Below are 55,480 nucleotides of genomic sequence, written 5' to 3'. Positions count from 1 at the left end.
TGGCCCCGGACGGCGCGGTCGTCGGCACCGCGGGCACGCCGTTCACCGTGTCGCGGCCGCATCCGCGCTGGGCCGAGCAGCATCCGGACGACTGGTGGCGCGGCACCGTCGACGCGCTCGCCGCGCTGCGCGCGCGTCACCCGCAAGCATTCGCGCAGGTGCGCGGCATCGGCCTGTCCGGCCAGATGCACGGCGCGGTGCTGCTCGACCGCGCCGAGCGCGTGCTGCGCCCCGCGATCCTGTGGAACGACATGCGCAGCGCCGACGAATGCGCGCTGCTCACCGAACGCGCGCCCGGCCTGCATGCGCTCGCCGGCAACCTCGCGATGCCGGGCTTCACCGCGCCGAAGCTGCTGTGGGTCGCGCGGCACGAACCCGACGTGTTCGCGGCCACCGCGTGCGTGCTGATGCCGAAGGACTACCTGCGCTTCCGGCTGACCGGCGCGAAGGTGTCCGATCCGTCCGATGCGGCCGGCACGCTGTGGCTCGACGTCGCGCGCCGCGACTGGTCCGACGCGCTGCTCGCCGCGTGCGGGATGACGCGCGCGCAGATGCCGAGGATCGTCGAAGGCAATGCGCCGTCCGGCACGCTGCGCGCCGACGTCGCGCGTGAACTCGGGCTGTCGGAGGCCGTCGTCGTCGCGGGCGGCGGCGGCGACAATGCAACCAGCGCGCTCGGCATCGGCGCGATCCATGCGGGCGACGGCTTCGTGTCGCTCGGCACGTCGGGCGTGCTGAGCGTCGTCGGCGACCGCTTCATGCCGAACCCGGCCTCCGCGGTGCACGCGTTCTGCCACGCGATTCCGGACCGCTGGCAGCTGATGAGCGTCGTGCTGTCGGCGGCGAGCTGCCTGCGCTGGGTCTGCAAGCTGACCGGCACCGACGAGCCGGCGCTGCTCGCGGAAGTCGAGGCGCTCGACCCCGACGCACGGGCGAACGCGCCGCTGTTCCTGCCTTACCTGTCCGGCGAGCGTACGCCGCACAACGACCCGTACGCGCAGGGCGTGTTCTTCGGGATGACCCATGCGACCGAGCGCGCGCATCTCGGCTACGCGGTGCTCGAAGGCGTGACGCTCGGCCTCGCCGACGGCTTCGATGCGCTGCATGCGGCCGGCGTCGAGACCGACAGCCTGTCGCTGATCGGCGGCGGCGCGCGCAGCGCGTTCTGGGCGCAGCTGATCGCCGATGCGCTGGACGTGCGCACGCGCCAGCACGGCGGCGGCGAGACGGGCGCTGCGCTCGGCGCGGCGCGGCTCGGCTGGCTCGCGGTCGGCGGCGATCCGCGCACGGTGCTCGCGAAGCCGCCGGTGCGCGCGGAGTACGTGCCCGATGCGGCCCGCCATGCGATGCTGCGCACGCGCCTCGCGGCGTTCCGCGAGCTGTACACGCACGTGCGCCCGCTCTACGAACCGTCGCGCGCGCGGCTCGCCTGAGCGGCCCGCGCCCGCGCGCCGCGCGTGGGCGGTGCGCGCACGGCCGCCGGCGCCGAGTGCGGTACAGTGCAACCCATTGCGCCGCCCGCCGGCCCGCCAAGATCCGAATCGAATCGCTATCGTGCCCAAGTCCTCAGAAAAACTCGATCTCGCCACCCGCGCGGCGTGGCTCTACTACGTCGCGGGCGACACGCAGAACGAAATCGCCGAGAAGCTGCAGGTGTCGCGCCCGGTCGCGCAGCGCCTCGTCGCGTTCGCGGTGGAGAAGAACCTGATCCGCGTGCGCGTCGATCACCAGCTCGCCGACTGCCTCGACCTCGGCATGCAGCTGTCGAAGCGCTACGGCCTGTCGATGTGCGAAATCGTGCCGGTCGACGACGATGCGCCCGAAGCGATCGACCGCAAGCTCGCAGTCGCCGGCGCGCAGGTGATGGAGCGCTACCTGAACGAGACGCGGCCGATGGTGATCGCGGTCAGCAGCGGCCGCACGCTGAAGGCCGCGGTCGCGCAGATCGCGCAGCTCGACCGGCCGCAGCACCGGCTCGTGTCGATGGTCGGCGCGATCGCCGCCGACGGCTCGTCGAACCGCTACGACGTCGCGCAGTACATCTCCGAGAAGACGGGCGGCAAGCATTTCCTGCTGCCCGCGCCGCTGTTCGCCGACAGCGACGCCGAGCGCGCGCAGTGGTGCAATCACCGGCTGTACCGGATCGTCGAGGCGCTGTCCGGCGAAGCCGACGTCGCGTTCGTCGGCATCGGCAACATCGGCCCGCACTGCCCGCTTTACGAGGACGGCTTCATCACCGCGCCTGAGCGCGACGAGATGATCGCGCTCGGCGCGGTGGCCGAACTGCTCGGCGAGCCGATCGACGCGCGCGGCCGCCGGATCGCGGCGTCGACCAGCGCGCGCGTGACGAGCGTGTCGCTCGGCACGCCGCCGAAGCGGCCGACGATCGCATTCGCGGGCGGGCCGAAGAAGCACGACGCGGTGATCGCCGCGCTACGCGGCGGCTGGCTGTCGGGGCTCGTCACCGACGAGGCCTGCGCGCGGGCGGCGCTGGAGGCGTAAAACGCCGACCCGCGCGCCCCGGCCAATATCCGCGGGCTCCGGGGCGTGTGATGAACTTTCGCTCGGCTATCGGCTTCGATTCGGCCGTTCATAGTCATCGTCTCATGGAGACGCATCGGAAAATGTTCACCCTCATCGTCCTCTTCCGTTGGGCGGCGCAAAAAAATAATCAGTAGTCCGAGTTTCGAATTCGTCTGATTGATTCTTCTTTCTCGTTCGCGCAAATTCTGTGCGGAGTAGTGCTCGCCCATTTGTCGAGAAAGGAGGTCTGGATGAGTCACCAGCAGAAGGCACCAATCCATCTTTTTGCGACCGCCGGCTCACTCGCGGGGCATGGCCGCCAGCGCCCGGCGGTCATCGGGCCTGCCGATGCCCACGTCAGCCATATCGGGGCCTACAAGGCCGGTAGCGGGGCAACATGATCGCTACGTTCTCGCCAGAGGCGACCGAGCCGGAAACACGGTAATCACCGAAGGTCTCGGCAAAGTAACCTGCTCGAACCCGTCACCAGCCGTACAAGTCGCCACGCTCTACATGAAAACCTACTGCACAGCCTGCAGGCAGGAGGGATTCACGCACCGCAGGAGCCATGCTGGTGCAGACCGACACGGCAGCGCATTCTTGAAAATCCATATGAAGGAACAATGAATCGATGAACGAATTCTCTGAAAAAAATCAATATGGCTTCGACATAGACGAAGACAGCGAATGGTTTCTCGTGCACTCAGGTGCCGTTACCAATACAAACCCCGGCTCAGTGGTTTACGTGGATATTGACACTACACCAATCTGCCCCAACATGACTGACAAGGAGTTTCGCGTTATGGCAAGACGCCTTTTGGAGTGGGCAGCGCAAGCCGTTGATCGGCGAATCTCCGATTTAAACATAAACGATCACAAAACAAAAGAACGCATGGAATTCTGGTTCGGCGTGAGCGATGAGACGACACGCCAATATTTGCTGACAGGTTTCAGGCGAGTTTCCGGAGTAATAAAGTCACTTGCTCCGACAAATTTAGTACGCGCCAATCCAGAAACAGACAAAATCCTAGGATGCGCCCCAATCTCAAGAACCTGGATGGTGAAGCAGCGCACGTTTGCGCACCAAACACGGATAGACGCTTAATCAGCATTAGCAAAAAATTTTGCAGTGGACTACGCGACGAAGATGAAGATCACGACTCACGGGTTTCAACAATTATTCACGAAGCAACACATTTCATCGATACGTTTGCGAGCGGCGACTCCATGTACACCATCTCGACACCGCTAGCAATGTGGGGACAACGAAATTCAGAACTAGCGTTGAGAAATGCCGACAGCTTGGCGGGCTATGTGCTTTACGGGGAAAAGCGATACGGTTACTCTGATTAATCGGAGGATCTATGAACAAATTTTCCATTTCCGCCATCCTCATCATTTCGGCGTCGTGTGCACTTCCATCCGCTGTCTGGGCAAAATGTGCAGGATCAGTGAATCTCCCAAGTCAACAGGCATTTTTCAAATTTCATAAAAATGAGAAATCACTAGACCCGATAGAGACAAAAAGATTAATTGATTGGGCGACAGAAATGCAGAAAAAATATCCGGTCCATCAATGGCTGTCGATCAGTGCGGAAGCGCAACCCGACGAGGATCGCCCCAACGATTTGGCGGCCTCGCGAGCGGTTTCGCTCGCGAAGCTTGCGCTTGACGATGGCTTGGTCCGCGCGCCCATAGAACTAAAGACACACGTCGGCTCGCTTGGAAATCCCGCGAGCTACGGAGACGATGCGCGAATGGGCGTGCTTCAGCTGAATCCCGGATGCCCCAACAACTGCTGCGATGGAGACTGACCGATGCCCCGCATACGCGGGGCTCTTTTGCCAATCAATGCTGTGGTTGGATGGTCGATCAGTCTGCGTTGGCGCGCTATCACGTTTGAATGGAGACACGCGCCGCCCGCGCTTCCATGAGCGGCCTATGCTGTTCCAGGGGAAACTCGCGCCGAACCTGCACCGGGCTCGCAGCCGCGCTCACGCCGGCTGCGGCGCGGTGAACCCGTGGCGATGCGCGCGCCACGCGCCGAGCCATGCCGCCGCCAGCAGCCCGGCCAGCACCCACGGCATCACGCCCGCACCGGGCCCGTCGAGCAGCAGGCCGCCGACGATGCCGCCACCCGCGATCGCGAGATTCCACACGGTCACCAGCATCGATTGCGCGACGTCGGCGGCGTCCCCCGCCGCATTCGCGGCAGCGGTCTGGAACAGCGTCGGCGCGCCGCCGAACGCGAGCCCCCACAGCGCGACGCCCGCATAAACGGCCGGCACGCCGCCGCCCGCGCCGAGCATCAGCGCCGCGCATGCGAACAGCGCGATGCCGGCGAGCGTCAGCCGCCGCTGCGCGTGGCCGATCCATGCGCCGGTCAGCGCGATGCCAACCAGCGACGCCACGCCGAACACGAGCAGCACCGCGTCGACCTGGCCGCCCATCCCCGCCCCCGCGAGAAACGGCGCGATGTACGTATAGAGGATGTTGTGCGCCAGCACGTACGCGAACATCACCGCCAGCACCGGGCGCACGCCGGGCAGCGTCAGCACGCCGAGCACCGGCCGGCGCGCGCCGGCCGGCTGCCCCGGATGGTCGGGCACGCACGCGCGCACCCACACGATCAGCGCGAGCGCCGCGAGCGTGATGCACGCGAACGCGATGCGCCAGCCGAGCGCCGTGCCGAGCGCGGTGCCGGCCGGAATGCCGATCGACATCGCGACCGGCGCGCCGAGCATCGCGACCGCGATCGCGCGGCCACGGAGCCGCTCGCCGACCATCCGGCTCGCGTAGCCGGCCAGCAGCGCCCACAGCAGGCCGCCCGACATCCCCGCGACGAACCGCGCGACGAGCGTGAGCACGTAGTACGGCGAGACGGCCGTCAGCGTGTTCGACACGACGAAGCCGGCCAGCGCGGACAGCAGGAGCCGGCGGCGGCGCATCCCGCGCGTCGCCGCGACGAGCGGGATCGCCGCGACGATCGAGCCGATCGCGTACACCGTCACGAGCTGGCCGACCAGCGCCTCGGTCACGCGCAGGTCGCGGCCCATCTGCGTCAGCAGGCCGGCCGGCAGCGCCTCGGTGAGGATCGTGACGAAGCCGGCCGCGGCCAGCGCGAGCAGGTTCGCGACCGGCAGGCGTTCGCGCGCCGCCGCCTGCTCGTGCGCGGGCCGCCCGGAAACCGATGCGCAGTCGCTCATGCCGCGCTCCGTGCGTCGACGCCGTACACCGCATCGCGCACGTCGGTCACGATGCGCCCGTGCATGCCTTCGTACAGCGTGTTGCTCAGCGCGACGACCGTCAGCCCGGCCGCACGATCGACGAACCACGCATGCCCGTACGCGCCGCCCCAGCGCCAGGTGCCGACCGACTCCGGCGACTGCGCGGCCGCCGGATCGCGCAGCACCGAGAAACCGAGCCCGAAGCCGAACCCCGGCGCGGCCGGCAAATCGTGCGCGCCCGGCTGGATGCGCGCCATCTCATCGATCCAGCCGGCTTCCAGCCAGCCGTCGCGGCCGGTGCGCAGCGCTTCGAGCAGCGCCAAACAATCGCGCGCGGACCCCACCATGCCCGCGCCGCCCGACGGCCATGCCTGCGCGTCGAACGCGCGCGCGGGCGCGAAGCGGATGCCGATGGTGTCGTCGAACACCGGCGCGAGATCGGCGTCCGCCATCCGGCGCGGCGCGCCGGCCGTGCTCACGTAAGGCGTCGCGAAGCGCGCGGCGTCGTGCGCGACGAACGCGGTGTCGGTCATGCCGAGCGGCGTCGTGACGAGCGCCGCGACCGCGTCGGCGAGCGGCCGTCCGTCGACCGCCTCGATCAGCGCGCCGGCCACGTCGATCGCCAGCGAATAGCCCCACGACGTGCCGGGCGCGTACTGCAGCGGCACGCTCGCGATGCGCCGCACGTTATCGGCAAGCGTGATGCGCGCGAGGTCCATCCCGTCGGACACGCCGGCGCGCGCATACGGGCCGTCGCCGTCGGCTTCGAGGAAGCGGTAGCCGAGGCCGGCCGTATGCGACAGCAGATGACGCAGCGTGATGCGCGCGGGCCGGCCGTCGGGCAGGGTCGGCGTGAAGTCGGGCAGCCAGCGCGCGACCGGGTCGTCGAGCCCGATGCGGCCCGCCGCGACGAGCCGCATGGCCGCGGCCGTCACGATCGGCTTGGTGACCGACGCGAGCCGGAACAGCGCGTCCTCGCGCATGGGCGTGCCCGCTTCGCGATCGGCGAGCCCGACGGCGCGCGCGTAGCGCAGCGCACCGTGGCGCGCGACCAGCACGACCGCGCCGACCATGCGCTCGTCGGCGAGCGCGCGCTCGAGCGCGCCGTCGAGCCGGCTGCGCAGCGCGGCGTCCGGTTCGGCTTCGTAAGCGGTGACAGGCAGGGATGACATGGCGTGACCTCGACAGTGGAAGGAACGCCCATCGTAGGGAGCCGGCAAAACAAGAAAAACTGGGCTAGAGTTCCGGACACTCCGGACGCCGGCGTCCGCAATCGGGGATCGTGCATGGAAAGTCTGGGCGGCTTCGTCGTCTTCGTTCAGGTCGCGGAAACGCGCAGCTTCGTCGCGGCCGGGCGCGCGCTCGGGCTGTCGGCGTCGGCGGTCGGCAAGCGGATCGCGCGGCTCGAGGCGCGCCTGAACGTGCGGCTCTTTCACCGCAGCACGCGCAGCATCACGCTGACGGCCGAAGGCACGCGCTTTCTCGAACGGTGCCGGCGCGTGCTCGCCGAAATCGACGCGGCCGAGCAGGAGCTGACGCACAGCGCCGTAGCGCCGCGCGGGCGGCTGCGCGTGAGCCTGCCGACGATCGGCACGCTGCTGCTGCCGGTGCTCGCCGACTTCATGGCCGCGTATCCGGAGATCGAACTCGATATCGATTTCAGCGACCGGCTCGTCGACGTCGTCGACGAAGGCTTCGACGCGGTGCTGCGCACCGGCCGGCCGTCCGACTCGCGGCTGTCGTCGCGGCTGCTCGGCCATTTCCGCCAGCATCTCGTCGCCTCGCCCGCCTACCTCGAACGGCACGGCACGCCGCGCACGCCGGCCGACCTCGCGATGCACCGCTGCCTGCACTATCGATTCCCCAGCAGCGGCAAGCTCGAAATCTGGCCGCTGCGCGCGCCGCACTCGGGCCTGCAGCCCGAGGTGCCCGTCTCGATGGTCAGCAACAACGCGGAAACGCGCCTGTGCTTCGCGCTGCGCGGGCTCGGCATCGCCTGCCTGCCCGAATTCTTCGTGCACGACGGGCTCGCCGACGGCAGGCTGCGCGCGGTGCTCGACGAACACGTCGCGAGCCTCACGCCGTTCTACGTGCTGTGGCCGTCAGGCCGCCATCCGACGCCGAAGCTGCGCGCGTTCGTCGACTACATGGCGCAGCACCTGCGCCTCTGATCGATTCCGACTCGTCATCTCGCGGAAACTCATCGGAAATTGTTTGTACACATCCATTTGCTGTCGGGCAGCGGCTATTAATAAGTTAGTAATGCATATTTCGAATCCGTCCGATTGCTTCCCCTTTCTCTTTCGCGCTAGTTTAGCGCGGGGTAATTCTCAGCCATTTTTTCAAGACGGGGAATCTGGATGAAGAATCAGCAAAGGGCACCGACTCATCATTTCGCCACCATCGGTGCGCTTACGGCGCGCGGCGATCGGGTGACCAAAGCCACCACGGGCCTTGCCGTCGTCGGGCCCGTGCTTGCCCGAGTCAGCTACGGCGACGATTGCGGAAATACTCAGGCATGAGGCGCTACGACATTTCAAAGGTGACCGCACAACGGCGGGCGGCACGGTCATCACTGGCGACGCGAGTGACCGACTCTATGATCGCGAACGGGCTTACGAGCGGGATAAGGTGTGGTGTCCCGCTCGTCAATCGACCGGATATATGGTCTGCGATGGCCCGCGTCTGCCGACGACAGATCCGGACGGTAGAGAGGTCGCGCTTAACGATGACTTGTGCGTGTGTAAATGTGAGCCAAGTCCTCGCCTGCTCGCGTCTCAGAACGTCTCATATATTGACCTAGACTCCGGCCCCGTAGCGAGGCTGACCGATGGCCTCGCCGCCGACACGGCGGTAAGTGTCGAACACGACGAGCAATACGTGTTGCTCGACGCGAAAACCGACCGACCGATGGCTGACATAAGCTACCGAATCGTTACCGGTTGCAGTCAGACTTTTACCGGTATAACGAACACCGCAGGACAAACAAATCGCATCTGGACGGATTTACCATCATCCTTAAAATTTATACGACGGGAGACTCATTCAATGAAAAATTTTGATGCGAATGACGACGGCAATTGGTTTCTCGTCCATTCAGGCGCCGTCACCAATACAAACCCCGGATCGGTGGTTGAGGTCATGATCAACACCGAAAAAATATGCCCGAACATGACAAACAAGGAGTTTCGGGAGATGGCATTGAATAAGCGAGATCAAGCCGTCTCCCTTATTGCGGCGAGGCTTCATGATTTGCAGCGCTGGGCTGCGGTCGACAAAGCGCGTGTGCAACAATGGTTTGGCAGGCATGATGAAGACACGCGAGCAAAACTGATCAACGGATTGACTGCAATCACAAGAGTGCTGAAGGGACTCACGGGTTATAACTTCACTCGCTGGGATAGTGAACGGCACGTACATATTGGCTGCGTTCCGAATCCGAACAAATCTGGTGTTGTCGCGTCTGTTTGCTCGCCGGATACCGAAACCCATACAATTGCGATACATCTCGACTTCTGCTCGATGCGCGACTTCTCTTGGGATAAAGACTCCGTTGTCTCCACACTTATTCATGAAGCCAGCCATTTTAGCGACACAATGAGCACCAAAGATCATCGCTACTTCATGAATCAATGCTTGACCTTTGGAGCAGAAAACCCAGACCAAGCCATAAACAACGCTGACAGCATTTCCGGATACGTCATCTACAATGCTTAAATCCATCCCTGGCTTCTGCCTCCTCATTTCCAGCCCCACGTTTGCGTGTACGGCAAGCGAGAATTTTGATATTTATTTCCCCATCAACAGCGCGACCGTACCGAATGCAGAAATTGTCCGGCTCGCAAACTGGGCAATCGACCAGAAAATTTCTTACGCAAATCACACGACAAAGGAAGAAATACTCGTCAGCGGGCACGCTGAAGAAAGTGAACAGCACCCGCAACAACTTGCGCAATCACGCTTAGAATCCGGTCGCACATTGCTTGAGCAACTGCACTTTCTACGTGGGACAGTAAAAGCGAGCGCGCGCGTCTATTCACATCGAGACGTGGATAACGGGCGACGTGTCGAGATTTCGTTCGAGCCTGATTGCCCGAATAAATGTTGTACGGGTCGATAGCCTCAATAGTCCGTACCGGGATACGGTAGCGCCGCAACCACTATAGGTCGAATAGTGCTCGCGGGAATTCATCCCGGCATCTTGCCTCCGTCGAACGAAAGTTCACAACACGCTCTGACGTGTTCAAGCCGCCTTCGCATGCGGGCTGAGCCGCCGGAACGCCTGCCCCTGCTCGTCGAACAGGTGGCAGTGCCCGGCGTCCGCCTGCACGCGCAGCGCCTCGCCGGTGCGATACGTGTCGAGCGGCGGAATCCGCGCGATCAGCCCGTCCGGCGCGACGGCCGACTCCGCATACAGGTACGCGGCATCCCCGAGCGATTCGACGGCCATCGTTCGCGCGGCAACGCCGTCGGCCCCTGCCCCGACCCTCAGATGCTCGGGCCGCACGCCGACCGTCACCGCCGCGCCGCGCTGCAGCCCGCCCGCGTCCACCGCGACGCGCTGAGTCTCGCCGCTGTCGAAGCGCACCAGCACGCCGTCCGCGTCGACCGCTTCGACCGTGCCCTTCAGGAAGTTCATCTTCGGCGAGCCGATGAAGCCCGCGACGAACTGGTTCGCCGGCGCGTGGTACAGCGTGTTCGGCGTGCCGACCTGCTGCACGCTGCCGCCCGACAGCACGACGATCTTGTCCGCGAGCGTCATCGCCTCGACCTGGTCGTGCGTCACGTAGATCATCGTCGTCTTCAGCTCGTCGTGCAGCCGCGCGAATTCCAGCCGCATCTTCACGCGCAGCGCCGCGTCGAGGTTCGACAGCGGCTCGTCGAACAGGAACACTTTCGGCTTGCGCGTGATCGCGCGGCCGATCGCGACGCGCTGCCGCTGGCCGCCCGACAGCTGCTTCGGCTTGCGGTCGAGCAGGTGGTCGATGTGCAGGATCTTCGCGGCCTGCTTCACGGCCTGGTCGATCTCGGGCTTCTTCGCGCCGGCGAGCTTCAGGCCGAACGCCATGTTGTCGTACAGCGTCATGTGCGGGTACAGCGCATACGACTGGAATACCATCGCGATGCCGCGCTTCGCGCTCGGCACGTCGTTCACCTTCGCGCCGTCGATCAGCAGGTCGCCGCTCGAGATGTCCTCGAGCCCCGCGATCATCCGCATCAGGGTGGATTTGCCGCAGCCGCTCGGGCCGACGAACACGACGAACTCGCCGTCGGCGATGTCGAGGTTCACGTCGCGCAGCACGTCGTTGTCGTCGTAGCGCTTCGCGATGTTGCGCAGGATCACGCTTGCCATGATCTGTCTCCGTTGGATTCGTTGAATCCGTTGAATTCGTTTGATGCGCCGCGCGCGCGGCGCGTGGTTCAGTGCGGCAGCACCGCGCCCGTCGCCTGCCAGCGCGCGACGTAGCCGGGCAGCTCGCGCATGTCGTCGAACACGTGCCGCGCGCCGATGCCGCGCAGCGCGTCGACCTGCGCGGGCGATGCGTGCCCCGCGCCGACGAAGCCGAGCACCGTCATGCCGGCCGCGGCCGCCGCGGTGATGCCGGCCGTGCTGTCCTCGACGACGAGGCATTGCGCAGGCGACGCGCCGAGCGCGTGCGCGGCCGCGAGATACACGTCCGGCGCGGGCTTCGGGCGCGCGACGGCGTCCGCGCAGAACAGCCGCTCGCCGAAGAAGCGCTTGAGGCCCGTGCGCGCGAGCGCCGCCTCGACGTACGCGCGGTAGCTGTTGCTTGCGCACGCGATCGGAAGCGACAGCGCGTCGAGCGCGGCGGCGATGCCGTCGACGGCCGGCGCGTTCACGGCCGCCGCCTCGACCGCGCGCCGGATCGCGTCGACGTCGGCCACGCCCAGCGCACGGCCCGCCGCGTCGCTCGCGCCGGCCAGCACGCGTTCGATCCGCAGGCCGAGCAGCGGCATCACGACCGGCCGCGCGTCGACGCCGGGCCAGCGCGCTTCGAGCTCGCGCACCAGCACGTCGGCGGCCACCGCCTCGCTGTCGATCAGCACGCCGTCGCAGTCGCAGATCAGCACGCCGTCGTGCTGCATGTCGCTCACACGTTCGCCGGCAGCACCTTCTCCGACGGCACTCATTTCACCGCCCCGAACGTGAGCCCGCGCACGAGCTGCTTCTGCGACAGCCAGCCGACGATCAGGATCGGCGCGACCGCGAGCAGCGAAGCGGCGGACAGCTTCGCCCAGAACAGCCCCTCGGGGCTCGAGTACGACGCGATGAACACCGTCAGCGGCGCCGCGTTCGAGCTCGACAGGTTGATGCTCCAGAACGCCTCGTTCCACGACAGGATCACGAGCAGCAGCGCGGTGGACGCGAGCCCCGGCAGCGCCATCGGCATCAGCAGGTAGACGATCTCCTGCCACGTCGACGCGCCGTCGATGCGGCCTGCCTCGAGGATGTCCTTCGGAATCTCGTTGAAGTAGGTGAACGTCATCCACACCGCGATCGGCAGGTTGATCAGCGTGTAGACGATCACGAGCCCCGACACGGTGTCGAGCAGGCCCGCGTTCTTCCACAGCAGGTAGATCGGCACCAGCACGCCGACCGACGGCATCATCTTGGTCGACAGCATCCACAGCAGCACCTTCTGCGTGCGGCGGTTCGGGAAGAACGCCATCGCGTACGCGGCCGGCACCGCGAACAGCAGGCAGATCGCCGTGACGCCCGCCGAGATCAGCACCGAGTTCCACGCGAATGCGAAGTAGTCGCTGCGCGCGAGCACCTCGCGGAAGCTGTCGAGCGTTGGCATGAAGAACAGCGTCGACGCATACGCCTGCTGCTCGGTCTTGAACGCGGTGATCGCCATCCAGAAGATCGGGAAGAACAGCAGCAGCGCGATCAGCCACGCGAACGCGCCGGGCAGCGCGCGCCGCACGAGGCCGAACACCGCCGGCATGCGCCGGCCGGCATCGAGAGTCAGGTCGCTCATTTCTCGTACTCCCCCTTAAGGTTGCGCGCGAGCATCCGTACCAGGAAGAACGACACGACGTTCGCGACGACGACGGCGAGGATCCCGCCCGCCGACGCGAGGCCGACGTCGAACTGCTGCAGGCCGAGCGCGTAGATCAGGTACGACAGGTTGGTCGTCGCGTTGCCGGGGCCGCCGCCCGTCGTCGTGTAGATCTCCGCGAAGATCGACAGCAGGAAGATCGTCTCCATCATCACGACCACCGCGATCGCGCGCTTCAGGTGCGGCAGCGTGATGTAGAAGAACATCGCGATCGGGCCGGCGCCGTCGATGCGCGCGGCCTCCTTCTGCTCCTGGTCGAGCGACTGGATCGCGGTGAACAGGATCAGGAACGCGAACGGCAGCCACTGCCATGCGACGATGATCACCACCGCGGTGAGCGGATAGTCGGCGAACCAGTCGATCGGCGTCATGCCGAGCGCGCGCATCGCGTTCGCGACGAGCCCGTACACCGGGTGCAGGATCATGTTCTTCCAGATCAGCGCGGAGACCGTCGGCATCACGAAGAACGGCGCGATCGCGAACAGGCGCGCGATGCCCTGCCCGTAGAACTTGCGGTCGAACAGCACCGCCATCAGCACGCCGCCGATCACGGTGATCGCGAGCACCGCGCCGATCAGCGCGAGCGTGTGCCAGATCGCCGGCAGGAACGACGGATCGGTTGCGAGGAACCGGTAGTTGTCGAGGCCCGCGAAACCCTTCACGTCCGGGTTCAGCAGGTTGTAGCGCGAGAACGAGAACCAGATCGTCATCGCGAGCGGAATCGACATCCACAGCAGCAGCACCGCGACGGACGGCGACACGAGCCAGCTCGCGCCGCCGCGCGGGCGGCCGGGCGCGGCGCCCGGCGGCGCATCGCCGACCGGCGCCGCATGGCTCAGGGGAAGACGTAAGTGACGCATGATCGGGACCACCTCCGATTGAAACGCGGGCGCAACGGCCTGCCCGCCTTGCTGCGTTGTCGCGCGCCGCGCACGACGGCGCGGCGCGCGGCGCGTTACTTCTGGTAGCCGGCCTGCCGCACCGCGCGGTCGGCCGCGGCCTGCCCGGCCGCGAGCGCCTGGTCGACGCTCGATTGCCCCGCCACCGCGCCCGCGACGCTCTGCCCGACCACCGTGCCGAACGACTGGAATTCAGGAATCCCGACGTATTGCACGCCCGTGTACGGCACCTTCTTCGCGGACGGATCGGTCGGGTCGGCCGTCTGGATCGCCTTCAGCACGAAATCGGAGAACGGTGCGGCGGCCTTGTACTCGGCGCGCTGGTAGGTCGACGTGCGCGTGCCTGGCGGCACCGACGCCCAGCCTTCATCCTTGCCGACCATCTCGATGTACTGCTTCGACGTCGCCCACGCGATGAACTTCCTTGCCGCGTCCTGCTGCTTCGACGTCTTCGGGATCGCGAGCGCCCACGCCCACAGCCAGTGCGAGCCCTTCGGCGTCGCCGCGACCGGCGCGGCCGCATAGCCGATCTTGTCCGAGACCTGCGACTGCTGCTTGTTGTAGAGGATCCCCGCCGCAACCGTCGCGTCGATCCACATCGCGCACTTGCCGGACGCGGTCAGCGTCAGGTTCTCGTTGAAGCCGTTCGAACTCGCGCCCGGCGGGCCGTTCTTCTTCAGCAGGTTCACGTAGAACGTGACCGCCTTCTTCCATTCCGGCGACGTGAGCTGCGCATTCCATTTCTCGTCGAACCAGCGGCCGCCGAACGTGTTCACCACGGTCGACAGGTATGCCATGTTCTCGCCCCAGCCGGCCTTGCCGCGCAGGCAGATCCCGTACACGCCGTTCGACTTGTCGGTCAGCTTGTCCGCGAACTCGGCAATCTGGTCGTAGGTCGGCTGGTCGGGCATCTTCAACCCCTTCGCCGCGAACAGGTCCTTGCGATAGAACGTCATCGAGCTCTCGACATAGAACGGCAGCGCGTACAGCTGGCCGTTGTACGACAGGCTGTCGCGCGCGGTCTTCACGACATCGTTCAGGTCGTAGTCGGCCGGCAGGTTCGTCACCGGCGCGAGCCAGCCGCGCTTGCCCCACTGCGGCGTCTCGTAGGTACCGATCATCACGACGTCGAACTGGCCGCTGCCGGTCGTGATGTCGGTGGTCGCGCGCTGCCGCAGCACGTTCTCCTCGAGGATCACCCAGTTCAGCTTGACGTCGGGGTTGGCCTTTTCGAACGCGGGCGACAGCTTCTTCAGCTCGATCATGTCCGGATTGTTCAGCGTGGCGACGGTCAGCGTCGCTGCGTGCGCGCCGCAGGCAGCCGTCGCGAGCGCGGCGCACGCGAACAGGCGGGCGGCGGGGGGCGATTTTCGTTGCATGGCGTGTCTCCTGTGTTTTATTGATGGTGTCGATGTGTCGTCGGCCAGCGCGCGGGCGGCCGGGTTGCCGCCCCATTCCGTGCGCGCGGGCCGCCTGTCTCAGCTCATCCAGTTGCCGCCGTCGACGTTCAGCGTCTGGGCGGTCACGTAGTCGGCATCGGCCGACGCGAGGAACAGCGCGGCGCCCGTCAGGTCGGCGGGCACGCCCATCCGGCCGAGCGGCACCGCTTCGCCGACGAGCCGCTTCTTCTCGCCGAGCGGCCGGTTCTCGTAGCGCGCGAACAGCGCGTCGACCTGCTCCCACATCGGCGTGTCCACCACGCCCGGCGCGATCCCGTTCACGTTGATCCGGTGCGGCGCGAGCGCGAGCGCGGCCGACTGCGTGTAGCTGATCACCGCGGCCTTGGTCGCGCAGTAGTGCGACACGAGCGCCTCGCCGCGCCGCCCGGCCTGCGACGACATGTTGACGATCTTGCCGCCGCGCCCCTGCTCGACCATCCGCTGCGCGACCGCCTGCATCAGGAAGAACATCCCCTTCACGTTGACCGCGAACAGGCGGTCGAACACGTCCCAGGATTCGTCGAGGAGCGGGCGCATGTCGAACAGCGCTGCGTTGTTGAACAGGATGTCGATGCCGCCGAATCGCTCGGCCGCGGTGGCGACGATGCGCGCGATGTCGTCGCGGCGGGTGACGTCGGCGCTCACCGCGATCGCGCGGCCCGGATGGGCTTCGATGAGCCGCGCGAGCGATCCGCCGGCCGGCTTCACGTCGACGAGCACGCAGCGCGCGCCCTCGTCCAGATAGCGTTGCGCGACCGCTTCGCCGATGCCGCTTGCGGCGCCCGTCAGGATCGCGACCTTGTCCTGCAATCTCACTGGCTGTCTCCGGTTCGTTCTGCGTTGTGCGACGTGCCGCCGGGTGAGCGATTGCTCGCGACACGAATAATTGCTCTGCTTGCGATCAAATGATCGGATACGGAACCGAGGCTGTCAAGGCGGATCGCACCGGTTTCGATGATGCGGTGCGGCACGACGGCGTGCGAGGAATGGCGGCGGACGCCGGCCGGGCAAGGCGCAGCGGGATTGTGTGCGGCGCGGATCGACACGAACGTGTCGGCTGGCCGCATGCGCGGCGGTGCGATACGTTATATCATCGCGATATTCTCGTTCCCATCGCCCGTATTGCGCCATGGCTACTTCATCGTCACATGCGTCACATGCGTCACACGCATCGATCGCCGAGCGGCTCGCGCGCGCCGACGCGTTCGCCGCGGAGCACGGCCTCGCGTGGACGCCGCTGCGCCGGCAGGTCTACGAACGCGTGCTCGCCGCGCAGCGCCCGATCGGCGCGTACGACCTGCTCGCCGAACTCGAGCCGCAGCGCGGCCGGGTGCCGCCCACGACCGTGTATCGCGCGCTGGATTTCCTCGTCGAGCACGGCTTCATCCATCGGATCGAATCGAAGAACGCGTTCTTCGCGTGCTGCGAGATCGGGGTGCCGCACGAAGGCCAGTTCCTGATCTGCGAAGCCTGCGGCGAGACCGTCGAGATTCCCGGCGGCGACCTCGCGAAGCAGTTGTCCGCGAGCGCGCCCGCGCACGGTTTCGAGGTGCACCACCAGGTCGTCGAGCTGAGCGGCCTGTGCGGGCACTGCAAGGCCAAACCGGCGCAGCGCTGACGCCGCGCTTTCCACACGAGGAGATTCATGTCCCATGCCCTGACGCGCGCGCCGCTGCGTGCGCCGCTGCCCGCCCCGACGCGTGTTGCGCGTCCCGTCCGCTGGCTCGCCGCCGGCCTCGCCGCGCTGTCGCTCGCCGTGCCCGCGCTCGCGCAGGCGGCGGCCGTGAACGTGGTCGCGGCCGAGAATTTCTACGGCGACGTCGCGTCGCAGATCGGCGGCCGCCACGTCGCGGTGACGAGCATCCTCAGCAACCCCGACCAGGATCCGCACCTGTTCGAGGCGAGCCCGAAAACCGCGCGCGCGCTGCAGCAGGCGCAGCTCGTGATCTACAACGGCGCCAACTACGATCCGTGGATGGCCAAGCTGCTCGGCGCGTCGAAGCAGGCGAAGCGCGCGACGATCGTCGTCGCCGATCTGGTCGGCAAGAAGGCCGGCGACAACCCGCACCTGTGGTACGACCCGGCGACGATGCCGGCCGCCGCGCGCGCGATCGCCGCGGCGCTGGGCCGCGCGGACCCGGCGAACCAGGCCGACTACGATGCGAACCTCGCGAAGTTCGTCGCGTCGCTGAAGCCGATCGACGACAAGGTCGCCGCGCTGCGCGCGCAGTACAAGGGCGTGCCGGTGACCGCCACCGAACCCGTGCTCGGCTATCTCGCCGACGCGATCGGCGTCGAGATGCGCAACCAGCGCTTCCAGCTCGCGACGATGAACGACACCGAGGCGAGCGCGTCGGACATCGCCGCGTTCGAGAACGACCTGCGCAAGAAGCAGGTACGCGCGCTGATCTACAACAGCCAGGCCGAGGAGCCGATGACGAAGCGCATGCTGAAGCTCGCGCGCGACGCCGGCGTGCCGACCGTGAGCGTCACCGAGACGCAGCCGGCCGGCAAGACCTTCCAGCAATGGATGCTGGGCGAGCTCGACGCGCTCGGCAAGGCGCTTTCCGGCAGCAAGCCATGAGCGCGACGCCTCACGCCCTCGAACTCGATCACGTCACGCTCGACCTGGGCGGACGCACGATCCTGCGCGACGTCAGCTTCTCGATCGAGCCCGGCGAGTTCGTCGGCGTGCTCGGGCCGAACGGCGCCGGCAAGACCACGCTGATGCGCGCGGTGCTCGGCCTCGTGCCGGTGGCCGGCGGCGCGCTGCGCGTCGGCGGCACGCCGGTCGCGCGCGGCAACCCGTCGATCGGCTACATGCCGCAGATCCGGAGCGGCCTCGCGAGCCGCCGGATGCGCGGCTACGACTTCGTCGCGATGGCCGCCGACGGGCACCGCTGGGGCCTGCCGCATGCGAACGCCGCGACCCGGCGCGACGTCGACCGCGTGCTCGAGCTCGTCGACGGCCGCGCGCTCGCGCGCCGGCCGCTGTCGGAGCTGTCCGGCGGCGAACGGCAGCGGCTGCTGCTCGCGCAATGCCTGCTCGGCAGCCCGGGGCTGCTGCTGCTCGACGAGCCGCTGATCAGCCTCGATCCGAACCACCAGCGCGGCGTCGTCGAGCTGGTGCGGCGCGTGCAGCGCGAGCTCGGCATCACCGTGCTGTTCTCCGCGCACGAACTGAACCCGCTGCTCAACGCGCTCGACCGCGTGCTGTATCTCGGCAACGGCGTCGCGGCGCTCGGCACCGTCGACGAGGTGATCACGAAGCCGGTGCTGTCGCGGCTGTACGGCTCGCCGATCGACGTGATGCGCGTGAACGGCAGGATCTTCGTGATGTCGGGCGACGTGGAGGTCGAGAAGCACGACCACGAGCACGAAGGCGACGACGACGGCCACGGCCACGCGCACGGCGGCCACGGCCATCACCACCACGGACACGCGCACCCTCACGCGAGCGGGCAATCACACGATGTTTGAATACGATTTCATGATCAACGCCTTCGCGGCGTCGGGAATCGTCGCGGTGCTCGCGGGCATCGTCGGCTACTTCCTGGTGCTGCGCGGGCAGACCTTCGCCGGCCACGCGCTGTCCCACGTCGGCTTCACCGGCGCGACCGGCGCGGTGCTGCTCGGCATCTCGCCGATCTGGGGGATGGTGGGCTTCACGCTCGCGGCCGGCATCGGCATGGGCGCGCTCGGCGAGCGGCTCGCGGGGCGCGACGTCGCGATCGGCGTGATCCTGTCGGTCGCGCTTGGCTGCGGCCTGCTGTTCCTGCATTTCTATACGTCGTTCGCGACGCAGGTGACGGCGCTGCTGTTCGGCAACGTGCTGGCCGTCAGCCACGACACGCTCGCGGTGCTGGCCGGGATCGGCGCGGTGAGCCTCGCGGCGCTCGCGCTGATGGCGCGCCCGCTGCTGTTCGCGTCGCTGCAGCCCGAGCTCGCCGAAGCGAAGGGCGTATCGCTGCGCGCGGTGTCGGTGCTGTTCCTCGCGGTGTGCGCGCTGGCGGTTGCCGCGGCCACGCAGATCGTCGGCGTGCTGCTCGTGTTCACGCTGCTGGTCGGCCCGGCCGCCGCCGCGCAGAACGTGTCGACGCGGCTGTCGACGGGCGTCGTGCTCGCCGCGCTGTTCGCGCTGTTCGAAGCGTGGGCCGGGATCACGCTCGCGTATCACACCGACTGGCCGACGAGTTTCTGGATCACCGCGCTGTCGGCGCTCGTGTATGGGGCGAGCCTGTTGCGGCGGCATGCATGACGCGCGCGGCAGCGCGACTGCGTGCATCATGAAAAACGCCGGCGTGCCTTCGAAGGCCACGCCGGCGTTTTTCATTGCGCATCCCGCATGACGCGGGTCACACCGTCATCGCCCGAGCACCCGCGCATGATGCGCGATGTGATCCGCGATGAACGTCGAGATGAAGTAGTACCCGTGGTCGTAACCCGCATGCCGCCGCAGCGTCAGCGGCTGGCCCGCCGCCGCGCAGGCCGCCTCGAACACGTCGGGATTCAGCTGGTTCGCGAGGAATTGATCGGCGAGCCCCTGATCGACGAGGATCCCTTCCGTGAACTTCCGCGCGTCGGCGCGCGCGACCAGCTCGCTCGCGTCGTAGCGCTTCCACGCGTCGCGATCCGCGCCCAGGTAGCCTGAGAACGCCTTCTCGCCCCACGGGCAGCGCGTCGGCGCGGCGATCGGCGCGAACGCCGACACCGAGCGATACACGTCCGGATTGCGCAGCGCGAGCACGAGCGCGCCGTGCCCGCCCATCGAGTGGCCGAAAATGCCGAGCCGCGCGCCGTCGATCGGCAGCTCGGCCGTCACCGTCTCGCGCAGCTCGTCGACGACATACGAGTCCATCCGGTAATGCGTCGACCACGGCGCTTCGGTCGCATCGACATAGAAGCCCGCGCCTGCGCCGAAGTCCCACGCGTCGGTCTCGCCCGGCACGCCCGCGCCGCGCGGGCTCGTGTCGGGCATCACGAGCGCAAGCCCGTGCTGCGCCGCGTATTGCTGCGCGCCGCCCTTGATCGCGAAGGTCTCCTCGGTGCAGGTCAGCCCTGCCAGATAGAACAGCGCCGGCACGCGGCCGTGCGCGGCCTGCGGCGGCAGGTACACGGCGAACTTCATCGGCAGGCCGATCACCGCGGAGTCATGCCGATAGAAGCGCTGCTCGCCGCCGTGGCACGCGTGTGACGAAACGAGTTCGAGCATCGTCGTCGCTCCGCGATCAGTACAGCACGACCGAGCGGATCGACTCGCCCTTCTTCATCAGGTCGAAGCCGTCGTTGATCCTCTCGAGCGGCAGCGTGTGCGTGATCAGGTCGTCGATGTTGAGCTTGCCTTCCATGTACCAGTCGACGATCTTCGGCACGTCGGTGCGGCCGCGCGCGCCGCCGAACGCCGAGCCCTTCCATTCGCGGCCCGTCACGAGCTGGAACGGCCGCGTGCTGATTTCCTCGCCCGCCGCGGCCACGCCGATGATGAACGACTGGCCCCAGCCCTTGTGCGTGCATTCGAGCGCCTGGCGCATCAGCTTCACGTTGCCCACGCATTCGAACGAGTAGTCCGCGCCGCCGTCGGTGAGCTGCACGATGTGGTCGACCACGTTCTCGACTTCGTTCGGGTTGATGAAGTGCGTCATCCCGAACTTCTTCGCGAGCTCGACGCGCTTCGGGTTGATGTCGACGCCGATGATCTTGTCCGCGCCGACCATCTTCGCGCCCTGGATCACGTTCAGGCCGATGCCGCCCAGCCCGAACACGACCACGTTCGCGCCCGCCTCGACCTTCGCCGAGTACACCACCGCGCCGACGCCCGTCGTCACGCCGCAGCCGATGTAGCAGATCTTGTCGAACGGTGCGTCCTCGCGCACCTTCGCGACGGCGATCTCCGGCACCACGATGTAGTTCGAGAACGTCGACGTGCCCATGTAGTGGAAGATCGGCTTGCCGTCGAGCGAGAAGCGCGACGTCGCGTCGGGCATCAGGCCCTTGCCCTGCGTCGCGCGGATCTTCTGGCACAGGTTCGTCTTGCGCGACAGGCAGAACTTGCACTCGCGGCATTCCGGCGTGTAGAGCGGAATCACGTGATCGCCCTTCCTCACCGTGCCGACGCCGGGGCCGACGTCGACCACGACGCCCGCGCCTTCGTGACCGAGAATCGCCGGGAAGATCCCTTCCGGGTCCGCGCCCGACAGCGTGTAGTAGTCGGTATGGCAGATGCCCGTCGCCTTCACCTCGATCAGCACCTCGCCCGCGCGCGGCCCTTCCAGATCGACTTCCTCGATCGTCAGCGGCGCACCCGCCTTCCATGCAATCGCGGCTTTCGTCTTCATCGTGTGACTCCTATCAATAGACATGGCCGCGCCGCGCGTCGTCGCGCGCGGCACGGCGAAATGAAATCGTGCTCGCCATGATGGCCGATCGCCGCACGCGCCACGTGCGCGAAACAGCCGCCAGGTTGCCGGAATGCGTCATCGATGACGCAAAACGACAAGTGCCCGAGTTTAAACGCCCATCGTGAACCATGCATCGGTTCGCGCATAGAGGTCGATGAAGCGCGCATGCCGCACCGCGAGCGCCGCGTCGCCGCGCGGCGCAGCCACCCGCGACGCGCCCGGCGCGAGCGCGCGCAGCGCGTCCTCGCGCCAGTGGCCGAGCGCGACGCCCGCAAGCAGCGCCGCGCCGCGGGTCGCCGCGTTCGGGCAATCGACCGCCTCGAGCGACGCGTCGAGCGCATCGGCCAGCAACTGCCGCCAGCGCGGATCGACCGAGCCGCCGCCCGCGAGGCGCAGCGACGCGACCGGCACGCGGGCCGCGTCGGCATCGCCCGTTCCGCGAATCGCATCGAGCCCCGCCCGCAGTGCGAACGCAACGCCTTCGAACGCCGCGCGCATCATCGCGCCGCGCGTGTCGCCGAGCCCGAGGCCGAGCCAGCCGCCGCGCGCATCCGGGTTCATCCACGGCGAGCGCTCGCCGCTCAGGTAGGGCAGGAAGCACAGCCGTTCCGATGCGGGCTGCGCGAACGCGTCGTCGTAGGCGGCCGGCCAGTCCGCATAGCCGAGCCAGCCGCGCGCCGCTTCGAGCGCGAGCCCGACGTTCTGCATCGCCGCCATCGTGTAGTAGCCGCTGCCCGCCGCCGCGCGATAGCGATGCAGCCCGCGCCGCGCGGCCGGCAACTGGCCCGCGAGCACGACGATCTGCCCGCCGCTGCCGGTGGTCAGCAGCGCGTCGCCGTCGGCGACGAGCCCGCTGCCCAGCGCCGCGCACGCGGTATCGGCCGCGCCGGTCGCGAGCGGCACGCCGGCCGGCAGGCCGAGCGCCGCGGCCGGCTCGGCGGCGAGCACGCCGCACGGCGCGCCCGACGCGCGCAGCGGCGCGAACAGTTCGCGCCGCAAGCCGAAGCGGCCGAGCAGCGCCGCATCCCACGCGCCGTCCGGCGCCGCGAGCGCGGTCGCGCACGCATCGCTCGGATCGGCGGCCATCTCGCCGCCAAGCACGACGCGCAACCAGTCCTTCGGCTGCACGGCCCAGCGCGCGGCGCGCCATGCGGCCGGCTCGTGCGCGGCAACCCAGCGCAGCAGCGGGCCCGCCATGCCCGGCGCGACCGGGTTCGCGCCGTCCGGCCAGTCGGCCGCGTCGGCGAAGCGCACGGCGCGCGTGTCGGGCCAGAGCAGCGCGGGCCGCACCGGGCGGCCGGCCGCATCGAGCAGCACGACGCCGTGCATCTGCCCGGAAAAGCCGATCGCGCGAACCTGCGCGCGCTCGTCGGCGGGCAGCCGCGCGGCCGCGCGTACGAGCGCCTGCCACCACGCATCCGGCGCGATTTCCGCCCAGCCGGGCTGCGGCGACGACAGTGCATAAGGTTCGCTCGCGACCGCCCGTTCGACGCCGTCGGCGTCGAGCGTGACGAGTTTCACCGAGCCGGTGCCGAGATCGATTCCGAGCAAGCGCATCACGTGGCGACGATTCGAATTGAGGGATTCAGATGATAGCGGGACCGGCGTACTCGCCCCATTAATCGGCGCGCGTATTCGCCCCCCCGAAAAACCGCTGCTTACGGGATAACCCGGTGCAGTTTTTCGCAAGTCGAAATGGCCATTATTCCGCATCAGCGATACACACCATAAAGCGGCCGATATTTGACAGGGGCGCCAGCGCTATTTTGGATGGCTATAAAACCGGGAAACCTCACTCCCACGGCGATTCCCGATGCACGACATCCCGCACCATGCCGAATTGGCATATCGAACCAGCAAAGAACGGAATAGAACCCAGTGCTCTTGTTGCGGTTTTGCATTCCGCATAACTTCGTACCACCCCGAATACAAGATCATGGAGTGAGACAGATGCAATCGAACACGGCCCATCCGTGCGATGAGGTGTTGCCGGCCGGCAAGCTCGTTACGCTCGGACTGCAGCACGTTCTCGTCATGTACGCCGGCGCGGTCGCCGTGCCGCTCATCGTCGGCGGCGCGCTCAAGCTGCCGAAAGACCAGATCGCGTTCCTGATCAGCGCCGATCTGTTTTCCTGCGGCATCGCCACGCTGATCCAGACGCTCGGCCTGTGGATCTTCGGCATCCGCCTGCCGGTCATCATGGGCTGCACGTTCGCCGCGGTCGGCCCGATGATCGCGATCGGCACGAACCCCGGCCTCGGCATCCTCGACATCTTCGGCTCGACGATCGCGGCCGGCATCATCGGCATCGTGCTCGCGCCGACGATCGGCAAGCTGCTGAGATTCTTCCCGCCCGTCGTCGTCGGCACGGTGATCTCGGTGATCGGCCTGTCGCTGATGGAGGTCGGGATCAACTGGGCCGCGGGCGGCGTCGGCAACCCGGAATACGGCAGCCCCGTCTACCTCGGGCTGTCGCTGCTGGTGCTCACGCTGATCCTGCTGATCAACAAGTACGGCCGCGGCTTCATCGCGAACATCTCGGTGCTGCTCGGCATCGTCGCGGGCTTCGCGATCGCGTTCGCGATCGGCCGCGTGAACACGGACGGCGTATCCGTCGCGCCGTGGGTCGGGATCGTGATGCCGTTCCATTTCGGCTGGCCGCACTTCGACCCGCTGTCGATCGCGACGATGGTCACGGTGATGTTCGTCACCTTCATCGAATCGACCGGGATGTTCCTCGCGGTCGGCGACATGGTCGACCGGCCGGTCGACCAGGATCGCCTCGTGCGCGGCCTGCGCGTCGACGGCCTCGGCACGCTGATCGGCGGCATCTTCAACTCGTTCCCGCATACGTCGTTCTCGCAGAACGTCGGCCTGATCGGCGTGACGGGCGTGAAGAGCCGCTTCGTCTGCGCGACGGGCGGCGTGATCCTGGTGCTGCTCGGGCTGTTCCCGAAGATGGCGCAGGTCGTCGCGTCGGTGCCGCCGTTCGTGCTCGGCGGCGCGGGGATCGTGATGTTCGGGATGGTCGCCGCGAACGGCGTGAAGGTGCTGTCGAAGGTCGACTTCGTGAACAACCACCACAACCTGTTCATCGTCGCCGTGAGCATCGGCATGGGCCTCGTGCCGGTCGTGTCGCCGCACTTCTTCTCGAAGCTGCCGGGCGCGCTCGCACCGATCCTGCACAGCGGCATCCTGCTCGCGTCGGTATCGGCGGTTGTCCTGAACATCGTATTCAACGGCGTGAAGGGCGAGAAGGAGGCGAAGTGCGACATCCGCCGCGCCGGGCACGACTTCGACGGACGGCCGGCCGACCTGCATTGATGCACGGACGCGCCGCGAACCGCGGCGCATCGTCCGGCCGCCAGACGCCACGGCACCGCCGTGGCGTTTTTCATGGCGCGGCGGCCGCGCGAATCGATCGCCGCAAATGGAAACGCCACGGATTTTCATCCGTGGCGTTGTCGTATGCGCTGACGACCGGGTGACCCTCCGCAGCGGCCACCCTTGGCTGCCTGCCGCGGGAGGTTACCCGTTGGCCGCCGTCGATGCCGGCGCCGGCGCGGCCGCCTTGTCGTAGTCGACCGCCTGATCGGCCGGACGCGGCGTCTCGCCGGCCCGCTGGATCCAGCCGCCGCCCAGCGAGCGGTACAGGTCGACGAGGTTCGTCCACCGTGCGAGCCGCGCGCTGATCAGCGACTGTTGCGCCGCGTACAGGTCCGTCTGCGCGGTCAGCACCGACAGGTAGCTGTCCACGCCGTTCTTGTAACGCAGGTCCGACAGGTCGTAGCGACGCTGCTGCGCGTGCTCGTTGCGCTGCAGCGCGGCGATCTGCTGGTCGTACGTGCCGCGTGCGGCCAGGCCATCCGACACCTCGCGGAACGCCGACTGGATCGCCTTCTCGTAGTTCGCGATCTCGATGCGCTTCTGCACGTTCGCGAGATCGAGGTTGGCGAGGTTCGCGCCGCCCTCGAAGATCGGCATCGTGATCTGCGGCGCGAACGACCACGCCGCCGTGCCGGCCTTGAACAGCCCGCCCAGCGTCGGGCTCGCGGTGCCGAACGCGCCCGTCAGCGAGATCTTCGGGAAGAATGCCGCGCGCGCCGCGCCGATGTTCGCGTTGGCCGCGAGCAGGTTCTGCTCCGCTTCCATGATGTCCGGACGGCGTGTGAGCAAGTCCGACGGCAAACCGGCTGGAATGTCGGTCAGGAAGTTCTGCGCGTCGAGCGGCAGGCCCGGCGGCAGGTCGTCCGGCAGCGGCTGGCCGATCAGCAGCACCAGCGCGTTCAAGGCCTGCGCGCGGGCACGCGCCTGCGCCTGCTGGTTCGCCAGCGCCGTTTCGACGATCGTCTGCGCCTGGCGCAGGTCGAGCTCCGAGCCGGTGCCGTTGTCGAACTTCAGCTTCGTCAGGTCGTACGACGCCTGCGCGGATTTCAGCGTGTCTTCCGTCACCTTCAGCAGGTCGTCGGTCGACAGCACCGTCAGGTACTGGTCCGCGACCTGCGACACCAGCAGGATCTCCGTCGCCTTGCGCGCCTGCGCGGTCGCGAGGTACTTCGCGAGCGCCTGGTCCTTCAGGCTCTGGATCCGGCCGAACAGGTCGAGCTCCCACTGCGCCTGCAGCCCGACGTTGTACGTCGTCGAGATGTTGCGCCCCGGGATCGCCGTGAGCCCGTTCGGCGTGCGTGTGCGGTTGCCGGTGCCCACCGCGTCGAGCTTCGGGAACAGGTCCGCGCGCGTGATCTGGTACTGCGCGCGCGCCGCCTCGATGTTCAGCACCGACACGCGCAGGTCGCGGTTGTTCTTCAACGCGATGTCGATCAGCCGCTGCAGGCGCGGATCGACGAAGAATTCGCGCCAGCCGATGTCGGTCGCCGCCTGGCCGTTCGCGCTGCGCGCGCCGGCCGTCGCGGCCGGCTGCGTCGCATAGACGCCACCGGACGGGAACGCCTGCGCGACGGGCGCATCGGGCCGCTTGTAGTGCGGCGCCATCGTGCAGCCCGTGGCGAAAAGCGCGACCGCGATTGCAGTCAAAGCATGTTTTTGCATCATCACTGCCCCTTCTTCTCGTCGTCGCCGTGGCTGCCCTTCTCCGCCTCGTGCATGTGGTCCTGCGCAAGACGCAGCGCCTCGTCGACGTCTTCCTTCTCGCCGCTGAAGATCGCGCGGATCTTCACGAAGAACATCGGGATCATGAAGATCGCGAGGAACGTCGCGGTGATCATCCCGCCGATCACGCCCGTGCCGATCGCGTGCTGGCTCGCCGAACCCGCGCCGTTGCTGATCGCGAGCGGCATCACGCCGAGAATGAACGCGAGCGACGTCATCAGGATCGGACGCAGCCGCAGGCGCGCCGCTTCCAGCGCGGCCTCGATCGGCCCCATCTTCTCCGTCTGCTGCAGTTCGCGCGCGAACTCGACGATCAGGATCGCGTTCTTCGCCGACAAGCCCACGGTGGTCAGCAGGCCGACCTGGAAGAACACGTCGTTTTCCAGACCGCGCATCGTCGCCGCGAGCAGTGCGCCGATCACGCCGAGCGGCACGACCATGATCACCGAGAACGGGATCGACCAGCTTTCATACAGTGCCGCGAGACACAGGAACACGACGAGGATCGAGATCGCGTACAGGATCGGCGCCTGCGAACCCGACTGGATTTCCTGGTACGACAGCCCCGTCCACGAATAGCCGACGCCGTCCGGCAGCTTCTTCGCGAGCGCTTCCATCGCCGCCATCGCCTGGCCGGTCGACTTGCCCGGTGCGGCCTGGCCCTGGATTTCCATCGCCGAGATGCCGTTGTAACGCTCGAGCTTCGGCGAACCATACGTCCAGTGACCGGTCGCGAACGCGCTGAACGGCACCATCCCGCCCGAGCCGTTGCGCACGTACCAGATGTTCAGGTCTTCCGGCGTCATCCGGAACGGCGCATCGGACTGCACGTAGACCTTCTTGATCCGGCCGTCGGTGTCGAGGAAGTTGTTCACGTACTGCGATGCCCACGCGATCGAGAACGTCTGGTCGATCGCCGACGCGGTGACGCCGAGCGCATTCGCCTTCTCGCGGTCGATGTTCACCTTGTACTGCGGCGTATCGTTCAGGCCGTTCGGACGCACGCCCTGCAGCGTCGGATCCTTCGAGGCCATCCCGAGCAGCTGGTTGCGCGCGGCCATCAGCGCGTCGTGGCCGACCCCCGCGTTGTCCGTCAGCTCGAAGTCGAAGCCGGCGGCGGTGCCGAGTTCCGGAATCGACGGCGGGTTGAACGGAATCACGAGCGCGTCCTTGTAACCCGCATAGCGCCCGAACATCCGGCCGATCAGCGCCTGGACCTTCTGGTTCGCGTGCTGACGCTTCGCATAGTCCTTCAGCCTGACGAACACGAGGCCCGAGTTCTGGCCGCGGCCCGCGAAGCTGAAGCCGTTGACCGTAAACGCGGATTCGACGATATCCTTCTCGTCCTTCAGCAGGTAGTCGGAAATGTTCGCGAGCGTCTTCGCGGTGGTTTCCTGCGTCGAGCCGGACGGCGTCTGCACGATCACGAACATCAGGCCCTGGTCTTCATCCGGCAGGAACGACTTCGGCAGGCGCACGAACAGCAGGCCGACCGCGACGATCACGACCAGGTAGATGATGAGCCAGCGGCCCGAGCGCTTGATCACGTGGTGCACGCCGACGTGGTACTTGTCGCGGCTCTGGTTGAACGTGCGGTTGAACCAGCCGAAGAAGCCCTTCTTCTCTTCGTGGTGACCCTGCGGAATCGGCTTGAGGATCGTCGCGCACAGCGCCGGCGTCAGAATCAACGCGACGAGCACCGACAGCACCATCGCCGACACGATCGTCAGCGAGAACTGGCGATAGATCGCGCCCACCGAGCCGCCCGAGAACGCCACCGGCACGAACACCGCCGACAGCACGAGCGCCACGCCCACCAGCGCGCCGGTGATCTGGCCCATCGCCTTGCGGGTTGCTTCCTTCGGCGACAGCCCCTCTTCCGCCATCACCCGCTCGACGTTCTCCACCACCACGATCGCATCGTCCACCAGCAGGCCGATCGCGAGCACGAGGCCGAACATCGACAGCGTGTTGATCGAGAAGCCCACCATCGACATGATCGCGAACGTGCCGAGCAGCACCACCGGCACTGCGATCGTCGGGATGATCGTCGCCCGCAGGTTCTGCAGGAACAGGTACATCACGAGGAACACGAGCACGATGCCTTCCAGCAGCGTCTTGACCACTTCCTCGATCGACAGCTTCACGAACGGCGTCGTGTCATACGGATACGCCACCGACAGGCCGTGCGGGAAGTACTTCGACAGCGTGTCCACCTGCTGGCGCACCGCCTTCGCCGTCGCGAGCGCGTTCGCGTTGGTCGCGAGCTGGATGCCCAGCGCCGCGCTCGGCTTGCCGTTGTACTTGGTGTCGAAGTTGTAGTTTTCCGCGCCGAGCGCGACGTGCCCGACATCCTTCAGGCGCACCTGCGAACCGTCCTGGTTGACCTTCAGCAGGATGTTGCCGAACTCCTCCGGCGTGCGCAGCAGCGTCGCCTCGGTGATCGTCGCCTGCAGCATGGTGCCCGGCTTCGCCGGCGTGCCGCCGAGCTGGCCGCCCGCGACCTGCACGTTCTGCGAGCTGATCGCGCTCGTCACGTCGACCGGCGTGAGGCCGTAGTTGGTCAGGCGGTTCGGATCGAGCCAGATCCGCATCGCGTACTGCGAGCCGAACAGCGTGACGGTGCCGACGCCGTTGAGACGGCTGATCGGATCCTTCACGTGCGACGCGACGTAGTTCGCGAGGTCGTAGCGGTTCATGCTGCCGTCTTCGGACGTGAAGGCGAGCACCAGCAGGAAGCTGCTGCTCGACTTCGTCACCGACAGGCCGAGCTGCTGCACGACCTGCGGCAGGATCGGCGTCGCGAGCGACAGCTTGTTCTGCACCTGCACCTGCGCGATATCGGCGTTGGTGCCCGGCGCGAACGTCAGCGTGATCGTCGCGGTGCCCGAGTCGTCACTCGTCGACGACATGTACAGGAAGTTGTCGAGACCGCTCATCTGCTGCTCGATCACCTGCGTCACCGTGTCTTCCACCGTCTTCGCGGAAGCGCCCGGATAGTTCGCGGTGATCTGGATCGATGGCGGGGCGATCGTCGGATACTGCGAGATCGGCAGCGTGAAGATCGCCGCGACCCCGGCCAGCATCAGGATGATGGCGATCACCCACGCGAAGATCGGGCGATCGATAAAAAACTTTGCCATGAAACAGGCTCCCTGTTATTGCGCGCTCGACGCGGCGGCGCTCGAAGCCGCTGCACCCGATGCGGCTGCACCCGATGCGGCGGCGGACGAACCCGCGGCAGCCGGCGCGGCGGTTGCGGCAGCGCCCGAAGCGGCGCCCGGCGCTTGCGCGAGCGTCGCCGGCACGGCCTTCACGGTCGCGCCCGGGCGCACCTTGTCGATGCCTTGCACGATCACGCGGTCGCCCGCCTGCAGGCCGCCTTCGACGACCCAGTCCTGGCCCTGCATGCCCGCCGTCGTCAGCTGGTGCGGCGCGACCTTGTTGTCCGCGCCGACCACCAGCGCGACCGCCTGGCCCTTCTGGTCATGCGTGACGCCGATCTGCGGCACCAGGAACGCGTTCTCGTTCACGCCTTCCTCGATGCGCGCGCGCACGAACATCCCCGGCAGCAGCACGCGGTCCTTGTTCGGGAAGATCGCGCGGATCGTCACCGAGCCCGTCGCCTGGTCCACCGTCACGTCCGAGAACTGCAGCTTGCCCGGCTCCGAATACGTCTTGCCGTCTTCCAGGATCAGCGACACCTTCGCCGCGCCCGGGCCGCTCGTCTTCAGCTTGCCGCTCTGCACGTCCTGGCGCAGCTTCAGCCCGTCGAGGCTCGATTGCGTGAGGTCCACGTACACCGGGTCGAGCTGCTGCACGGTCGACATCAGCGTCGCCTGGCTCGCCTGCACGTAGGCGCCCGGCGTGACCTGCGAGATGCCGACGCGGCCCGTGATCGGCGACACGACGTCCGTGTAGCCGAGGTTGATCTGCGCGGAGTCGACCGCGGCCTTGCCGGCCGCGACGTCGGCGGCGGCCTGCCCTTGCGCGGCCACCGCGTTGTCGTAGTCCTGCTTGCTGATCGCGTTCGCGCCAACGAGCACCTTGTAGCGCGAGACGAGTGCGTTCTGCGTCGCGAGGTTCGCCTGCGCCTTCGCGAGCGTCGCCTTCGCGCTGTTCAGCTGCGCGATGTACGGCGCCGGATCGATCTTGTAGAGGCGCTGGCCGGCCTTGACGTCGCTGCCTTCGGTGAATTCACGGCGCAGCACGATGCCGTCGACCCGCGCGCGCACCTGCGCGACGAGGAATGCGTTGGTGCGGCCCGGCAACTCGGTGAACACCGCGACGTTTTGCGGCTGGACGGTGACGACGCCGACTTCCGGCGTTTGCGGCGGCGGTGCCGATTCTTTTTTCCCGCACGCGGCCAGGAAAACGGCGGCCGTCGCGACAGTGATTAGGCGGTATGGAACCCGTTCGACGCGCATGGAGCGACCTCTGTGTATAACCAATGGAATGAGTGCTGCACCCGACCCGAGCGCAACACGGATGCGCCTCGCGGCGCAGATCGAACACCTGAATTACTGGACTGCTGGATACAGCAAGCGGCACGAGACCACAGTGCCGACGAGACGCCGCGAACTGCGGCCTGGTACTTTGGCGGGAATCAGCAGCTGGGATATTAACTGATTGCCCCTTTGGCCATTCGATCGTAGGGTGCTATTGTATATACATTCACGAATGTATGTAAAAAGCCCTCTCAGCCCATCCCACGAATCGGTATTACGGATTGTTACGAATCGCAAGCATATCCGGTTTTGGACTTCCGGAGCGAGGGTGCGAACCTTATTATCCCGCCCACCGATCGATCACCCCAGGCCTGCATATGGTCAGACGCACCAAGGAGGAAGCCCTTGCCACGCGCAACAGCATCCTCGACGCCGCCGAACACGTATTCTTCGAGAAAGGCGTATCGCACACGTCGCTCGCGGACATCGCCCAGCACGCCGGCGTGACGCGCGGCGCGATCTACTGGCACTTCGCGAACAAGGCCGAACTGTTCGACGCGATGTTCGACCGCGTCTTCCTGCCGATCGACGAGCTGAAGACGATGCCGAGCGACGCGCCAGGCAGCAACCCGCTCGACAAGGTCCGCAAGATCCTGATCTGGTGCCTGCTCGGGGTCCAGCGCGATTCGCAGCTGCGCCGCGTGTTCAGCATCCTGTTCATGAAGTGCGAGTACGTCGCGGACATGGAGCCGCTGCTGCAGCGCAATCGCGCCGGCATGAGCGAGGCGCTGCACGCGATAGAAGGCGATCTCGCGATGGCCGTCAGGCTGAAGCTGCTGCCCGAGCGGCTCGATACCTGGCGCGCGACGCTGATGCTGCATACGCTCGTAAGCGGCTTCGTGCGCGACATGCTGATGCTGCCCGACGAGATCGATGCGGAGCGGCACGCGGAAAAACTCGTCGACGGCTGTTTCGACATGCTGCGCTACAGCCCGGCGATGCTGAAGGACGAGGATTGATGCAGCCTGCCGGCGGCGGATTGCCGGCTCCATATAGAGTAGAGCCGGCTCGCGGCCCCGCTCTGCCACCGGCCGCCGGCCGCGCCCGGCGAACGAACCCGCCCCCGCTCAGGCCGCCTCGGCGCGACGCGCGCGCGCCCGCCGGTTCGACCCGGACACCGAATCGCGCGCCGGCATCGCGCCGCCCGCCAGCCCTGCGATCCACGCATCGGTCGACATCACGGCCGCGAAGTTCGACTGGAACACGACCGTGAACGCACGATGGATCTCCTCGGCGCTCGCCGCGCCGGCCGCGTTCTCGTACGGCACCGCGCCCGTCGCATCCTCCAGGTACTCGACGCCCAGGCCCGCGTGCGCGGCGTGGTACACCGTCGACGCATTGCAGTTGTGGGTCATGTAGCCGGCCACCGCGAGCGTGTCGATGCCGTGCGCGTCGAGCCACGCGGCGAGATCGGTGCCCGCGAACGCGCTCGCGTGCGCCTTCTCGATGCGGTGCGCGTACGGCCGCGACGCGACTACCGGATGCAGCGCGACGCCGTCGGTGCCGGGCGCGAAGATCGGCGCGCCGGCCGGCGCGACGTGCTGGACGACGATCACCGGCACGCCGGCCGCATGCGCGGCATCGATCGCACGGCCGATGTTCGCGAGCGACGCGTCGACGCTCGGGTATTCGATCGGCAGGTCGCCCGTCACGTATTCGTTCTGCACGTCGATCACGATCAGCGCGCGGCGGGAAGCGGGTTTCGTCATGGCGTTCTCCAGGTCCGGACGCGCCACCCCGCCCCGGCGCGGGGCGGTCGGCAGCGCGATGCGATGCATTGTCGAGCCGCGCCGCCAGCCGCGACAGTGGCCCGATTGCCATTCTTCGATAGAATCAGGCCATCCCGCTCCGGAGACTGCCATGGCCGCTGACGCCTCGCCCACCGTCGTCGCCGCGATCGCGTTCGACGGCATTAGTCCGTTCCACCTGTCGGTGCCGTCCGTCGTGTTCGGCCGCGAACGCGACGCGGCCGACACGCCCGCGTTCGATTTCCGCGTGTGCTCGGCGGATCGGGGCCCGCTCGCGACGACGGGCGGCTTCACGATCTCGGCGCCGCTCGGCCTCGACGCGCTCGACGACGCACAGATCGTCATCGTCCCGAGCTGGCGCGACCCGGCCGAAACCCCGCCGGCGGTGCTGCTCGACGCGGTGCGCGCCGCCGCCGAACGCGGCGCGCTGCTGGTCGGGCTGTGCCTCGGCGCGTACGTGCTCGCGGCCGCGGGCCTGCTCGACGGCCGCCCGGCCACCACGCACTGGGCGTGGGCGGACGACTTCGCGCAGCGCTTTCCGCGCGTGAAGCTCGATCCCGACGTGCTCTACGTGGATGACGGCAACCTGATGACGTCGGCCGGCACCGCCGCCGGGCTCGACTGCTGCCTGCACGTGGTGCGCCGGCGTTTCGGCACGGAAGCGGCGAACCAGATCGCGCGGCGCCTCGTGATTCCGCCGCACCGCCAGGGCGGACAGGCGCAATACGTGCCGCAGCCCGTCGCCGCGCACCCGCGCGACGCGCGGCTCGCGGGCCTCCTCGACTGGGTGCGCGCGCACCTGGATACCGCGCACAGCGTCGATTCGCTCGCGGCGCGCGTGCTGATGAGCCGGCGCACGTTTACGCGCCACTTCCGCCACGCGACCGGCACGACCGTCACCGCCTGGCTGCAGGCCGAACGGCTTGCGCGCGCGCAGCACCTGCTGGAAACCACGGGACACTCGATCGACGCGATCGCGCAAGCGGCCGGCTACGGCTCGAGCGTGTCGCTGCGCCAGCATTTCGCGAGCGCGCTCGGCACGTCGCCGTCGGCCTATCGACGGGAATTTCGCGGAACGCCGCCCGACGCGCGGCGCTGACGGCCGCCGCGCGGGCGGCGGCCGGGCCGGTTCGTGCTCAGCGTTGACTCAGCCGTTGAACCAGCGCGCCGCGTAGAGCAGCATCGCGACGAACAGGATCATCGCCGCCCACGCCCAGACGGGCACCGTGCCCGATGCACGGTGCGGCAGCGCGCTGGCTGCCCGGCCGGTCAGCGCGTTGCCGAGATGCTGCAAAGGCGGCCGCTTGGCGGTGGCCGCCAGCGACGCGGGACGCAGGAACACGTGCTGGCGCCGCTGCGGGCTCGTGCGCGCGAGGTTCGGCGCGAGGCCGTGCTTCGCCTGCACGACCGCGCAGAACTCGCTGAAGAAATCGTCGGCCCACTCGTGCAGCGCGTTCTCGATCTGCCGCGCCGGCAGTTCGGCGAGCGGCCCGGTCGCCGTCGCCCACACCACGTACTCGACGCGGGTGGCGCCCGCGTCCTCCGCTTCCGGATACAGCACGATATCGATCTGGCCGCGCAGCGCGCCGAGGCCGTCGGCCCGCGCCTTGAAGTTCAGGATCCGGCGCGGCAGCCCTTGCGCGTCGCCCTGCTCGCCCGCGACGTGCGCCCGCACGTCGTAACGCGCGCGCAGCGGGCCGAGCGGCACCGTCAGCGTCAGCGCGTACTCGCCGCGCGCCAGCTCGACGAACGATTCGCAATGGTCGAAGCTCGCGCGCAGCAGCGCGATGTCCTCCAGCGACTCCCGGACCACCGACGGCGCAAGCGGAATGCGAAGTGCGTCGTTCAGTTCCATGATGCCTCCCCGATGAACACTTGCCGGCTCAGGACGTCTCGACGAGACCGTCGACCCTGGCGGCATCGAAGGCGACATAGCGCGCGAGCGCCAGCGCCGCCTCCTTCGGTTCCTCGTAACTCCATGCGGCGTTCTCGATCACGCCGTCTTCGGTCTGCAAATCAAAATAGCTCGCATGCCCCTTGAGCCCGCAGACCGTCGTGAGGCTCGACCGCACGAGCCGGTGCATGTTGACGTCGGTGCGAGGCAGATAGTGGACGTCGGGCAGGCCCGCCTCGCGCACGGTCAGCGCGCCGAGCGAATCCGCATACGTAATCCCCTGATGGATCACACGCACGCGGTGACGGTTCGGCACGATTTCGAGGCGAGGATCGGCTGCATCAGACATCGTTCTCCCCAACGGACGTTCCGGCAGGCTGACCGGGGTTCGCACAAGAAGCAAAAAAGCCACGGCGCGGATGCCGTGGCTTTCATTATCGGCGAAAGTCGCACGAATTGTGCGTCCGTCGCCAAAACCGCACATGGCCGGTCATTTCGCGGCCCACGTGAACGCCTGTTTGACGCCGCCCTTCGCGGTGATCGTCACGCTGCGCGTCTGGTCCTTGCCCTGGTACGACGCCAGCACCGTGTAACGGCCCGGCGGCAGTTTCACGAGCATGTACGGCCCGCGCGCGTCGGTCTTCAGCACCTCGGCGCCTTTCTCGTCGGTAATCCGCACGTGGACGTCGGCGAGGAATTCGCCGCCCGCGCCGGTGAAGCGCAACGCGAGCGGCCAGGCCGCCTCGTTGCGCTGGAACGCCGTCGATTCGTCCTGCCCGACGCCGCCGGACACGAAGCTGACGTCGCCTTGCTGGCGCGGGGCCGGCAAGCCATCCGACTGCGCGTACGCGCCGCTTGCGCCGGCCGCGAGGCCCGCGGCCAGCGCCGCGGCGATCGCGAATCGGGACACTCTGCGTGGATATTGCATGGCACTCTCCTTTGAGTCGGAAGGGATGCCGGGCACCACGGCAGCGCAGGCGGCCGGGCCGCCGCGCCCGGCCAGGGCGGGCTCGCGCGGGCGCGGGCCCCGATCAGCTCAGGTCGACCGGCACGAAGATCTGTGCATTGTCGCGCTGAATCAGCAGCGCCAGGCTGTTGCCCGCATTCTTCACCGCGTCGCGCAGCTGTTCGGCGCTCGTCACCGGCCGGCCGTTCACCGCGAGGATCACGTCGCCCGGCTGGATGCCCGCCGACGCGGCGGGGCCGCCCGCCTGCTGCACGATCAGCCCGTGCGACAGCTGCGCCGCGTTGCGCTCCTGCGGCGACAGCGGCCGCACCGCGACGCCGAGCCGTCCCTGCTCGACCGGGCCGCCTTCGTTCGCTGCGAGCTTGGTGTCGGCCAGCGAGCCGAGCGTCACGCTGATCGTCTTCTTCGACTTGTCGCGCCACACCTGCAGATCGGCCTTCGAGCCGGGCTTCAGGCTCGCGATCTGCGCCGGCAGCGCGGTCGAATCGGCGACCGGCACGCCGTTGACGGCCAGGATCACGTCGCCCGGCTGCAGGCCCGCCTTCGCGGCCGGGCCGTTCGGATCGACCGAGCTGACGAGCGCGCCGTCCGGCTTCTGCAGGCCGAACGAGCTCGCGAGCGTCTGGTTCATGCCCTGCACCGCGACGCCCAGGCGCCCGCGGCTCACGTGGCCCGTCTTCACGAGCTCGTCCTTGACCTTGATCGCCTCGTTGATCGGGATCGCGAACGACAGGCCCTGGAAGCCGCCCGTCTGCGAATAGATCATCGAGTTGATGCCGATCACCTCGCCCTTCAGGTTGAACAGCGGGCCGCCCGAGTTGCCGGGGTTGACCGGCACGTCGGTCTGGATGAACGGCGTGTAGTTCTCGTCGGGCAGCGCGCGCGACTTCGCGCTGATGATGCCGGACGTCACCGTGTTGTCGAAGCCGTACGGCGAGCCGATCGCGACCACCCACTGGCCGACCTTGCTCTGCGCCGGATCGCCGATCTTCACCGTCGGCAGCCCGCCCGCGTCGATCTTCAGCACGGCGACGTCGGACTGCTTGTCCGCGCCGACCACCTTCGCCTTGTATTCGCGCTTGTCGGTCAGCTTGACGGTGACGACGTTCGCGCCGTCGATCACGTGCGCATTCGTCAGGATATAGCCGTCCTGGCTGATGATGAAACCGGAGCCGAGGCTCGCGCTCGGCTGGTCGTCGGGCTGCGCGTTGCCGCCCATGCCGGGCATCTGGCCGTAGAAGTGCTTGAAGAACTGGTAGAACGGGTCGCTCGGATCCATCGGCAGCTGCGGCTGCGGCCCGCGCCGCGACGCCACCTGCTTCACGACGTGCTTCGCGCTGATGTTCACGACCGCCGGGCCGTAGGTTTCCACCAGCCCGGAGAAATCGGGGATGCCGGTCTTCGCGGCCGCTTCGGCCGGCATCAGCGCGGCTGCCTGCGCGGGCGTGATGATCTGCGGATCGGCGTGCCGGGTGCCCGCGACGTAGCCGGCGGACAGCGCGGCCGCCACCGCGACGGCAATGGCGCCACGCGTCAGGATTCGGGTGTTCATCGTAGGACCTCCTCATTGTTACGACGCAGCGTAACGGCGCTGCCTTAAAGGAGGCTTAATCAGCCTCGAGCGGGGCTAGAAGCGCTCGAACGGCCGGCGTCAGACGGCCGCCGGCGCCTCCGCCGGCACGTCGGCGTCGCGGAACACGACGCTGACGAGCAGGCCGCCCGCCGCCGCGTCGCCGAGCGACACCGTCGCGCCCTGCTGCGTGGCGACGCGCTTGACGATCGCGAGCCCGAGCCCGCTGCCCGACACGTCGGTGCGCGCCCGCGCGGAGCTGTCGCGATAGAAGCGGTCGAACACGCGCTCGCGCTCGTCGGCCGGGATGCCCGGCCCGCTGTCGCCGATCTGCACGCACGCGCGGCCGGCCGCGTCGCGCGTCAGCGACACGTCGATGCGGCCGCCGTCGGGCGTGTACTTGACCGCGTTGTCGAGCAGGTTGCCGAACATCACGCGCAGCGCGGCGACGTCGGCGACGACCCGCGCGGGCCGGCACTCCTCGAAACCGAGATCGATATGGCGCCGCTGCGCGAGCGGCGCGTGCGCGGCCACGCATTCGGCAAGCAGTGCCTGCAGGTCGAGCGGCTCGCGCACCGTGCCACCGTCCGGTTCCGCGCGCGCGAGCGCGAGCAGTTGCTCGGCGAGGCGCGTCGCGCGCGTCACGCCGTCCTGCAGGTCGACGAGCGCCTCGCGGCGCGACGCATCGTCCTTCGCGCGCGCGACGAGCTGCGCCTGGATCTGCACGGCCGCGAGCGGCGTGCGCAGTTCGTGCGCGGCGTCGGCGACGAACGCCTTCTGCGTGTCGAGCGCGGCCGACAGCCGCGCGAGCAACCCGTTCAGCGCGTGCACGAGCGGCTGCACCTCGAGCGGCAACGGCGAATCGGCCAGCGGGTCGAGCGCCTCCGGCCGGCGTGCCTCGACCGCGCGCGTCACGCGCCGCAGCGGCGCGAGCCCGCGCCCGACGATCATCCACACGGCCGCGCCGAGGAACGGCAGCAGCACGATCAGCGGCCACAGCGTGCGCAGCGCGACGTTCGCCGCGAGCCGGTTGCGCACCGACAGCGGCTGCGCGAGCTGCACGACGTTGTCGCCGACGATCGCGCCGTACACGCGCCATTCGCCGCGGTCGGTGCGCTCGGTCGAGAAGCCGAGCTCGGCGCGCGGCGCGATCGGCGCGCGCGGATGCGAGAAGTACATCAGCACGCCGTTGCGGTTCCAGATCTGGATCACGATGCCTTCGTCGCCGTTGGTGCGCGAGCCGAACACCTGCGAGAACGGCTCGGACGGCAGCGCCGCGGCAATCTCCTGCAGCTGGTAGTCGAACAGCTCGTTCGCCTCCGCGAGCGCCTGCCGGTAGATCAGCCAGCCCGCGACGCCCACGCCGGCGACGACGATCGCCAGCAGCCAGATCAGCAATTGATGACGAATCGACCTCACGCGTCAGCTTTCCTTGACGACCATGTAGCCGAGCCCGCGCACGTTGCGGATCAGGTCCGAGCCGAGCTTCTTGCGCAGTGCGTGGATATAGACCTCGACGGTGTTGCTGCCGATTTCCTCGCCCCAGCCGTACATCTTCTCCTCGAGCTGGCTCTTCGACAGCACCGCGCCCGGCCGCGCGAGCAGCGCCTCGAGCAGCGCGAACTCGCGCGCCGACAGCGCGACCGGCGCGCCGTCGAGCGTCACCTGGTGCGACGCCGGGTCGAGCGTCAGCCCGCCGTGGCGGATCAGCGACTCGCTGCGCCCGGACTGGCGGCGGATCAGCGCGCGCATCCGCGCGCCGAGCTCGTCGAGATCGAACGGCTTGACCAGATAATCGTCGGCGCCCGCGTCGAGCCCCTTCACGCGGTCGGCCACCGCGTCGCGCGCGGTGACGATCAGCACCGGCAGCGACAGCCCGCGCGCGCGCAGCGTGCGCAGCACGTCGATGCCGTCGCGCTTGGGCAGGCCCAGGTCGAGCAGCAGCAGGTCGTACGCCTCGCCGCCGAGCGCGGTGAGCGCCGCCTCGCCGTCCTGCACCCAGTCGACCGCGAAGCCGTCCGAGCGCAGCGCCTTGCGCACGCCCTCGGCGATCATCCGGTCGTCTTCGACTAGCAATATCCGCATCTGGGTCGGCATCCGTGGGACGAGTGAAACATGCCGACCATTGTAGCGCCGCGAATCGCGCGTGCGGCCCGGCGGCCCGCGCGAACGGCCTGCCGATGCGCGGTTTCGTCGGACCTGCGCGCACTTGTCTCTACAATGTGCGCTTTGGCGCCGCGCGCGCCGCCCCCGCATCCGTTTTCCCGTCTTCGCCCATGCCGATTTCCGTCCTCGCCGCCCGGTTCGCGCCCCGCGCCCGCCTCTGCCTGCGCGCCGCCGCCGTCCTCTCCGCCTGCACCGCCCTCGCCTTCGCGCCGCCCGCGCAGGCCCGCAAGAAAGCGCTCAAGCCGGCGCACAAGCCGCCCGCCGTATCCGCCGCCGCGCGCGCGGCCGGGCTGCCGCCGGCCGTGCTCGTCGCGCTGCAGCGCGCGAAGGTGCCCGCGTCGGCGATGAGCGTGGTGGTCGAGCGGGTCGGCGACCCGGAGCCGCTGATCGCATGGAACGCGAGCCGTCCGATGCTGCCGGCGTCGACGATGAAGCTCGTGACGACCTTCTCGGGCCTGTCGATCCTCGGCCCCGACTTCCGCTGGCGCACGAGCGCGTACGCGGACGGCCCGGTCGACCCGGACGGCACGCTGCAGGGCAACCTGTACATCAAGGGCACCGGCGATCCGAAGCTCGTGCCGGAGGAACTGATCGACCTCGTCGAGAAGATCCGCAAGGCCGGCATCCGCCGCGTGAACGGCGGCCTCGTGCTCGACAAGACCTATTTCGCGGCGTCGACGCGCGACCTGCCGGCGTTCGACGACGACGCAAGCGCGCCGTACAACGTCGGCCCCGATCCGCTGCTGTACGCATTCAAGGCCATCTCGTTCACGGTGACGCCGGGCGACGACGGCAAGGTCGCGGTCGACGTGCTGCCGCCGCTCGCGAACCTGTCGATCGACAACCAGCTCTACGAGGGCGGCGGCTCGTGCGGCGCGGCGGCGTCGGCCGCACGCCCGACGCTGACGGCCGGCGACGGCATGCTGACGGCATCGTTCGCGGGCGACTACCCGCTGCGCTGCGGCGCGCGCACGACCAACCTCGCGATCCTCGACCACACGACCTTCTTCGCGCGCGGCTTCCTCGCGTTGTGGCAGCAGGACGGCGGCACCATCGCGGGCCCCGTCAGCGAGGGCAAGGTACCGGCCACCGCGCGGCCCGTCGCCGTGCATCACAGCCCGGTGCTCGGCAGCGTCGTCTACGACATCAACAAGTTCAGCAACAACGTGATGGCGCGCAACCTGTTCCTGACGATCGGCGCGGAAAGCGGCAAGCCGCCCGCCACGCCCGAGCAGTCGAGCCGCGTGATCCGCACGTTCCTGCAGAAGAACGGCGTCGCGATGCCCGATCTCGCGCTCGACAACGGCTCGGGGCTGTCGCGCGACGAGCACGTGAGCGCGCAGTCGCTCGCCGCGCTGCTGCAGGCCGCGAACGCGAGCCCGGTCGCGCAGGCATTCATCGATTCACTGCCGATCGCGGGCATCGACGGCACGATGAAGAACCGGCTCACCAACGCGGGCGTGCTCGGCAACGCGCACATCAAGACCGGCACGCTGCGCGACGTGCGGGCGATCGCGGGCTACGTCGCGGGCGCGGACGGCACGAGCTACGTCGTCGTCAGCTTCATCAACGACGATCACGCGGAAGCCGCGCGCGCCGCGCACGACAGCCTGCTCGAATGGATCTACGCAGGCGCGCACTGAGCCGTGGCCGGGCCGGCACGCCCGCCCGGCCCGCGCGCAAGCCGTTTCCGGAAAACGGGGCCGCACCGCCCGGCCCCGCACGGCGCGGCTTCGGTAGAAACCCTGTCCTCTGAGGGAACCCTCTACGCTGCCCCCTCGCCTAGCGCGACCCGATTGCGTAGGCTGTTGCCCTGATCAATATCGATCGGGCCACAGGCCCGGCCACATGGCTTGCAGGGGATAGGAGGAGACACGTCCATGCGATTCGACGTCGAATTGCTGCTGCTCGCACTGGCGCCCGTCTTCCTGCGCTGCATCGGCCGGGAAGCCCGGCACCTCGCGCGCAAGCGTCCGCAGGACGCCGTTTACGGCTGGCGCGACACGCTGCCCGCGGTTTTCGGCCCGCCTGAACGGGCGAGCACTTATCATGCACGCATCGTCGGCGCCGCCGTCGACGATCCCCGCGCCGCACTGTTCGCGGGCCCGCACCGACAACACTAGAATCCATTTCAGCCAACGGCCGCCGCGCGACCCGAACCTGAGCGGGCAAGCGGCAGATGCAAGACATCGGGCCATATCTACGAGGAGATCCAACGATGCAACCACAACGCACCGCACCGTCCCGCGCCCGGCAACGCCTGCTGCGCACCGCTCAGGTCGCGATCGCCGGCGCCGCGCTCGCGCTGCTCGCCGCATGCGGCGGCGGCGGCGACGACAACAACGCGTCCAGCACGCCGCCGTCAGGCGTGAAGATGCAGGTCGTCTCGTTCGGCGACAGCCTGTCCGACGTCGGCACCTACTCGCAGATCCTGCTCGGCTTCGGCGGCGGCCGCTTCACGACCAACCCGGGCCAGGTCTGGACGCAGAACGTCGCGACGTACTACGGCGACACGCTGCAGCCGGCCAACCAGGGCGGCTTCGGCATCCCGCTGCAGGCGACGGGCGGCCTCGGCTATGCGCAGGGCGGCTCGCGCGTCACGCTGCAGCCGGGCATCGGCCACGCGGACGCAAGCGTGCCGAATTCGGACTTCGCACAGGCGACGACGACGCCGATCGCCGACCAGGTCAAGCAGTACCTGTCGCAGCACGGCAGCTTCAACGCCGGCCAGATCGTGCTGATCAACGGCGGCGCGAACGACATCTTCTACCAGGCGCAGGTCGCGCAGGCGCAGGGCAATACGCCGGCCGCCCAGCTCGCGGCCGCGCAGGCGATCGGCCTTGCCGCGCAGCAGCTTGGCGGGCTCGTGCAGCAGATCGTCGCGGCGGGCGCCACGCACGTGTTCGTGTCGAACGTGCCGGACATCGGCGGCACGCCGCTCGCGCTGCAAGGCGGCACGCAGGCCGTGTTCACGCAACTGTCGGGGCTGTTCAACAAGACGCTCGCGGGCACGCTCGCCGCGCTCAAGGTCGATACGACGAAGTACAAGCTGGTCGACGTGTTCACGTGGCAGGACGGCATCGCGGCCGCCTACCAGGCGAACGGCTTCACCGTGTCGAACACCGACACCGCGTGCAACCTGAAGGCGATGGTGGCGGCCGCAACGAAGTTCGGCGCGCCGGTGCCGACGGCCTTCGGTTCGTCGCTGTTCTGCTCGCCGCAGACCTACACGACGCCGAACGCGGACCAGACCTTCATGTTCGCCGACTCCGTCCATCCGTCGACGCGCCTGCACGCGCTTTACGCACAGTTCGTCGAGCAGCAGATCGCAGCGACCGGCGTCGGCAAGTAAGCGCGGCGCACGCGGCCCTTTCGCGGCCGCAAACGAAAATGCCCGACCGGTTCGCCGGTCGGGCATTTTTTTGTCGCGTGTCGCTGTTCGGTACGTCAGGTTCCCGGACGCGCGCGCGACCGCCCTACTCCCGCGCCTCGAACGCGGCCGCCGCGCGGCCCAGGCGATCGTTGACCGCGATCCACTCGACGGTGTCCGGCAGCTTCTCGACGAGGATCCGCGCGACCTGCGCGCGATCGAGCGCACGCAGCATCCCGTACAGCTCGCGCGCATACGCCTGCGGATCTTCCGGCGCAGCGACGAAATGGACGTCGGCGGCCTGCGCCCAGCGGCCCGCGCGCGACGCGCGGGCAACCAATGCGACCCGCTCGCCCGCCGCATGCGCGGCCGCGAGCAGCGGCTCGAGCGCATCGAACGGCAGCAGCGCGAGCGGCGTGCGCGGCGCGTAATGCGCCTTCAGCGTGCCGGACGCGCGCGGCGCGGTGGCGTCGCTGCCGTCCGGCAGCCGCGGCGCGCGGCCGAGCACGTCGGCGATCTGCTGCGGGCTCACGTGGCCCGGGCGCAGCAGCGCCGGGAAGCCGCGCGACAGGTCGAGGATGGTCGACTCGATGCCGACTTCCGACGGCCCGCCGTCCAGCACGTGCACCGTATCGCCGAACTCGTCGCGCACGTGCTGCGCGGTCGTCGGGCTCACGTGCCCGAACCGGTTCGCGGACGGCGCGGCGACGCCGCCGTGCCCGCCGCGCCGCGCGCTGAACGCGGCCAGCAGCGCCTGCGCGACCGGATGCGACGGGCAGCGCAGGCCGACCGAGTCCTGGCCGCCGCTCACCGCGTCCGGAATGCGCGGATGGCGCTTCAGGATCAGCGTCAGCGGGCCCGGCCAGAACGCGTCGATGAGCGCCTGCGCATCGGCCGGCAGCGCGTCGACCCAGTAGCCCGGATCGCCGCCCGGCGGCAGGTGCACGATCACCGGGTGGTTCGCCGGCCGGCCCTTCGCCGCGTAGATCCGCGCGACCGCGTCGGGGTTGGCGGCATCGCCGCCGAGCCCGTAGACGGTCTCGGTCGGGAACGCGACGAGCTGCCCCGCATCGAGCAGCGCGGCGGCCGCGTCGATCTGCTCGCGCGTGACGGAGGTCGGGAGATCGGTTGGCATCGGCACGGCGCTCAGTCGAGCGGCACGCGCAGCAGCTGCGCGCACGCGGTGGCCGCGGCAAGCGCCTCGTCGCGCGTCGCCGCCGTGAAGTTCACGTGGCCCATCTTGCGGCCGACGCGCGCCTCTTCCTTGCCGTACAGGTGCAGATGCGAAGCCGGCATCGCCGCGACTTGGTCCCACGGCGGCGTGACCGCGTCGCCGGCGGCGCCGTTCGGGAACCACACGTCGCCGAGGATGTTCAGCATCGCGGCCGGCGAATGCTGGCGCGGGTTGCCGAGCGGCATGCGCGTCATCGCGCGCACCTGCTGCTCGAACTGGCTCGTCGCGCACGCATCGACCGTGTAGTGGCCGGAGTTGTGCGGGCGCGGCGCCATCTCGTTCGCGACGAGCGAGCCGTCTTCCAGCACGAAGAATTCGACGCACAGCACGCCGACGTAGCCGAGCGTGTCGGCAATCCGCACCGCGGCCTGCTGCGCCTGTTCGACGAGCGCGGCGTCCGCCGCCGGCGCGGGCACGACCGTCAGCGCCAGGATGCCGTCGTGATGCGCGTTCTGCGCGAGCGGGAACGCGGCCGAGCGGCCGTCGGCGCCGCGCGCGATCAGCGCCGACACCTCGTATTTCAGCGGCAGGCGCTTTTCGAGCACGCACGGCACGCCGCCGAGCGCCGCGTGCGCGTCGCGCGTTTCCTGCGCGGTGCGCACCCGCACCTGCCCCTTGCCGTCGTAGCCGAGGCGCGCGGTCTTCAGGATGCCCGGCAGCACCGCGTCGAGCGCGGCATCGTCGAGCGCGGCGAGCGCCGCGGCCGATTCGAGCACCACGTGCGGCGCGACCGGCACGCCGGACGCCTCGATGAAGCGCTTCTCCGCGATTCGGTCCTGCGCGACCGCGACGCAGCGGCCGGCCGGCGCGACGAAGGTCGTGCGCGCGAGGAAATCGAGGCTCGCGGCCGGCACGTTCTCGAACTCGGTCGACACCGCGTCGCACAGCGCCGCCAGTTCGGCGAGCGCGGCCTCGTCGTCGTACGCGGCGCGCAGGTGGCGGTCCGCGACCGTGCCGGCGGGGCTGGTCGGATCGGGGTCGAGCACCGCGACGCGATAGCCCATCGATTGCGCGGCGAAGCAGAACATGCGGCCGAGCTGGCCGCCGCCGACCATGCCCAGCCAGGCGCCGGGCAGGATCGGGGAAGAGGATTGAGGAGTGGTCATGTCAGTGGTCGGTCGCGGCGGGCAGCGCGCCCGCCGCAGTGAGGACAATCCGGGTTCGACGACCCGTTTGCCGGGCTGCCCTGGTCCGGGGGCGGCCCATTGCGTTCATTCCAGCGGCGGCAGCACCATCGCGTGCGCGGCCTCGTTCTGGCGCACGCGGAACGCGGCGAGGCGGTTCGCGTAGTCGACCGACGTGCCGGACAGGATCGACACCGCGAACAGCGCCGCGTTCGCCGCGCCGGCCTCGCCGATCGCGAAAGTCGCGACCGGCACGCCCTTCGGCATCTGCACGATCGAGTGCAGCGAATCGACGCCCTTCAGGTACTTGCTCGCGACCGGCACGCCGAGCACCGGCACCGTCGTCTTCGCGGCGAGCATGCCCGGCAGGTGAGCCGCGCCGCCCGCGCCCGCGATGATCGCGCGCAGGCCGCGCTCGCGGGCCTTCTCGGCATAGTCGAACATCTCGTCGGGCATCCGGTGCGCGGACACGACCTTTGCCTCGTAAGGCACGCCGAATTCCTGCAGGATCGCCACCGCATGCTTCATCACGTCCCAGTCGGAACTCGAACCCATCAGCACGCCGATGAGCGGCGCGCTGTGCGTGTGGGCGGTCTGGACTTCACTCATCGCACGTTCCTTTCGTCGAAGCTCAGGCGAGCTGCTCGCCGGTGATGCGCTCGAGCGCTTCCTGGTACTTCGCGGCCGTCTTCTCGACGACGTCGGCCGGCAGCGCCGGCGCCGGCGCCGTCTTGCCCCACGGCTGCGCCTCGAGCCAGTCGCGCACGAACTGCTTGTCGAACGACGGCGGGTTCGTGCCGACCTGGTACTGGTCGGCCGGCCAGAAGCGCGACGAATCGGCCGTCAGCACTTCGTCCATCAGGTAAAGCTTGCCGTGGTTGTCGAGACCGAATTCGAACTTGGTGTCGGCGATGATGATGCCGCGCGTCGCCGCGTAGTCGGCTGCTTCCTTGTACAGGCGGATCGAGATGTCGCGGATCGTCGCGGCCAGCTCGGTGCCGATGCGGCGCTCGGTTTCCTCGAACGTGATGTTCTCGTCGTGCTCGCCCATCTCGGCCTTCGCGGCGGGCGTGAAGATCGGCTCGGGCAGCTTCTGCGCGTTCTGCAGGCCTTCCGGCAGCTTGACGCCGCACACCGCGCCGCTCGCCTGGTATTCCTTCCAGCCGCTGCCGGCCAGGTAGCCGCGCACGACCGCCTCGATCATGATCGGCTCGAGGCGCTTGACCACCACGCCGCGGCCCTTGACCTGCTCGACCTCGTCGGCCGCGACGACGGCTTCCGGCGCGTCGCCCGTCAGGTGGTTAGGGACGATGTGCGCGAGCTTGTCGAACCAGAAGTTCGCCATCTGGTTCAGCACGCGGCCCTTGTTCGGAATCGGCTCGCCCATGATCACGTCGAACGCCGACAGGCGGTCCGTCGTGACGATCAGGAGCTTGTCGTTGCCCACCGCGTAGTTGTCGCGGACCTTGCCGCGACCGAGGAGCGGCAGCGAGCGGAGCGTGGATTCGTAAAGGGTAGACATCGTCTTTTCGCAGATAAGGAGCCAAACACAAAAAGGGAAACGCCGTTCCCCGCGGCTGGCGGGAACGGCGGCCTTGCGATTCGTCGGCGCGCCCGGGCAACGTGGCCCAGGCGGCGCCGGCCGGCCCTGGTTCGGCCGGCGGGACGGTCACGGCCGGCGGACATCCGCCGGCCGGCAGCCCCGGATCGTACTACAGTCTCAGCGCACGACCTGCGCGAGCTCGCCGGCCTTGTACTTCTCGGCGATCTTGTCGAGCGACACCGGCTTGATCTTGCCGGCCTGGCCTTCGCAGCCGAATGCGAGGTAGCGGTCGACGCAGATCTTCTTCGCCGCTTCGCGCGCGGGCTTCAGGTAGTCGCGCGGATCGAACTTGCCCGGGTTCTCGAACAGGTAGCGGCGGATCGCGCCCGTGATCGCCAGACGCAGGTCGGTGTCGATGTTGATCTTGCGCACGCCGTGCTTGATGCCTTCCTGGATTTCCTCGACCGGCACGCCGTAGGTTTCCTTCATGTCGCCGCCGAACTGGCGGATTTCTTCCAGCAGCTCCTGCGGCACCGACGACGAACCGTGCATCACGAGGTGCGTGTTCGGAATGCGCGCGTGGATTTCCTTGATGCGCTGGATCGACAGGATGTCGCCCGTCGGCTTCTTCGAGAACTTGTACGCGCCGTGCGACGTGCCGATCGCGATCGCGAGCGCGTCGCACTGCGTGAGCTTCACGAAGTCGGCGGCCTGCTCCGGATCGGTCAGCAGCTGCTCGCGGGTCATCGTGCCCTCGGCGCCGTGGCCGTCTTCCTTGTCGCCCTTCATCGTCTCGAGCGAGCCGAGCACGCCGAGTTCCGCCTCGACCGTCACGCCGATCGAGTGCGCCATCTCGACGACCTTGCGCGACACGTCGACGTTGTATTCGTACGATGCAACCGTCTTGCCGTCCGCCTCGAGCGAACCGTCCATCATCACGCTGGTGAAGCCGCTGCGGATCGCCGCCATGCAGACCGCCGGCGACTGGCCGTGATCCTGGTGCATCACGACCGGGATGTGCGGATACGACTCGACCGCGGCCTCGATCAGGTGGCGCAGGAACGGCTCGCCCGCATACTTACGCGCGCCGGCCGACGCCTGCATGATCACGGGTGCGCCGACCTGGTCCGCCGCCGCCATGATCGCCTGCACCTGCTCCAGGTTGTTCACGTTGAAGGCCGGCAGGCCGTAACCGTGCTCTGCCGCGTGGTCCAGCAATTGACGCATTGATACGAGAGGCATTGTGGAACTCCTTGAATGAAAACCGGTGCGCCCTGTGCGCCGGCGCGGCCTGGCCCGGTGTTCCCCCGGGCGGACGGGCGCGGCTGAGCGTCGAATAGCGGCATTTTATCGCGAAGCGCCACCGAATCCGACCGGTTGGCGTTCCGTGCTCGCAATTTGTTACGTTCGCACGGCACAATGCGGCCAAAAAAGAGAAAAAAACCGCGCGGGCCATCTGGCCCCGCGCGGTTTTTCGCAATTAAACAGTGTCGGATCGAATCCGAAGGTCAGTAGTGCTCGCCGACCCGGACGATCTTCAGCGTGTTGGTGCCGCCCGCCTGCCCCATCGGCTCGCCGACGGTCAGCACGACCATGTCGCCGCGCGCGACCAGCCCGCGCTGGACGATCAGCTCGATCGCCTGCTGGAGCGCGCCGTCGCGGTCGCTGTTGAAGTCGACGTGCAGCGGCGTGACGTTGCGGTACAGCGCCATCGTGCGCTCGCTGCCGACCCGCGGCGTCAGCGCGAAGATCGGCACGTGCGTGTAGTGGCGCGACATCCACAGCGCGGTCGCGCCCGATTCGGTCAGCGCGACGATCGCCTTCGCGCCGAGGTGGTACGCGGTGAACAGCGCGCCCATCGCGATCGACTGGTCGATCCGCGTGAACGTGCGGTCGAGGAAATCCTTGTCCAGCTCGACATGCTCGGACTTCTCGGCTTCCACGCAGATGGCCGCCATCGCCTCGATCGTCACGACCGGGTACTTGCCGGCGGCGGTTTCAGCCGACAGCATCACCGCGTCGGTGCCGTCGAGCACCGCGTTCGCGACGTCCGACACCTCGGCACGGGTCGGCACCGGCGCGTGGATCATCGATTCCATCATCTGCGTCGCGGTGATCACGAGCTTGTTCGACTCGCGCGCCATCCGGATCATGCGCTTCTGCAGCGCCGGCACGGCCGCGTTGCCGACTTCCACCGCGAGGTCGCCGCGCGCGACCATGATGCCGTCGGACGCGTCGAGGATGCTCTGCAGCGCCGGAATCGCCTCGGCGCGCTCGATCTTCGCGATCATCTTCGGCTTGATGCCGTACGGCGCGCCCGCGATGTTCGCGAGCTGGCGCGCCATTTCCATGTCGGTCGCGTTCTTCGGGAACGACACCGCGACGAGATCCGCGCCGAGCGACATCGCGGTGCGGATGTCCTCCATGTCCTTCGCGGTCAGCGCGGGCGCCGACAGCCCGCCGCCCTGCCGGTTGATCCCCTTGTTGTTCGACAGCTCGCCGCCCACCTTGACGGTCGTGTGGATCTCCTCGCCGAGCACGCGCTCGACAGTCAGCACGATCAGGCCGTCGTTCAGCAGCAGCACGTCGCCCGGCTTCAGGTCGCGCGGCAGCTCCTTGTAGTCGAGGCCGACGCGATCGTCGTTGCCCAGCTCGCAGCCCGCGTCGAGGATGAACGGCTGGCCCGCCGACAGCGTGGTCTTGCCGTTCTCGAACTTGCCGACGCGGATCTTCGGGCCCTGGAGGTCCGCCATGATCGCGATCTCGCGGCCGACCTTGCGGGCGGCCTCGCGCACCATCTCGGCGCGCTGGCGGTGATCATCGGCGGTGCCGTGCGAAAAATTGAGCCGCACGACGTCGAGGCCCGCCTGCATCATCTGCAGCAGTGTCTCCGGCGAACTGGAAGCCGGGCCGATCGTGGCGACTATCTTGGTGGCGCGCTGCATGAAACTCCTCATCTGGATCAAGGTGGATGCGCTGGGTGAAACGCTGCGAGAGCCGGACGCGGCAGGCCCAGCGGCGGCCGCTCCGGGGGGCGCGCCGGTGCTGTCGCCCGACGTCGCTTTGTTCTGAATCTCGTGGTGCTGCTCGACCGCGTCGCCGGCGGTCGCGGGCACGCGCGGGGTGGTGTTCGCCCGTGCGGGCGCGCGCTTGCGCCTGCCCGCACCGGCCGCCGGCTCCGCCTTCGCGGAGCGCGCGGCCTTCGTCACCCCTGCGCGCGCCGCCACGCTCAGGCCGCCCGCGTTTCGAGCACTTCCACCGCCGGCAGCTTCTTCCCTTCGAGGAACTCGAGGAAGGCGCCGCCGCCGGTCGAGATGTAGCTGACCTGGTCGTGGATGCCGTACTTCGCGATGGCCGCGAGCGTGTCGCCGCCGCCCGCGATCGAGAACGCGGACGATTTGGCGATCGCGTCGGCGAGCGTCTTGGTGCCGTTGCCGAACTGGTCGAACTCGAACACGCCGACCGGGCCGTTCCACACGATCGTGCCGGCCTTCTCGAGCTGGCTCGCGAGCGCCTTGGCCGTTTCCGGCCCGATGTCGAGGATCATGTCGTCGGCTTCGATGTCGGCAACCTTCTTCACCGTCGCGACGGCCGTCGGCGAGAATTCCTTCGCGGTAACGACGTCGGTCGGGATCGGCACCGACGCGCCGCGCTTGCGCGCGTCGTCGATGATCGCCTTCGCCTCGGCGACGAGGTCGGCTTCCGCGAGCGACTTGCCGATCGGCAAACCGGCCGCGAGCATGAACGTGTTCGCGATGCCGCCGCCGACGATCAGCTGGTCGACCTTCTCCGCCAGCGACTTGAGGATCGTCAGCTTGGTCGACACCTTCGAGCCGGCGACGATCGCCACCAGCGGGCGCGCCGGGTTGCCGAGCGCCTTGCCGAGCGCGTCGAGCTCGGCGGCGAGCAGCGGGCCCGCGCACGCGATGGGCGCGTACTTCGCGATGCCGTGCGTGGTCGCCTCGGCGCGGTGCGCGGTGCCGAACGCGTCGTTCACGTACACGTCGCAGAGCTGCGCCATCTTCTGCGCGAGCTCGTCCGAATTCTTCTTCTCGCCCTTGTTCACGCGGCAGTTCTCGAGCAGCACGACCTGGCCCGGCGCGACGTTCACGCCGTTCTCGACCCAGTTCGCGACGAGCGGCACGTCGCGGCCGAGCAGCTCGGCAAGGCGCTTCGCGACCGGCGCGAGCGAATCTTCCGGCTTGAACTCGCCCTCGGTCGGGCGGCCGAGGTGCGACGTGACCATCACGGCCGCGCCGGCGTCGAGGGCTGCCTTGATGGCCGGCGCCGACGCGCGCACGCGCGTGTCTTCGGTGATGTTGCCGTGGTCGTCCTGCGGCACGTTCAGGTCCGCGCGGATGAAGACGCGCTTGCCGGCGAGCTGGCCGGCGGCGATCAGGTCGGTGAGACGCTTGACTTGGCTCATGTTGAACAGATTGAAGTAGTGGATGGGGAAAGGGGGTCTGATGCAACACGTGCGCGGGCTGCCGCGGGGGGCGCCGGGTGCGGGCCGTGGCTGGCGGTTCCGCATGACGCGCACGGGTAAAAAATCCGGAACGGGCATTCTAGCCGATCCATCCGGCCGGCAGCCCCGTGCGGCGGCGAATTCCGCCTATTTGGGATCGCGCGGGATATTGCGTTGCAGCAATCCATGGCCCGGCGCGTCAGGCGACCAGCCGCAGCACGGTGAACACGAGCATCCCGACGACGATCGTGCCCAGCATGCTGCGCCGCCACATGAACCAGCCGAAGCCGGCGAGCGCCGCATAGAACTGATGATTGGCGAGCGCGAACGACAGCCCGGCCGGGGTCTCGAGCACGTCGGGCAGCACGACGGCGGCCAGCGCCGCCGCGGGCGCGTAGCGCAGCGCGCGCTGCACGCGCTCCGGCAGCACGGTGCGCTCGCCGCCGATCAGGAACAGCGCGCGCGTGACCGCCGTGACGACCGTCATCCCGACGATCACGAGCCAGATCTCCAGCGCGCTCATTCGACCTCCTTCTGCTGGACGGTCTCGGTGCGGATGCGGCGCCAGTCGGCCCGTTCGACGAAGAAATCGGCGGTGCAGCCGGCCGCGAGCGCGGCCAGCACCGCGAGCGGCAGCGCGAGCCGGTACGGCAGGTCGAACGCGACGAGCGACACGATGCCGGCGACCGCGACGGCCGCGAGCGTCGAGCGGTTCGCGACCGCCGACACCATGATCGGGATCAGCGCGAGCGTGCCCGCCAGCTCGAGCCCCCAGCTCGCGGGAAAGAAGCTCGCGAGCAGGATCCCGGCGAGCGACGACACCTGCCACGACAGCCAGCTCGACAGCGCCATCCCCCAGAAATAGGCTTCCTTGCCCGGCACGTAGCCGTTCGCGAAGCCCTGCTTCTGGAACAGCAGGTAGATCACGTCGCCGTTGAAATAGCCGATCGCGAGACGCCGCCACAGCGGCAGGTAGGAGAAGTGCGGCGCGAGGCCGACGCTGAAGATCACGAAGCGCGTATTGACCATCGCGGCGGTGAGCAGCACGGTCCAGAGCGGCAGCTTCGCGGCGAGGAGAGGCAGCACCGCGAGCTGCGACGAGCCCGCGTAGACGAGCAGCGACATCGCGCTCGCCTGCCCGATCGTCATCACCGACTTGCTCATCGCGATGCCGGTGACGAGCCCCCAGGACAGGATCGCCATCAGCGTGGGCGAATAGTCGCGCGCGCCCTGGAGCAGCGCGAAGCGGTCGGTGGCGGACAATCGTGCAAGCATGGGGGAATGCGCCGCGGCGGACGATGTGTCGGGGCGCAGGCGTCTCCTGCCGGCGCGGCCCGTCGTGGTTGGAATCGGTACCGGGCGATTATAGCCCCGCCCCTCGCCGACCGACCGGTTTGCCGCCAAAAGACGCTAAAATATGCGTCTTTCCAGCGTAACGCCGCACACTCGGCCGCGCGCCCAGTATCCCAGGAGATTCCTATGTCAATGGCCGACCGCGACGGCAAGATCTGGATGGACGGCAAGTTGATCGACTGGCGCAATGCCACGATCCACGTGCTGACCCATACGCTGCACTACGGCATGGGCGTCTTCGAAGGCGTGCGCGCATACAAGACGGCCGACGGCAGCACGGCGATCTTCCGCCTGCAAGACCACACGAAGCGCCTGCTGAACTCCGCGAAGATCTTCCAGATGGACGTGCCGTTCGACCAGGAAACCCTCGAAACCGCGCAGCGCGACGTCGTGCGCGAGAATGGCCTCGAGTCGGGCTACCTGCGCCCGATCATCTGGGTCGGCTCGGAGAAGCTCGGCGTGTCCGCGAAGGGCAACACGATCCACGTCGCGATCGCCGCATGGCCGTGGGGCGCGTACCTCGGCGAAGAAGGCATGACGAAGGGCATCCGCGTGAAGACCTCGTCGTTTACCCGCCACCACGTGAACGTGTCGATGGTGCGCGCGAAGGCGTCGGGCTGGTACGTGAACTCGATCCTCGCGAACCAGGAAGCGACCGCCGACGGCTACGACGAGGCGCTGCTGCTCGACGTCGACGGCTACGTGTCGGAAGGCTCCGGCGAGAACTTCTTCCTCGTGAACCGCGGCAAGCTGTTCACGCCGGACCTGTCGTCGTGCCTCGACGGCATCACGCGCGACACCATCATCACGCTCGCGAAGGACGCCGGCATCGAGGTGATCGAGAAGCGCATCACGCGCGACGAGGTCTACACGGCCGACGAGGCGTTCTTCACCGGCACCGCGGCCGAGGTCACGCCGATCCGCGAGCTGGACCGCCGCACCATCGGCAGCGGCACGCGCGGCCCGATCACGGAAAAGCTGCAATCGGCGTTTTTCGATATCGTGTCGGGCAAGAACGAGAAGTACGCGCACTGGCTGACGAAGATCTGAGCGCGCGTCGCGCCCGACCGCTCCCCCATACACCCAGCTTCATCAAGAGAAAGACCCATGAGTGAAATCAAGGAAATGCCGCTCGTCGAGCTGACGGCCAAGGATCTTCCCGCCTACTGCCCGAACCCCGCCATGGCCCGCTGGAGCGCGCACCCGCGCGTGTTCATCGACGTGTCGCACGGCGAAACGCGCTGCCCGTACTGCGGCACGCGCTACAAGCTGCGCGACGGCGAGGTCGTCAAGGGCCATTGAGCCCGGCCGCCCGGCCTGCGCGCCCCGCGCGCGGCCCGGCGTCCCGCGCGGCGGCGCGGCCGGAGCACGGCGCGCCGCCCTTTCCCATTCTGGCAACCCGAACGCGGCGCCCGAGCGCCGTGTTTCATTACGACATCGGAAATCGACCTGATGCGTCGAGCGCTGGTTATCGCACCGAATTGGATCGGTGACGCATTGATGGCGCAGCCGCTCTTTGCGCTGCTGAAGAAACTCCATCCCCGCATCGCGATCGATGCCGTCGCGCCCTCGTGGGTCGCGCCGGTGCTGGAGCGGATGCCCGAGATCCACGATGTCTACGCGACCGACCTCGCGCACGGCAAGCTGCAGCTGCTGCGCCGCTGGCAGCTCGCGAGCGACCTGCGCGACAACGGCTACGACGCGGCCTACGTGCTGCCGAATTCGCTGAAGTCGGCGGTGATCCCGTGGCTCGCGAACATCCCGCTGCGGATCGGCTATACGGGCGAGCACCGGTACGGGCTGTTGAACGTCCGGCATGCGAACCCCGACAAGGCGCACGGCGAGCGGCCGCCGATGACCGGCCACTACGCGGCGCTCGCGTACGCGCCGGGCGCGAAGCTGCCCGAGTCGATGAAAACCCTGCCCGCGCCGCGCCTCGAGGCCGACCTGAATGAAACGGCGCGCGTGTCGGCACGTTTCAATCTCGATACACGGATGCCGCTCGTCGTGTTCTGCCCCGGCGCGGAATACGGCCCGGCGAAGCGCTGGCCGCCCGAGCACTTCGCGTCGCTCGCGAAGATCGTCCACCAGTCGTTCCCGTATACGCAGATCGTCGCGCTCGGCTCGCAGAAGGACGCGGCGGCCGCGCAGGCGATCGCCGAGCAGGCACCGAACGTGCGCAACCTGTGCGGGCAGACGTCGCTGTCCGAGGCGTGCGCGCTGATCGCGCGCGCGAACGCGGTGGTCACCAACGATTCCGGGCTGATGCACGTCGCGGCGGCGCTGCGCCGGCCGCTGGTCGCGCTGTACGGGTCGACGGATCCGCGTCATACCCCACCGCTGTCCGAGCTGGCGAAGGTACAATGGCTGCATCTCGAATGCAGTCCCTGCTTCGAGCGCGAGTGTCCGCTCGGCCACCTGAAGTGCCTGCGCGAACTCGGCCCGGAGCAGGTATTCGGCGATCTGCGCGGCATGCTCGTCGGGCAGCGCTGACCTTTCACCGGCAGCGTCGCCAGGCGCGCGCCGGGCAATCCGATTCACCGGTGTGCGGCGGCCGCAGGGCCGCCGTGCTGAATACGGCGCGCGAAGCGCGCGAGAGATAACCCCGATGCCACGTTTTGCCCGCCTCTTCGAAGCCGCCGCCGATACGCTCAACGCCTACTACCAGGCCGTCGCCGATGCCAATCTCGACGCCCTGATGGCCTTGTGGATCGACGAGGATTTCGCCAGCTGCATCTGGGCGGACGGCGCGCATCTGCATGGCCTCGAGCAGATCCGCAGCGGGTTCGGCGCACGACTGTCCACCCAGCCCGTGACGATCGAGCCGCTCGACATCCGCGTATACGACAGCCTCGGCA

The 55,480-nt window shown here is 68.2% G+C and carries 54 protein-coding genes and 2 pseudogenes (2 of these 56 only partly in view); 25 read left to right on the top strand and 31 right to left on the bottom strand.

The window, feature by feature from the left end; genetic code table 11:
* The 5 genes from xylB to ABFO07_RS05590 all read left to right on the top strand — a co-directional run.
* Window positions 1–1,433, top strand: the 3' portion of a protein-coding gene (gene xylB / locus ABFO07_RS05610) for a xylulokinase (protein WP_059923436.1). It extends 49 nt beyond the left edge of the window; 1,433 of the gene's 1,482 nt are visible here — the last part of the coding sequence; its start codon lies beyond the left edge, outside the window; it ends in the stop codon at window positions 1,431–1,433.
* Between the two features lie 121 nt (window positions 1,434–1,554).
* Window positions 1,555–2,502: a sugar-binding transcriptional regulator gene (locus ABFO07_RS05605; RefSeq protein ID WP_430733045.1), complete on the top strand. Its 948-nt coding sequence runs from the start codon at window positions 1,555–1,557 to the stop codon at window positions 2,500–2,502.
* Between the two features lie 652 nt (window positions 2,503–3,154).
* Window positions 3,155–3,628: a hypothetical protein gene (locus tag ABFO07_RS05600; RefSeq protein WP_347468672.1), complete on the top strand. Its 474-nt coding sequence runs from the start codon at window positions 3,155–3,157 to the stop codon at window positions 3,626–3,628.
* Window positions 3,556–3,876, top strand: a complete 321-nt coding sequence (locus tag ABFO07_RS05595) for a M35 family metallo-endopeptidase (protein WP_347468523.1) — start codon at window positions 3,556–3,558, stop codon at window positions 3,874–3,876. Before ABFO07_RS05600 ends, ABFO07_RS05595 begins: the two co-directional genes overlap by 73 nt.
* 11 nt (window positions 3,877–3,887) lie before the next feature.
* On the top strand, window positions 3,888–4,337 hold the full coding sequence (locus tag ABFO07_RS05590) for a hypothetical protein (protein ID WP_347468521.1): 450 nt from the start codon (window positions 3,888–3,890) through the stop codon (window positions 4,335–4,337).
* A gap of 180 nt (window positions 4,338–4,517) precedes the next feature.
* On the opposite strand, the gene ABFO07_RS05585 is transcribed toward ABFO07_RS05590, so the two are convergent.
* Both ABFO07_RS05585 and ABFO07_RS05580 read right to left on the bottom strand, forming a co-directional pair.
* Window positions 4,518–5,729 (bottom strand): MFS transporter, encoded by a 1,212-nt coding sequence (locus ABFO07_RS05585; RefSeq protein WP_059879716.1) that lies wholly within the window; start codon window positions 5,727–5,729, stop codon window positions 4,518–4,520.
* A complete protein-coding gene (locus ABFO07_RS05580) occupies window positions 5,726–6,922 on the bottom strand; it encodes a serine hydrolase domain-containing protein (protein ID WP_059958400.1) in 1,197 nt (398 codons plus the stop codon). The genes ABFO07_RS05585 and ABFO07_RS05580 overlap by 4 nt, the downstream gene beginning before the upstream one ends.
* Before the next feature lie 114 nt (window positions 6,923–7,036).
* Between ABFO07_RS05580 and ABFO07_RS05575 the strand changes: the two genes are divergently transcribed.
* The 5 genes and pseudogenes from ABFO07_RS05575 to ABFO07_RS05555 all read left to right on the top strand — a co-directional run bounded on the left by ABFO07_RS05575 (window position 7,037) and on the right by ABFO07_RS05555 (window position 9,870).
* Window positions 7,037–7,921, top strand: coding sequence for a LysR family transcriptional regulator (locus ABFO07_RS05575; RefSeq protein ID WP_059906625.1), 885 nt, complete (start codon window positions 7,037–7,039; stop codon window positions 7,919–7,921).
* A 189-nt stretch (window positions 7,922–8,110) separates the two neighbouring features.
* Window positions 8,111–8,272 carry a hypothetical protein gene (locus tag ABFO07_RS05570; protein ID WP_155628840.1) on the top strand — a complete coding sequence of 54 codons (162 nt, stop codon included), beginning with the start codon at window positions 8,111–8,113 and terminating at the stop codon, window positions 8,270–8,272.
* Window positions 8,205–8,441: pseudogene (locus ABFO07_RS05565) on the top strand (PAAR domain-containing protein); the annotation flags it as partial. The gene ABFO07_RS05570 and the pseudogene ABFO07_RS05565, both read left to right, overlap by 68 nt.
* A gap of 357 nt (window positions 8,442–8,798) precedes the next feature.
* Window positions 8,799–9,467, top strand: coding sequence for a M35 family metallo-endopeptidase (locus ABFO07_RS05560; RefSeq protein ID WP_081070548.1), 669 nt, complete (start codon window positions 8,799–8,801; stop codon window positions 9,465–9,467).
* Complete coding sequence (locus ABFO07_RS05555) at window positions 9,460–9,870, top strand: hypothetical protein (protein ID WP_124490270.1); 411 nt, start codon at window positions 9,460–9,462, stop codon at window positions 9,868–9,870. The genes ABFO07_RS05560 and ABFO07_RS05555 overlap by 8 nt, the downstream gene beginning before the upstream one ends.
* Window positions 9,871–9,993: 123 nt before the next feature.
* Here ABFO07_RS05555 and ABFO07_RS05550 read toward each other — a convergent pair whose 3' ends face one another.
* From ABFO07_RS05550 to ABFO07_RS05520, 7 genes are all read right to left on the bottom strand, one after another.
* Window positions 9,994–11,103 (bottom strand): ABC transporter ATP-binding protein, encoded by a 1,110-nt coding sequence (locus ABFO07_RS05550; RefSeq protein WP_059802094.1) that lies wholly within the window; start codon window positions 11,101–11,103, stop codon window positions 9,994–9,996.
* Window positions 11,104–11,171: 68 nt separating this feature from the next.
* Window positions 11,172–11,903 carry an HAD family hydrolase gene (locus tag ABFO07_RS05545; RefSeq protein WP_059879729.1) on the bottom strand — a complete coding sequence of 244 codons (732 nt, stop codon included), beginning with the start codon at window positions 11,901–11,903 and terminating at the stop codon, window positions 11,172–11,174.
* The gene (locus ABFO07_RS05540; protein ID WP_059879731.1) at window positions 11,900–12,754 is read right to left on the bottom strand and encodes a carbohydrate ABC transporter permease; all 855 of its coding nucleotides are present in this window, start codon (window positions 12,752–12,754) and stop codon (window positions 11,900–11,902) included. The genes ABFO07_RS05545 and ABFO07_RS05540 overlap by 4 nt, the downstream gene beginning before the upstream one ends.
* Window positions 12,751–13,695: a carbohydrate ABC transporter permease gene (locus tag ABFO07_RS05535; protein WP_059906637.1), complete on the bottom strand. Its 945-nt coding sequence runs from the start codon at window positions 13,693–13,695 to the stop codon at window positions 12,751–12,753. Before ABFO07_RS05535 ends, ABFO07_RS05540 begins: the two co-directional genes overlap by 4 nt.
* 95 nt (window positions 13,696–13,790) lie before the next feature.
* Window positions 13,791–15,113 (bottom strand): ABC transporter substrate-binding protein, encoded by a 1,323-nt coding sequence (locus tag ABFO07_RS05530; protein ID WP_059802101.1) that lies wholly within the window; start codon window positions 15,111–15,113, stop codon window positions 13,791–13,793.
* A 99-nt stretch (window positions 15,114–15,212) separates the two neighbouring features.
* On the bottom strand, window positions 15,213–15,989 hold the full coding sequence (locus tag ABFO07_RS05525) for an L-iditol 2-dehydrogenase (protein ID WP_059802103.1): 777 nt from the start codon (window positions 15,987–15,989) through the stop codon (window positions 15,213–15,215).
* Entirely contained in the window at window positions 15,986–16,219 is a 234-nt protein-coding gene (locus ABFO07_RS05520) for a hypothetical protein (RefSeq protein WP_155635998.1), read from the bottom strand. The genes ABFO07_RS05525 and ABFO07_RS05520 overlap by 4 nt, the downstream gene beginning before the upstream one ends.
* Window positions 16,220–16,302: 83 nt before the next feature.
* On the opposite strand from ABFO07_RS05520, the gene ABFO07_RS05515 reads away from it, so the two are divergent.
* Genes ABFO07_RS05515 through ABFO07_RS05500 form a run of 4 tightly spaced genes read left to right on the top strand, consistent with a single transcriptional unit; the run spans window position 16,303 to window position 19,431 of the window.
* Complete coding sequence (locus ABFO07_RS05515) at window positions 16,303–16,791, top strand: Fur family transcriptional regulator (RefSeq protein WP_060149674.1); 489 nt, start codon at window positions 16,303–16,305, stop codon at window positions 16,789–16,791.
* A gap of 27 nt (window positions 16,792–16,818) precedes the next feature.
* Window positions 16,819–17,757 (top strand): metal ABC transporter solute-binding protein, Zn/Mn family, encoded by a 939-nt coding sequence (locus ABFO07_RS05510; RefSeq protein WP_059802105.1) that lies wholly within the window; start codon window positions 16,819–16,821, stop codon window positions 17,755–17,757.
* A complete protein-coding gene (locus ABFO07_RS05505; RefSeq protein ID WP_059802107.1) occupies window positions 17,754–18,653 on the top strand; it encodes an ABC transporter ATP-binding protein in 900 nt (299 codons plus the stop codon). Before ABFO07_RS05510 ends, ABFO07_RS05505 begins: the two co-directional genes overlap by 4 nt.
* The gene (locus ABFO07_RS05500; protein WP_059879736.1) at window positions 18,646–19,431 is read left to right on the top strand and encodes a metal ABC transporter permease; all 786 of its coding nucleotides are present in this window, start codon (window positions 18,646–18,648) and stop codon (window positions 19,429–19,431) included. Before ABFO07_RS05505 ends, ABFO07_RS05500 begins: the two co-directional genes overlap by 8 nt.
* A gap of 105 nt (window positions 19,432–19,536) precedes the next feature.
* Here the strand turns inward: ABFO07_RS05500 and fghA are convergent, their stop codons facing one another.
* The 3 genes from fghA to ABFO07_RS05485 form a co-directional block, all read right to left on the bottom strand.
* The gene (fghA, locus tag ABFO07_RS05495; RefSeq protein WP_059906622.1) at window positions 19,537–20,385 is read right to left on the bottom strand and encodes an S-formylglutathione hydrolase; all 849 of its coding nucleotides are present in this window, start codon (window positions 20,383–20,385) and stop codon (window positions 19,537–19,539) included.
* A 16-nt stretch (window positions 20,386–20,401) separates the two neighbouring features.
* Window positions 20,402–21,508, bottom strand: coding sequence for an S-(hydroxymethyl)glutathione dehydrogenase/class III alcohol dehydrogenase (locus tag ABFO07_RS05490; RefSeq protein WP_059802111.1), 1,107 nt, complete (start codon window positions 21,506–21,508; stop codon window positions 20,402–20,404).
* 171 nt (window positions 21,509–21,679) lie between these two features.
* A complete protein-coding gene (locus ABFO07_RS05485; protein ID WP_060149673.1) occupies window positions 21,680–23,128 on the bottom strand; it encodes a xylulokinase in 1,449 nt (482 codons plus the stop codon).
* 393 nt (window positions 23,129–23,521) lie between these two features.
* On the opposite strand from ABFO07_RS05485, the gene ABFO07_RS05480 reads away from it, so the two are divergent.
* Entirely contained in the window at window positions 23,522–24,895 is a 1,374-nt protein-coding gene (locus tag ABFO07_RS05480) for a nucleobase:cation symporter-2 family protein (protein WP_347468513.1), read from the top strand.
* Between the two features lie 204 nt (window positions 24,896–25,099).
* On the opposite strand, the gene ABFO07_RS05475 is transcribed toward ABFO07_RS05480, so the two are convergent.
* Genes ABFO07_RS05475 through ABFO07_RS05465 form a run of 3 tightly spaced genes read right to left on the bottom strand, consistent with a single transcriptional unit; the run spans window position 25,100 to window position 31,107 of the window.
* On the bottom strand, window positions 25,100–26,623 hold the full coding sequence (locus ABFO07_RS05475) for an efflux transporter outer membrane subunit (protein ID WP_059802117.1): 1,524 nt from the start codon (window positions 26,621–26,623) through the stop codon (window positions 25,100–25,102).
* Window positions 26,623–29,823: an efflux RND transporter permease subunit gene (locus ABFO07_RS05470; protein ID WP_059557204.1), complete on the bottom strand. Its 3,201-nt coding sequence runs from the start codon at window positions 29,821–29,823 to the stop codon at window positions 26,623–26,625. The genes ABFO07_RS05475 and ABFO07_RS05470 overlap by 1 nt, the downstream gene beginning before the upstream one ends.
* Window positions 29,824–29,838: 15 nt before the next feature.
* Complete coding sequence (locus ABFO07_RS05465; RefSeq protein ID WP_347468511.1) at window positions 29,839–31,107, bottom strand: efflux RND transporter periplasmic adaptor subunit; 1,269 nt, start codon at window positions 31,105–31,107, stop codon at window positions 29,839–29,841.
* Window positions 31,108–31,505: 398 nt separating this feature from the next.
* Here ABFO07_RS05465 and ABFO07_RS05460 point away from each other — a divergent pair, with 398 nt between their 5' ends.
* Window positions 31,506–32,147 carry a TetR family transcriptional regulator gene (locus ABFO07_RS05460; protein ID WP_059557200.1) on the top strand — a complete coding sequence of 214 codons (642 nt, stop codon included), beginning with the start codon at window positions 31,506–31,508 and terminating at the stop codon, window positions 32,145–32,147.
* A 108-nt stretch (window positions 32,148–32,255) separates the two neighbouring features.
* On the opposite strand, the gene ABFO07_RS05455 is transcribed toward ABFO07_RS05460, so the two are convergent.
* Complete coding sequence (locus ABFO07_RS05455; RefSeq protein WP_124480811.1) at window positions 32,256–32,897, bottom strand: cysteine hydrolase family protein; 642 nt, start codon at window positions 32,895–32,897, stop codon at window positions 32,256–32,258.
* Window positions 32,898–33,048: 151 nt separating this feature from the next.
* Here ABFO07_RS05455 and ABFO07_RS05450 point away from each other — a divergent pair, with 151 nt between their 5' ends.
* Window positions 33,049–34,035: a helix-turn-helix domain-containing protein gene (locus ABFO07_RS05450; RefSeq protein ID WP_059802126.1), complete on the top strand. Its 987-nt coding sequence runs from the start codon at window positions 33,049–33,051 to the stop codon at window positions 34,033–34,035.
* A gap of 48 nt (window positions 34,036–34,083) precedes the next feature.
* Here ABFO07_RS05450 and ABFO07_RS05445 read toward each other — a convergent pair whose 3' ends face one another.
* The 6 genes from ABFO07_RS05445 to ABFO07_RS05420 form a co-directional block, all read right to left on the bottom strand.
* Entirely contained in the window at window positions 34,084–34,791 is a 708-nt protein-coding gene (locus ABFO07_RS05445) for a CoxG family protein (protein WP_059802128.1), read from the bottom strand.
* A gap of 28 nt (window positions 34,792–34,819) precedes the next feature.
* Window positions 34,820–35,179, bottom strand: a complete 360-nt coding sequence (locus ABFO07_RS05440) for a DUF427 domain-containing protein (RefSeq protein ID WP_059802131.1) — start codon at window positions 35,177–35,179, stop codon at window positions 34,820–34,822.
* A 141-nt stretch (window positions 35,180–35,320) separates the two neighbouring features.
* On the bottom strand, window positions 35,321–35,758 hold the full coding sequence (locus tag ABFO07_RS05435) for a carboxypeptidase-like regulatory domain-containing protein (protein ID WP_059557190.1): 438 nt from the start codon (window positions 35,756–35,758) through the stop codon (window positions 35,321–35,323).
* Between the two features lie 103 nt (window positions 35,759–35,861).
* On the bottom strand, window positions 35,862–37,349 hold the full coding sequence (locus ABFO07_RS05430) for a DegQ family serine endoprotease (protein ID WP_059802135.1): 1,488 nt from the start codon (window positions 37,347–37,349) through the stop codon (window positions 35,862–35,864).
* A 99-nt stretch (window positions 37,350–37,448) separates the two neighbouring features.
* Complete coding sequence (locus ABFO07_RS05425) at window positions 37,449–38,786, bottom strand: ATP-binding protein (RefSeq protein ID WP_059557186.1); 1,338 nt, start codon at window positions 38,784–38,786, stop codon at window positions 37,449–37,451.
* A gap of 3 nt (window positions 38,787–38,789) precedes the next feature.
* A complete protein-coding gene (locus ABFO07_RS05420; RefSeq protein WP_059557338.1) occupies window positions 38,790–39,452 on the bottom strand; it encodes a response regulator in 663 nt (220 codons plus the stop codon).
* A gap of 191 nt (window positions 39,453–39,643) precedes the next feature.
* Between ABFO07_RS05420 and dacB the strand changes: the two genes are divergently transcribed.
* The 3 genes and pseudogenes from dacB (at window position 39,644) to ABFO07_RS05405 (ending at window position 42,885) form a co-directional block, all read left to right on the top strand.
* Window positions 39,644–41,176 (top strand): D-alanyl-D-alanine carboxypeptidase/D-alanyl-D-alanine endopeptidase, encoded by a 1,533-nt coding sequence (dacB, locus tag ABFO07_RS05415; RefSeq protein WP_060160453.1) that lies wholly within the window; start codon window positions 39,644–39,646, stop codon window positions 41,174–41,176.
* A gap of 237 nt (window positions 41,177–41,413) precedes the next feature.
* Window positions 41,414–41,542: pseudogene (locus tag ABFO07_RS05410) on the top strand (sterol desaturase family protein); the annotation flags it as partial.
* Between the two features lie 209 nt (window positions 41,543–41,751).
* A complete protein-coding gene (locus ABFO07_RS05405; RefSeq protein ID WP_060014555.1) occupies window positions 41,752–42,885 on the top strand; it encodes an SGNH/GDSL hydrolase family protein in 1,134 nt (377 codons plus the stop codon).
* A gap of 124 nt (window positions 42,886–43,009) precedes the next feature.
* Here the strand turns inward: ABFO07_RS05405 and ABFO07_RS05400 are convergent, their stop codons facing one another.
* From ABFO07_RS05400 to pyk, 6 genes are all read right to left on the bottom strand, one after another.
* Complete coding sequence (locus tag ABFO07_RS05400) at window positions 43,010–44,038, bottom strand: L-threonylcarbamoyladenylate synthase (protein ID WP_059958434.1); 1,029 nt, start codon at window positions 44,036–44,038, stop codon at window positions 43,010–43,012.
* A gap of 11 nt (window positions 44,039–44,049) precedes the next feature.
* Window positions 44,050–45,243 (bottom strand): 5-(carboxyamino)imidazole ribonucleotide synthase, encoded by a 1,194-nt coding sequence (locus ABFO07_RS05395; RefSeq protein WP_347468506.1) that lies wholly within the window; start codon window positions 45,241–45,243, stop codon window positions 44,050–44,052.
* 105 nt (window positions 45,244–45,348) lie between these two features.
* On the bottom strand, window positions 45,349–45,870 hold the full coding sequence (purE, locus tag ABFO07_RS05390) for a 5-(carboxyamino)imidazole ribonucleotide mutase (RefSeq protein ID WP_031402584.1): 522 nt from the start codon (window positions 45,868–45,870) through the stop codon (window positions 45,349–45,351).
* Window positions 45,871–45,892: 22 nt separating this feature from the next.
* Window positions 45,893–46,783, bottom strand: a complete 891-nt coding sequence (locus ABFO07_RS05385; RefSeq protein ID WP_059802142.1) for a phosphoribosylaminoimidazolesuccinocarboxamide synthase — start codon at window positions 46,781–46,783, stop codon at window positions 45,893–45,895.
* 198 nt (window positions 46,784–46,981) lie between these two features.
* Window positions 46,982–48,046 carry a class II fructose-bisphosphate aldolase gene (gene fba / locus ABFO07_RS05380; RefSeq protein WP_059557172.1) on the bottom strand — a complete coding sequence of 355 codons (1,065 nt, stop codon included), beginning with the start codon at window positions 48,044–48,046 and terminating at the stop codon, window positions 46,982–46,984.
* Window positions 48,047–48,312: 266 nt separating this feature from the next.
* Window positions 48,313–49,749: a pyruvate kinase gene (gene pyk / locus ABFO07_RS05375; RefSeq protein ID WP_059557168.1), complete on the bottom strand. Its 1,437-nt coding sequence runs from the start codon at window positions 49,747–49,749 to the stop codon at window positions 48,313–48,315.
* Here pyk and ABFO07_RS05370 point away from each other — a divergent pair.
* The gene (locus tag ABFO07_RS05370; RefSeq protein ID WP_257785945.1) at window positions 49,748–49,876 is read left to right on the top strand and encodes a hypothetical protein; all 129 of its coding nucleotides are present in this window, start codon (window positions 49,748–49,750) and stop codon (window positions 49,874–49,876) included. The two genes, pyk and ABFO07_RS05370, sit on opposite strands and share 2 nt — an antisense overlap.
* A 157-nt stretch (window positions 49,877–50,033) precedes the next feature.
* Here ABFO07_RS05370 and ABFO07_RS05365 read toward each other — a convergent pair whose 3' ends face one another.
* The 3 genes from ABFO07_RS05365 to ABFO07_RS05355 form a co-directional block, all read right to left on the bottom strand.
* The gene (locus ABFO07_RS05365; RefSeq protein ID WP_059557166.1) at window positions 50,034–51,230 is read right to left on the bottom strand and encodes a phosphoglycerate kinase; all 1,197 of its coding nucleotides are present in this window, start codon (window positions 51,228–51,230) and stop codon (window positions 50,034–50,036) included.
* Window positions 51,231–51,468: 238 nt separating this feature from the next.
* A complete protein-coding gene (locus ABFO07_RS05360; RefSeq protein ID WP_017334068.1) occupies window positions 51,469–51,792 on the bottom strand; it encodes an AzlD domain-containing protein in 324 nt (107 codons plus the stop codon).
* Window positions 51,789–52,544, bottom strand: coding sequence for an AzlC family ABC transporter permease (locus ABFO07_RS05355; protein WP_059802145.1), 756 nt, complete (start codon window positions 52,542–52,544; stop codon window positions 51,789–51,791). Before ABFO07_RS05355 ends, ABFO07_RS05360 begins: the two co-directional genes overlap by 4 nt.
* A gap of 204 nt (window positions 52,545–52,748) precedes the next feature.
* Here ABFO07_RS05355 and ABFO07_RS05350 point away from each other — a divergent pair, with 204 nt between their 5' ends.
* The 4 genes from ABFO07_RS05350 to ABFO07_RS05335 all read left to right on the top strand — a co-directional run.
* Window positions 52,749–53,672 carry a branched-chain amino acid transaminase gene (locus tag ABFO07_RS05350; RefSeq protein WP_059557161.1) on the top strand — a complete coding sequence of 308 codons (924 nt, stop codon included), beginning with the start codon at window positions 52,749–52,751 and terminating at the stop codon, window positions 53,670–53,672.
* Window positions 53,673–53,729: 57 nt separating this feature from the next.
* Window positions 53,730–53,924: a zinc-finger domain-containing protein gene (locus ABFO07_RS05345; protein ID WP_017334071.1), complete on the top strand. Its 195-nt coding sequence runs from the start codon at window positions 53,730–53,732 to the stop codon at window positions 53,922–53,924.
* A 150-nt stretch (window positions 53,925–54,074) separates the two neighbouring features.
* Complete coding sequence (gene waaF, locus ABFO07_RS05340) at window positions 54,075–55,115, top strand: lipopolysaccharide heptosyltransferase II (protein ID WP_059557159.1); 1,041 nt, start codon at window positions 54,075–54,077, stop codon at window positions 55,113–55,115.
* A gap of 115 nt (window positions 55,116–55,230) precedes the next feature.
* Window positions 55,231–55,480: the 5' portion of a nuclear transport factor 2 family protein gene (locus ABFO07_RS05335; RefSeq protein ID WP_059557157.1), read on the top strand. It continues 197 nt past the right edge of the window; the window shows 250 of its 447 coding nt (coding positions 1–250); its start codon is at window positions 55,231–55,233; its stop codon lies beyond the right edge, outside the window.

Origin of the sequence: Burkholderia stagnalis (assembly GCF_039848545.1) — a bacterium.
Lineage (GTDB): Bacteria > Pseudomonadota > Gammaproteobacteria > Burkholderiales > Burkholderiaceae > Burkholderia > Burkholderia stagnalis.
Note: the sequence above shows the minus strand (reverse complement) of the source record. Positions and strands in the feature narration are given on the sequence as shown.

Coding starts and splice junctions, on each gene's coding strand:
- ABFO07_RS05400 (WP_059958434.1), bottom strand. CDS start 44,038: ATGCCAACCGATCTCCCGACCTCCGTCACGCGCGAGCAGATCGACGCG.
- ABFO07_RS05470 (WP_059557204.1), bottom strand. CDS start 29,823: ATGGCAAAGTTTTTTATCGATCGCCCGATCTTCGCGTGGGTGATCGCC.
- ABFO07_RS05555 (WP_124490270.1), top strand. CDS start 9,460: ATGCTTAAATCCATCCCTGGCTTCTGCCTCCTCATTTCCAGCCCCACG.
- ABFO07_RS05345 (WP_017334071.1), top strand. CDS start 53,730: ATGAGTGAAATCAAGGAAATGCCGCTCGTCGAGCTGACGGCCAAGGAT.
- ABFO07_RS05600 (WP_347468672.1), top strand. CDS start 3,155: ATGAACGAATTCTCTGAAAAAAATCAATATGGCTTCGACATAGACGAA.
- ABFO07_RS05545 (WP_059879729.1), bottom strand. CDS start 11,903: ATGAGTGCCGTCGGAGAAGGTGCTGCCGGCGAACGTGTGAGCGACATG.
- ABFO07_RS05465 (WP_347468511.1), bottom strand. CDS start 31,107: ATGCGCGTCGAACGGGTTCCATACCGCCTAATCACTGTCGCGACGGCC.
- pyk (WP_059557168.1), bottom strand. CDS start 49,749: ATGCAGCGCGCCACCAAGATAGTCGCCACGATCGGCCCGGCTTCCAGT.
- ABFO07_RS05430 (WP_059802135.1), bottom strand. CDS start 37,349: ATGAACACCCGAATCCTGACGCGTGGCGCCATTGCCGTCGCGGTGGCG.
- ABFO07_RS05570 (WP_155628840.1), top strand. CDS start 8,111: ATGAAGAATCAGCAAAGGGCACCGACTCATCATTTCGCCACCATCGGT.
- ABFO07_RS05530 (WP_059802101.1), bottom strand. CDS start 15,113: ATGCAACGAAAATCGCCCCCCGCCGCCCGCCTGTTCGCGTGCGCCGCG.
- ABFO07_RS05475 (WP_059802117.1), bottom strand. CDS start 26,623: ATGATGCAAAAACATGCTTTGACTGCAATCGCGGTCGCGCTTTTCGCC.
- ABFO07_RS05500 (WP_059879736.1), top strand. CDS start 18,646: ATGTTTGAATACGATTTCATGATCAACGCCTTCGCGGCGTCGGGAATC.
- ABFO07_RS05490 (WP_059802111.1), bottom strand. CDS start 21,508: ATGAAGACGAAAGCCGCGATTGCATGGAAGGCGGGTGCGCCGCTGACG.
- waaF (WP_059557159.1), top strand. CDS start 54,075: ATGCGTCGAGCGCTGGTTATCGCACCGAATTGGATCGGTGACGCATTG.
- ABFO07_RS05420 (WP_059557338.1), bottom strand. CDS start 39,452: ATGCGGATATTGCTAGTCGAAGACGACCGGATGATCGCCGAGGGCGTG.
- ABFO07_RS05455 (WP_124480811.1), bottom strand. CDS start 32,897: ATGACGAAACCCGCTTCCCGCCGCGCGCTGATCGTGATCGACGTGCAG.
- ABFO07_RS05595 (WP_347468523.1), top strand. CDS start 3,556: ATGCGCCCCAATCTCAAGAACCTGGATGGTGAAGCAGCGCACGTTTGC.
- ABFO07_RS05480 (WP_347468513.1), top strand. CDS start 23,522: ATGCAATCGAACACGGCCCATCCGTGCGATGAGGTGTTGCCGGCCGGC.
- ABFO07_RS05445 (WP_059802128.1), bottom strand. CDS start 34,791: ATGGAACTGAACGACGCACTTCGCATTCCGCTTGCGCCGTCGGTGGTC.
- ABFO07_RS05515 (WP_060149674.1), top strand. CDS start 16,303: ATGGCTACTTCATCGTCACATGCGTCACATGCGTCACACGCATCGATC.
- ABFO07_RS05575 (WP_059906625.1), top strand. CDS start 7,037: ATGGAAAGTCTGGGCGGCTTCGTCGTCTTCGTTCAGGTCGCGGAAACG.
- ABFO07_RS05460 (WP_059557200.1), top strand. CDS start 31,506: ATGGTCAGACGCACCAAGGAGGAAGCCCTTGCCACGCGCAACAGCATC.
- fghA (WP_059906622.1), bottom strand. CDS start 20,385: ATGCTCGAACTCGTTTCGTCACACGCGTGCCACGGCGGCGAGCAGCGC.
- ABFO07_RS05385 (WP_059802142.1), bottom strand. CDS start 46,783: ATGTCTACCCTTTACGAATCCACGCTCCGCTCGCTGCCGCTCCTCGGT.
- dacB (WP_060160453.1), top strand. CDS start 39,644: ATGCCGATTTCCGTCCTCGCCGCCCGGTTCGCGCCCCGCGCCCGCCTC.
- ABFO07_RS05580 (WP_059958400.1), bottom strand. CDS start 6,922: ATGTCATCCCTGCCTGTCACCGCTTACGAAGCCGAACCGGACGCCGCG.
- ABFO07_RS05550 (WP_059802094.1), bottom strand. CDS start 11,103: ATGGCAAGCGTGATCCTGCGCAACATCGCGAAGCGCTACGACGACAAC.
- ABFO07_RS05450 (WP_059802126.1), top strand. CDS start 33,049: ATGGCCGCTGACGCCTCGCCCACCGTCGTCGCCGCGATCGCGTTCGAC.
- ABFO07_RS05435 (WP_059557190.1), bottom strand. CDS start 35,758: ATGCAATATCCACGCAGAGTGTCCCGATTCGCGATCGCCGCGGCGCTG.
- ABFO07_RS05405 (WP_060014555.1), top strand. CDS start 41,752: ATGCAACCACAACGCACCGCACCGTCCCGCGCCCGGCAACGCCTGCTG.
- ABFO07_RS05585 (WP_059879716.1), bottom strand. CDS start 5,729: ATGAGCGACTGCGCATCGGTTTCCGGGCGGCCCGCGCACGAGCAGGCG.
- ABFO07_RS05505 (WP_059802107.1), top strand. CDS start 17,754: ATGAGCGCGACGCCTCACGCCCTCGAACTCGATCACGTCACGCTCGAC.
- ABFO07_RS05560 (WP_081070548.1), top strand. CDS start 8,799: ATGAAAAATTTTGATGCGAATGACGACGGCAATTGGTTTCTCGTCCAT.
- purE (WP_031402584.1), bottom strand. CDS start 45,870: ATGAGTGAAGTCCAGACCGCCCACACGCACAGCGCGCCGCTCATCGGC.
- ABFO07_RS05350 (WP_059557161.1), top strand. CDS start 52,749: ATGTCAATGGCCGACCGCGACGGCAAGATCTGGATGGACGGCAAGTTG.
- ABFO07_RS05485 (WP_060149673.1), bottom strand. CDS start 23,128: ATGCGCTTGCTCGGAATCGATCTCGGCACCGGCTCGGTGAAACTCGTC.
- ABFO07_RS05370 (WP_257785945.1), top strand. CDS start 49,748: ATGAAACTCCTCATCTGGATCAAGGTGGATGCGCTGGGTGAAACGCTG.
- ABFO07_RS05395 (WP_347468506.1), bottom strand. CDS start 45,243: ATGACCACTCCTCAATCCTCTTCCCCGATCCTGCCCGGCGCCTGGCTG.
- ABFO07_RS05365 (WP_059557166.1), bottom strand. CDS start 51,230: ATGAGCCAAGTCAAGCGTCTCACCGACCTGATCGCCGCCGGCCAGCTC.
- ABFO07_RS05355 (WP_059802145.1), bottom strand. CDS start 52,544: ATGCTTGCACGATTGTCCGCCACCGACCGCTTCGCGCTGCTCCAGGGC.
- ABFO07_RS05590 (WP_347468521.1), top strand. CDS start 3,888: ATGAACAAATTTTCCATTTCCGCCATCCTCATCATTTCGGCGTCGTGT.
- ABFO07_RS05535 (WP_059906637.1), bottom strand. CDS start 13,695: ATGCGTCACTTACGTCTTCCCCTGAGCCATGCGGCGCCGGTCGGCGAT.
- fba (WP_059557172.1), bottom strand. CDS start 48,046: ATGCCTCTCGTATCAATGCGTCAATTGCTGGACCACGCGGCAGAGCAC.
- ABFO07_RS05540 (WP_059879731.1), bottom strand. CDS start 12,754: ATGAGCGACCTGACTCTCGATGCCGGCCGGCGCATGCCGGCGGTGTTC.
- ABFO07_RS05510 (WP_059802105.1), top strand. CDS start 16,819: ATGTCCCATGCCCTGACGCGCGCGCCGCTGCGTGCGCCGCTGCCCGCC.
- ABFO07_RS05360 (WP_017334068.1), bottom strand. CDS start 51,792: ATGAGCGCGCTGGAGATCTGGCTCGTGATCGTCGGGATGACGGTCGTC.
- ABFO07_RS05440 (WP_059802131.1), bottom strand. CDS start 35,179: ATGTCTGATGCAGCCGATCCTCGCCTCGAAATCGTGCCGAACCGTCAC.